This is a genomic window from Aeromicrobium duanguangcaii, assembly GCF_024508295.1.
Taxonomy (GTDB): domain Bacteria; phylum Actinomycetota; class Actinomycetes; order Propionibacteriales; family Nocardioidaceae; genus Aeromicrobium; species Aeromicrobium duanguangcaii.
The window spans coordinates 285185-339828 of the sequence record NZ_CP101990.1 but is presented as its reverse complement, the minus strand read 5'-3'; the positions used below and the strand labels follow the sequence as shown (position 1 = coordinate 339828).

At 70.6% G+C, this 54644-nt stretch carries 56 protein-coding genes and 4 tRNA genes (1 of these 60 cut by a window edge); 34 read left to right on the top strand and 26 right to left on the bottom strand.

From position 1 onward, the window contains the following. A protein-coding gene (locus NP095_RS01705; RefSeq protein ID WP_232417761.1) for an Ig-like domain repeat protein crosses the window boundary here: on the bottom strand, nt 1-2756 show its 5' portion. The gene continues 736 nt to the left of window position 1, outside the view; the window shows 2756 of its 3492 coding nt (coding positions 1-2756); the start codon lies at nt 2754-2756; its stop codon lies off the left edge, out of view. Between the two features lie 291 nt (nt 2757-3047). Between NP095_RS01705 and NP095_RS01700 the strand changes: the two genes are divergently transcribed. Beyond that, nucleotides 3048-3120 (top strand) — tRNA-Lys (locus NP095_RS01700). Nucleotides 3121-3124: 4 nt separating this feature from the next. On the opposite strand, the gene NP095_RS01695 is transcribed toward NP095_RS01700, so the two are convergent. Continuing rightward, the gene (locus NP095_RS01695; protein ID WP_306173273.1) at nt 3125-4156 is read right to left on the bottom strand and encodes an NADP-dependent oxidoreductase; all 1032 of its coding nucleotides are present in this window, start codon (nt 4154-4156) and stop codon (nt 3125-3127) included. Between the two features lie 85 nt (nt 4157-4241). Then, complete coding sequence (locus tag NP095_RS01690; protein WP_232417767.1) at nt 4242-4805, bottom strand: hypothetical protein; 564 nt, start codon at nt 4803-4805, stop codon at nt 4242-4244. Nucleotides 4806-4976: 171 nt separating this feature from the next. On the opposite strand from NP095_RS01690, the gene NP095_RS01685 reads away from it, so the two are divergent. The 6 genes from NP095_RS01685 to NP095_RS01660 all read left to right on the top strand — a co-directional run bounded on the left by NP095_RS01685 (nt 4977) and on the right by NP095_RS01660 (nt 11946). Next, nucleotides 4977-6398 (top strand): hypothetical protein, encoded by a 1422-nt coding sequence (locus tag NP095_RS01685; RefSeq protein WP_232417769.1) that lies wholly within the window; start codon nt 4977-4979, stop codon nt 6396-6398. Next, entirely contained in the window at nt 6395-7261 is an 867-nt protein-coding gene (locus NP095_RS01680; protein WP_232417771.1) for a hypothetical protein, read from the top strand. The genes NP095_RS01685 and NP095_RS01680 overlap by 4 nt, the downstream gene beginning before the upstream one ends. A gap of 64 nt (nt 7262-7325) precedes the next feature. Next, nucleotides 7326-8177 (top strand): DivIVA domain-containing protein, encoded by an 852-nt coding sequence (locus NP095_RS01675; protein ID WP_232417773.1) that lies wholly within the window; start codon nt 7326-7328, stop codon nt 8175-8177. Between the two features lie 99 nt (nt 8178-8276). Beyond that, nucleotides 8277-9233 carry a hypothetical protein gene (locus tag NP095_RS01670; protein WP_232417774.1) on the top strand — a complete coding sequence of 319 codons (957 nt, stop codon included), beginning with the start codon at nt 8277-8279 and terminating at the stop codon, nt 9231-9233. Continuing rightward, on the top strand, nt 9233-10693 hold the full coding sequence (locus NP095_RS01665; protein WP_232417776.1) for a DUF1800 domain-containing protein: 1461 nt from the start codon (nt 9233-9235) through the stop codon (nt 10691-10693). The genes NP095_RS01670 and NP095_RS01665 overlap by 1 nt, the downstream gene beginning before the upstream one ends. Next, a complete protein-coding gene (locus tag NP095_RS01660; protein WP_232417778.1) occupies nt 10690-11946 on the top strand; it encodes a DUF1501 domain-containing protein in 1257 nt (418 codons plus the stop codon). The genes NP095_RS01665 and NP095_RS01660 overlap by 4 nt, the downstream gene beginning before the upstream one ends. A 3-nt stretch (nt 11947-11949) precedes the next feature. Here the strand turns inward: NP095_RS01660 and NP095_RS01655 are convergent, their stop codons facing one another. Then, nucleotides 11950-12357: a pyridoxamine 5'-phosphate oxidase family protein gene (locus NP095_RS01655; protein WP_232417780.1), complete on the bottom strand. Its 408-nt coding sequence runs from the start codon at nt 12355-12357 to the stop codon at nt 11950-11952. A 40-nt stretch (nt 12358-12397) separates the two neighbouring features. On the opposite strand from NP095_RS01655, the gene NP095_RS01650 reads away from it, so the two are divergent. Genes NP095_RS01650 through pgm form a run of 3 tightly spaced genes read left to right on the top strand, consistent with a single transcriptional unit; the run spans nt 12398 to nt 15583 of the window. After that, entirely contained in the window at nt 12398-13084 is a 687-nt protein-coding gene (locus tag NP095_RS01650) for a lysoplasmalogenase (protein ID WP_232417782.1), read from the top strand. Then, a complete protein-coding gene (locus NP095_RS01645) occupies nt 13081-13905 on the top strand; it encodes an alpha/beta fold hydrolase (protein ID WP_232417784.1) in 825 nt (274 codons plus the stop codon). Before NP095_RS01650 ends, NP095_RS01645 begins: the two co-directional genes overlap by 4 nt. A 40-nt stretch (nt 13906-13945) precedes the next feature. After that, complete coding sequence (gene pgm, locus NP095_RS01640; protein WP_404801101.1) at nt 13946-15583, top strand: phosphoglucomutase (alpha-D-glucose-1,6-bisphosphate-dependent); 1638 nt, start codon at nt 13946-13948, stop codon at nt 15581-15583. Between the two features lies 1 nt (nt 15584). Here pgm and NP095_RS01635 read toward each other — a convergent pair whose 3' ends face one another. Both NP095_RS01635 and NP095_RS01630 read right to left on the bottom strand, forming a co-directional pair. Next, on the bottom strand, nt 15585-16352 hold the full coding sequence (locus NP095_RS01635; protein ID WP_232417786.1) for an exonuclease domain-containing protein: 768 nt from the start codon (nt 16350-16352) through the stop codon (nt 15585-15587). After that, nucleotides 16345-16890 (bottom strand): hypothetical protein, encoded by a 546-nt coding sequence (locus NP095_RS01630; protein WP_232417787.1) that lies wholly within the window; start codon nt 16888-16890, stop codon nt 16345-16347. Before NP095_RS01630 ends, NP095_RS01635 begins: the two co-directional genes overlap by 8 nt. A gap of 145 nt (nt 16891-17035) precedes the next feature. Between NP095_RS01630 and NP095_RS01625 the strand changes: the two genes are divergently transcribed. Genes NP095_RS01625 through mnhG form a run of 6 tightly spaced genes read left to right on the top strand, consistent with a single transcriptional unit; the run spans nt 17036 to nt 23113 of the window. After that, complete coding sequence (locus NP095_RS01625; protein ID WP_232417789.1) at nt 17036-19900, top strand: Na+/H+ antiporter subunit A; 2865 nt, start codon at nt 17036-17038, stop codon at nt 19898-19900. After that, the gene (locus NP095_RS01620) at nt 19897-20358 is read left to right on the top strand and encodes a Na(+)/H(+) antiporter subunit C (protein ID WP_232417791.1); all 462 of its coding nucleotides are present in this window, start codon (nt 19897-19899) and stop codon (nt 20356-20358) included. The genes NP095_RS01625 and NP095_RS01620 overlap by 4 nt, the downstream gene beginning before the upstream one ends. Next, nucleotides 20355-21968, top strand: a complete 1614-nt coding sequence (locus NP095_RS01615; protein ID WP_232417793.1) for a Na+/H+ antiporter subunit D — start codon at nt 20355-20357, stop codon at nt 21966-21968. Before NP095_RS01620 ends, NP095_RS01615 begins: the two co-directional genes overlap by 4 nt. Beyond that, on the top strand, nt 21961-22518 hold the full coding sequence (locus NP095_RS01610) for a Na+/H+ antiporter subunit E (RefSeq protein ID WP_232417795.1): 558 nt from the start codon (nt 21961-21963) through the stop codon (nt 22516-22518). The genes NP095_RS01615 and NP095_RS01610 overlap by 8 nt, the downstream gene beginning before the upstream one ends. Then, complete coding sequence (locus NP095_RS01605) at nt 22515-22787, top strand: monovalent cation/H+ antiporter complex subunit F (protein WP_232417800.1); 273 nt, start codon at nt 22515-22517, stop codon at nt 22785-22787. Before NP095_RS01610 ends, NP095_RS01605 begins: the two co-directional genes overlap by 4 nt. Next, a complete protein-coding gene (gene mnhG / locus NP095_RS01600; RefSeq protein WP_232417802.1) occupies nt 22784-23113 on the top strand; it encodes a monovalent cation/H(+) antiporter subunit G in 330 nt (109 codons plus the stop codon). The genes NP095_RS01605 and mnhG overlap by 4 nt, the downstream gene beginning before the upstream one ends. A gap of 3 nt (nt 23114-23116) precedes the next feature. On the opposite strand, the gene NP095_RS01595 is transcribed toward mnhG, so the two are convergent. Genes NP095_RS01595 through NP095_RS01575 form a run of 5 tightly spaced genes read right to left on the bottom strand, consistent with a single transcriptional unit; the run spans nt 23117 to nt 27571 of the window. Next, nucleotides 23117-23905 (bottom strand): exodeoxyribonuclease III, encoded by a 789-nt coding sequence (locus NP095_RS01595; RefSeq protein ID WP_232417808.1) that lies wholly within the window; start codon nt 23903-23905, stop codon nt 23117-23119. After that, nucleotides 23905-25191, bottom strand: a complete 1287-nt coding sequence (locus tag NP095_RS01590) for a class I SAM-dependent methyltransferase (protein WP_232417810.1) — start codon at nt 25189-25191, stop codon at nt 23905-23907. The genes NP095_RS01595 and NP095_RS01590 overlap by 1 nt, the downstream gene beginning before the upstream one ends. Next, nucleotides 25188-26516 (bottom strand): FAD-binding oxidoreductase, encoded by a 1329-nt coding sequence (locus NP095_RS01585; protein ID WP_232417812.1) that lies wholly within the window; start codon nt 26514-26516, stop codon nt 25188-25190. The genes NP095_RS01590 and NP095_RS01585 overlap by 4 nt, the downstream gene beginning before the upstream one ends. Before the next feature lie 52 nt (nt 26517-26568). After that, a complete protein-coding gene (locus tag NP095_RS01580) occupies nt 26569-27228 on the bottom strand; it encodes a pirin family protein (protein ID WP_232417814.1) in 660 nt (219 codons plus the stop codon). Continuing rightward, on the bottom strand, nt 27221-27571 hold the full coding sequence (locus NP095_RS01575; protein WP_232417815.1) for a metallopeptidase family protein: 351 nt from the start codon (nt 27569-27571) through the stop codon (nt 27221-27223). Before NP095_RS01575 ends, NP095_RS01580 begins: the two co-directional genes overlap by 8 nt. 82 nt (nt 27572-27653) lie before the next feature. Here NP095_RS01575 and NP095_RS01570 point away from each other — a divergent pair. The 6 genes from NP095_RS01570 to NP095_RS01545 all read left to right on the top strand — a co-directional run bounded on the left by NP095_RS01570 (nt 27654) and on the right by NP095_RS01545 (nt 30747). Continuing rightward, nucleotides 27654-27729: transfer RNA gene (locus NP095_RS01570), tRNA-Glu, on the top strand. A gap of 41 nt (nt 27730-27770) precedes the next feature. Beyond that, the gene (locus NP095_RS01565) at nt 27771-28361 is read left to right on the top strand and encodes a hypothetical protein (protein ID WP_232417818.1); all 591 of its coding nucleotides are present in this window, start codon (nt 27771-27773) and stop codon (nt 28359-28361) included. 61 nt (nt 28362-28422) lie between these two features. Beyond that, a complete protein-coding gene (locus NP095_RS01560; protein ID WP_232417826.1) occupies nt 28423-28893 on the top strand; it encodes a nitroreductase/quinone reductase family protein in 471 nt (156 codons plus the stop codon). Between the two features lie 82 nt (nt 28894-28975). Beyond that, nucleotides 28976-29710 (top strand): MBL fold metallo-hydrolase, encoded by a 735-nt coding sequence (locus NP095_RS01555; protein ID WP_232417828.1) that lies wholly within the window; start codon nt 28976-28978, stop codon nt 29708-29710. A gap of 23 nt (nt 29711-29733) precedes the next feature. Then, complete coding sequence (gluQRS, locus tag NP095_RS01550) at nt 29734-30600, top strand: tRNA glutamyl-Q(34) synthetase GluQRS (RefSeq protein WP_232417830.1); 867 nt, start codon at nt 29734-29736, stop codon at nt 30598-30600. A gap of 70 nt (nt 30601-30670) precedes the next feature. After that, a tRNA-Asp gene (locus NP095_RS01545) sits at nt 30671-30747 on the top strand. A gap of 55 nt (nt 30748-30802) precedes the next feature. Here the strand turns inward: NP095_RS01545 and NP095_RS01540 are convergent. Continuing rightward, a complete protein-coding gene (locus tag NP095_RS01540; RefSeq protein WP_232417832.1) occupies nt 30803-31516 on the bottom strand; it encodes a hemerythrin domain-containing protein in 714 nt (237 codons plus the stop codon). Nucleotides 31517-31681: 165 nt separating this feature from the next. On the opposite strand from NP095_RS01540, the gene NP095_RS01535 reads away from it, so the two are divergent. Next, nucleotides 31682-31758: transfer RNA gene (locus tag NP095_RS01535), tRNA-Phe, on the top strand. A 111-nt stretch (nt 31759-31869) separates the two neighbouring features. Next, the gene (locus NP095_RS01530) at nt 31870-33171 is read left to right on the top strand and encodes a glycoside hydrolase domain-containing protein (protein ID WP_232417834.1); all 1302 of its coding nucleotides are present in this window, start codon (nt 31870-31872) and stop codon (nt 33169-33171) included. 3 nt (nt 33172-33174) lie between these two features. Here NP095_RS01530 and NP095_RS01525 read toward each other — a convergent pair whose 3' ends face one another. The 4 genes from NP095_RS01525 to NP095_RS01510 form a co-directional block, all read right to left on the bottom strand. Continuing rightward, on the bottom strand, nt 33175-33621 hold the full coding sequence (locus tag NP095_RS01525) for a LysE family translocator (RefSeq protein WP_232417836.1): 447 nt from the start codon (nt 33619-33621) through the stop codon (nt 33175-33177). Further along, a complete protein-coding gene (locus NP095_RS01520) occupies nt 33588-33815 on the bottom strand; it encodes a LysE family translocator (protein WP_232417837.1) in 228 nt (75 codons plus the stop codon). Before NP095_RS01520 ends, NP095_RS01525 begins: the two co-directional genes overlap by 34 nt. Nucleotides 33816-33896: 81 nt before the next feature. Continuing rightward, on the bottom strand, nt 33897-35510 hold the full coding sequence (locus NP095_RS01515) for a DHA2 family efflux MFS transporter permease subunit (protein ID WP_232417840.1): 1614 nt from the start codon (nt 35508-35510) through the stop codon (nt 33897-33899). After that, on the bottom strand, nt 35500-35949 hold the full coding sequence (locus NP095_RS01510) for a MarR family winged helix-turn-helix transcriptional regulator (RefSeq protein WP_232417849.1): 450 nt from the start codon (nt 35947-35949) through the stop codon (nt 35500-35502). Before NP095_RS01510 ends, NP095_RS01515 begins: the two co-directional genes overlap by 11 nt. A gap of 111 nt (nt 35950-36060) precedes the next feature. Here NP095_RS01510 and typA point away from each other — a divergent pair, with 111 nt between their 5' ends. The 3 genes from typA (at nt 36061) to NP095_RS01495 (ending at nt 39332) form a co-directional block, all read left to right on the top strand. After that, the gene (gene typA / locus NP095_RS01505) at nt 36061-37938 is read left to right on the top strand and encodes a translational GTPase TypA (RefSeq protein WP_232417851.1); all 1878 of its coding nucleotides are present in this window, start codon (nt 36061-36063) and stop codon (nt 37936-37938) included. 120 nt (nt 37939-38058) lie between these two features. After that, nucleotides 38059-38394 carry a PadR family transcriptional regulator gene (locus NP095_RS01500; protein WP_232417853.1) on the top strand — a complete coding sequence of 112 codons (336 nt, stop codon included), beginning with the start codon at nt 38059-38061 and terminating at the stop codon, nt 38392-38394. Then, nucleotides 38391-39332: an HAAS signaling domain-containing protein gene (locus NP095_RS01495; protein WP_232417855.1), complete on the top strand. Its 942-nt coding sequence runs from the start codon at nt 38391-38393 to the stop codon at nt 39330-39332. Before NP095_RS01500 ends, NP095_RS01495 begins: the two co-directional genes overlap by 4 nt. On the opposite strand, the gene NP095_RS01490 is transcribed toward NP095_RS01495, so the two are convergent. Then, nucleotides 39326-39577, bottom strand: a complete 252-nt coding sequence (locus NP095_RS01490) for a DUF2516 family protein (RefSeq protein ID WP_232417858.1) — start codon at nt 39575-39577, stop codon at nt 39326-39328. The two genes, NP095_RS01495 and NP095_RS01490, sit on opposite strands and share 7 nt — an antisense overlap. A gap of 145 nt (nt 39578-39722) precedes the next feature. On the opposite strand from NP095_RS01490, the gene NP095_RS15280 reads away from it, so the two are divergent. Next, the gene (locus NP095_RS15280) at nt 39723-40550 is read left to right on the top strand and encodes a pentapeptide repeat-containing protein (RefSeq protein ID WP_369413446.1); all 828 of its coding nucleotides are present in this window, start codon (nt 39723-39725) and stop codon (nt 40548-40550) included. Here NP095_RS15280 and NP095_RS01480 read toward each other — a convergent pair. After that, nucleotides 40505-40849, bottom strand: coding sequence for a helix-turn-helix domain-containing protein (locus tag NP095_RS01480; RefSeq protein WP_283251743.1), 345 nt, complete (start codon nt 40847-40849; stop codon nt 40505-40507). The two genes, NP095_RS15280 and NP095_RS01480, sit on opposite strands and share 46 nt — an antisense overlap. Before the next feature lie 186 nt (nt 40850-41035). Here NP095_RS01480 and NP095_RS01475 point away from each other — a divergent pair, with 186 nt between their 5' ends. The 3 genes from NP095_RS01475 to NP095_RS01465 all read left to right on the top strand — a co-directional run bounded on the left by NP095_RS01475 (nt 41036) and on the right by NP095_RS01465 (nt 45393). Beyond that, nucleotides 41036-42508: an exonuclease/endonuclease/phosphatase family protein gene (locus NP095_RS01475; RefSeq protein ID WP_232417863.1), complete on the top strand. Its 1473-nt coding sequence runs from the start codon at nt 41036-41038 to the stop codon at nt 42506-42508. 9 nt (nt 42509-42517) lie between these two features. Next, nucleotides 42518-44026: an endonuclease/exonuclease/phosphatase family protein gene (locus NP095_RS01470; RefSeq protein WP_232417865.1), complete on the top strand. Its 1509-nt coding sequence runs from the start codon at nt 42518-42520 to the stop codon at nt 44024-44026. Between the two features lie 68 nt (nt 44027-44094). After that, nucleotides 44095-45393 (top strand): endonuclease/exonuclease/phosphatase family protein, encoded by a 1299-nt coding sequence (locus NP095_RS01465; RefSeq protein ID WP_232417867.1) that lies wholly within the window; start codon nt 44095-44097, stop codon nt 45391-45393. 97 nt (nt 45394-45490) lie between these two features. On the opposite strand, the gene NP095_RS01460 is transcribed toward NP095_RS01465, so the two are convergent. The 3 genes from NP095_RS01460 to NP095_RS01450 are packed head-to-tail and all read right to left on the bottom strand — an operon-like array spanning nt 45491 to nt 48673. Beyond that, on the bottom strand, nt 45491-47260 hold the full coding sequence (locus NP095_RS01460) for a DEAD/DEAH box helicase (protein WP_232417869.1): 1770 nt from the start codon (nt 47258-47260) through the stop codon (nt 45491-45493). Next, nucleotides 47260-48186, bottom strand: a complete 927-nt coding sequence (gene ygfZ / locus NP095_RS01455) for a CAF17-like 4Fe-4S cluster assembly/insertion protein YgfZ (protein WP_232417871.1) — start codon at nt 48184-48186, stop codon at nt 47260-47262. The genes NP095_RS01460 and ygfZ overlap by 1 nt, the downstream gene beginning before the upstream one ends. Continuing rightward, on the bottom strand, nt 48179-48673 hold the full coding sequence (locus NP095_RS01450) for an FABP family protein (protein WP_232417873.1): 495 nt from the start codon (nt 48671-48673) through the stop codon (nt 48179-48181). The genes ygfZ and NP095_RS01450 overlap by 8 nt, the downstream gene beginning before the upstream one ends. A gap of 48 nt (nt 48674-48721) precedes the next feature. Between NP095_RS01450 and dtd the strand changes: the two genes are divergently transcribed. Together dtd and NP095_RS01440 are read left to right on the top strand one after the other, a co-directional pair. Then, nucleotides 48722-49147 (top strand): D-aminoacyl-tRNA deacylase, encoded by a 426-nt coding sequence (dtd, locus tag NP095_RS01445; RefSeq protein WP_232417874.1) that lies wholly within the window; start codon nt 48722-48724, stop codon nt 49145-49147. A gap of 70 nt (nt 49148-49217) precedes the next feature. Then, nucleotides 49218-50324: an LCP family protein gene (locus tag NP095_RS01440; protein WP_232417876.1), complete on the top strand. Its 1107-nt coding sequence runs from the start codon at nt 49218-49220 to the stop codon at nt 50322-50324. A gap of 3 nt (nt 50325-50327) precedes the next feature. Here the strand turns inward: NP095_RS01440 and NP095_RS01435 are convergent, their stop codons facing one another. Continuing rightward, nucleotides 50328-50741: a CoA-binding protein gene (locus NP095_RS01435; RefSeq protein WP_232417879.1), complete on the bottom strand. Its 414-nt coding sequence runs from the start codon at nt 50739-50741 to the stop codon at nt 50328-50330. 73 nt (nt 50742-50814) lie between these two features. On the opposite strand from NP095_RS01435, the gene NP095_RS01430 reads away from it, so the two are divergent. Beyond that, nucleotides 50815-51282, top strand: coding sequence for an adenylyltransferase/cytidyltransferase family protein (locus NP095_RS01430; protein ID WP_318532785.1), 468 nt, complete (start codon nt 50815-50817; stop codon nt 51280-51282). Nucleotides 51283-51419: 137 nt separating this feature from the next. On the opposite strand, the gene NP095_RS01425 is transcribed toward NP095_RS01430, so the two are convergent. The 4 genes from NP095_RS01425 to NP095_RS01410 all read right to left on the bottom strand — a co-directional run bounded on the left by NP095_RS01425 (nt 51420) and on the right by NP095_RS01410 (nt 54582). Further along, nucleotides 51420-52745 (bottom strand): hypothetical protein, encoded by a 1326-nt coding sequence (locus NP095_RS01425; protein WP_232417882.1) that lies wholly within the window; start codon nt 52743-52745, stop codon nt 51420-51422. A 201-nt stretch (nt 52746-52946) separates the two neighbouring features. Further along, the gene (locus NP095_RS01420; RefSeq protein WP_154595992.1) at nt 52947-53243 is read right to left on the bottom strand and encodes a DUF1416 domain-containing protein; all 297 of its coding nucleotides are present in this window, start codon (nt 53241-53243) and stop codon (nt 52947-52949) included. A 1-nt stretch (nt 53244) separates the two neighbouring features. Then, nucleotides 53245-54093, bottom strand: coding sequence for a sulfurtransferase (locus NP095_RS01415; RefSeq protein ID WP_232417884.1), 849 nt, complete (start codon nt 54091-54093; stop codon nt 53245-53247). A gap of 51 nt (nt 54094-54144) precedes the next feature. Beyond that, nucleotides 54145-54582, bottom strand: coding sequence for a DUF4395 domain-containing protein (locus NP095_RS01410; protein ID WP_232417887.1), 438 nt, complete (start codon nt 54580-54582; stop codon nt 54145-54147). Between the last annotated feature and the right edge of the window lie 62 nt (nt 54583-54644).

The following is a 54644-nucleotide window of genomic DNA, read 5'->3' as shown; positions in this document are numbered from 1 at the left end:
TCACTCGTCCACGACAAGGTGGTCGACTTCCCCTGGCGCAGGCGCTTCGCCGTCGGGGTGAGCGTCAGGCTCGGCGCCCTGTTCGTCACCACGGGCGCGGAGGCGAACGAGGTGTTCGAGGCGTCGACGTAACCGGCGCGTACCGCGGTGACGGTGACGGTGATCGGCAGGCCCTGCTGCGCCTTCTGGACCGTGAAGGTGCGCGATGTGGCGCCCGTGATCGCGTCGCCGCCGGCGAACCACTGGTACGTCATCGAGTCCGGCTCCGGTGTGGGCGATCCGTGCCCCGCCGTGAGCTCCTCGCCCACCTTGAGCACGCCGGAGACCGTGGCGCTCGGCGCGGTCGCGAAGACGGCCTTGGCGACGTCGTCCGTGGCCACGGAGGTCCTGCTCACCGGGTCGTGGTCGTTCTTGGTCGCGCGGGCCGTCACCGTGATCGGCAGGCCCACATCGGCCGGCTGCACCGTGTAGGTGGGACCGCTGACGCCGGTGGTCTCCCCGTCGACGTGCCACGTCAGGGTGACCGCGGCGTCGGAGGGACTGACGGAACCCGGCGTCGCGGTCAGCACCTCGTCGACGCGCGCCTCGCCGGAGATGGTCGGCGCGTCCAGCGTGATGATGCCGCCAGTGACCACCTCGCTCTCGCCGCTCGAGATCGTGATCGACCGGTAGCCCGTCCGCGTGCGCGTTTCGCGGTAGGAGATGACCGAGGACACGTCGTCGTTCGTCAGGACATAGGTCGTCCCCGTCGCCCCCGGGATCGGGGTCTCGCCGCGCCACCACTGACCTGAGACCGAGGTGGAGGCCGGGGTCGTGCCCACCGTGGACATGGCGGTCAGCGTCTGGCCCACCTTGGCCGTGCCGGTGATCGCGAGACCTCCGGTCACGACGAACGAGCCCGTCACCGACCAGCTGCGCACGGCAGGGGTCGGGTCGCGCTGGCCTCCCTCGTCGACCGCCCGGACCGAGAACGTGTGGTTGCCGCCGTTCAGCCCGGAGTAGGCCGCCGGGCTGGCGCACGCCGCGAAGGCCGCGCCGTCCAGGCTGCACTCGTACGACGCCACGTCGGAGTCAGGGCTGTCGAACGTGAACGATGCGGTCATCGGGTTGTCCACCGAGCCCTCGACCGGGCCCTCGGTGATGCGCGTGTCCGGGACCGGGTCCGGCTCCACGACGGACTGGGTGACAGTCGTCGAGGCGCTCGGCACGAAGCTCTCGTCTCCGTTGTAGGTGGCGGTGAGCGAGTGCACACCCTTCGCCAGGGCAGCTGTCGTCAGGGTCGCGGTCCCGTTCACGAGCGAGGAGGTGCCCAGCGTGGTCGCGCCGTCCGTGAAGGTCACGGTTCCCGTCGCGTTCGTCGGCTGCACCGACGCCTTGAGCGTCACAGTCTGGCCCGGCGCCGACGGGTTCGGGGAGACGGTCAGAGCCGTGGTGCTGCCGGCGAAGTACGTGAGCACGATGTCGTTGCCGGTACCGCCGATGTAGCTGATGCGGAACTTGCCGCCCGCACCACCGGTCGGCGTCACGAGGGCACCCTCGGGCAGATCCTTGAAGGTTCCGGTGATCGCGGTCGCGCCCGCCACCGCGATGATCGTGAGCTCGGCCCCGGGGGACGGGGCGTAACCGCCGCCGATCGCGGCGGTCAGCGTGGCGCCGGCGAGTTGGACGTCCCGCGCGATGTGGAGGCGGGAGTGCCCGGTCGAACCGTTGCCCTCGGCCGGACCGTTGAGCTGGGCGTGGAACGTCGAGCTCGAGTCCAGCGTCAGGGAAGCGGCATCGGAGCTGAACGGTGACGACGAGTAGCCGGCAGTGACGGTGCCGCCGGAAGACGTCACGTCGCCGAGGTTTCCGCCCGCGCCCGAGACGGTCGCTCCGGCCCGGACGGCCACAGGACCGCCCACGGTGCCCTCGGTCGCGAGTGTGCCCGCAGCGACGACCGTCCCTCCGGTGTGCGACGCCGTGGCCAGGACGTCCAGGATGCCGGCGCCGGCCTTGGTCAGGCGCGCGGATCCCCCGCTCTGGCCCAGGGTCGAGGGGATGAGCAGGAAGGTGCCGGCCGCGCCGCCGATGGTGCTGTCGCCCGTCATGGTGACCCCCTGGACGACGTTGTTGCCCGTGCCGTTGTCCAGCGCACCCGCGCCGCCGACGCCGTCGCCGGCGATGCGGATCGGCTCGCTGGTGTTGATCGTGTCGCGAACCTCGAGAGTGGCGCCGGCCGAGACCTCGGTCCCGTTATCGGTGGACCAGGCGCCCAGGGCTGAACTGTTCGCGATCGCCAAGGTGCCGGCGTCCACCCGGGTGACCCCGGCGTAGGAGTTCGCCGCCGACAGCGTCAGGGTGCCCGTACCGCTCTTCGTGAAGCCCGAGGCACCGGTCAGCGTGCCCGAGAGGGCGAGCGTGGCCGCCCCCGCGACGGACGTGACCGGCTCGGATGCCGACAGGCGAAGCGGAGCGCTGATGGTCGAGGTTCCGCTGAAATCCGCGGCCACTCCCGTCGGGACGAGCGAGGCGCCACTGATGGCATAACCGCTGTCCTGAACCGTGATCGTGCCGAAGGCTGTCCCGGCGGCGAAGTCGTTGACGCTGGTGTGCCGCGCCGAGTCCGAGATGTCGGGGAAGACGAGGTTCGCTCCCGCGCTCGGCACGATGTCCCAGTTGCCTGCGGTCGACCACTTGCTGTCGGCGCCGAGACCCGTCCACGTGCTGGTGTCCGAAACGGCAGTGGCCGGCGCGATGGAGAGGCCACTGAAGGCCACCGCCGCTGCTGCTGTCAGGAGGGCAAGACGAGATCCGCGCAGACGCACTGAGGACTCCTTCGGGGGCCAGACCGGTGGCGTCCACACTGCTCCCCATCGGACGGTGGGCCCGCTCAGGCCCGCGTCTGGCGCTCCACACTATCGGAACCAGAGTGACTCGAGTGGCGATTTCACCGCATCGGTACTCGACCGCCCCACCGTGCCGCCGCCGCACGCCTGGGGCCTCTGCGATACTCGCTCGTGGACGTGGCGGACCGTCCGGAGTCCTCCGGACGCCGGTCCCGACGTCCCGGGCCTCTAGCTCAATTGGCAGAGCAGCGGACTTTTAATCCGCGGGTTGTGGGTTCGAGTCCCACGGGGCCCACCGGTCAGGACGCGGGATCCTCGCGCAGGCGCACGATCGCCTTGCCGGTGTTCGCGCCGGTGAGCAGGCCGGCGAACGCCTCGGGCATGGCGTCGAGGCCGTTCCAGGTGGTCTCGCGGTAGGCGAGGTCGCCGTCGCGGAGCCACTGGCCGACCTTCGCCTCGAACTGGGGTCGCAGGTCCTCGTGGTCGCCGACGATGAAGCCGCGCATCGTGAGTCGCTTGCCCACCGCCTTGAACATGTTGCGCGGGCCGCTGGCGTTCGGGTCGTTGTACCCCGAGATCGAGCCGCACAGCGCCATCCGGCCGCGCTCGTTGATGTGCTCGAGCGCCGCCTCCAGGTGGTCGCCGCCCACGTTGTCGAAGTACACGTCGAAGCCGTCGGGGAACGCGGCGCCGACCTGGCCCATCACGTCACCGTCGCGGTAGTTGATCGCGGCGTCGAACTTCAGCTCGTCGACCAGCAGGGCGACCTTCTCGGCCGAGCCGGCACTGCCGACCACGCGGTCGGCGCCGCCGAGGCGCGCGAACTGGCCCACGAGGCTGCCCACGGCGCCGGCGGCCGCCGACACGAAGACGGAGTCGCCGGGTTGGAAGGCTGCGACGTCGAACAGGCCGGCGTAGGCGGTCATGCCCGGCATGCCGAGCACGCCCAGGAAGTACGAGGACGGCAGGCCGTTCAACTCGATCCTCTTGGCGTACTTGTCCGCGAGGACGGCGTGCTCGCGCCAACCCAGGCCGTGGCTCACGACGGTGCCCACGGGCAGCGCCTCCGACCGCGACTCGACGACCACGCCCACGGCGCCGCCGTCGAGCGCGTGGTCGAGCTTGAACGGCGGGACGTACGACTTCACGTCGTTCATCCGCGGCCGCATGTACGGGTCGACCGTCAGGACGATGTTCTCGACGAGCACGTCACCCTCGCGCAGGTTGCGCAGCTCCCGCTCGACGAACCGGTAGGTCTCCGGTCCCGGCAGGCCGGTGGGTCGCTGGGCCAGATGGATCTCACGGGTCGTGGTGGTCATGCTCGTCCTCACAGTCGGGGGTCGCCGCCGCGCGGCGATGGTCCGGGCCTGCGTCGCCTCGGTTGGCCCGGCTCCGGCCATCGTAGGGACCGGGGCTTCAGTCGGCCCAGGACCAGCTCTTCAGCACATGGTCGATGGCCGCCTGGCGATCGGCGTCGGGGGCGGTCCGGCTGAACGAGAAGGTCAGCACGTACGTCTCGTCCTCGCCGGCGATGTAGAACTGCTCGATCTCGTAGACGGCGTCGTTCATCGACATGCCCGCCGAGAGGTGGGCGGTCTCGCGTCCCGCGACCTTCGTCCGGTCGTGGACCTTCACGTCCGAGGCGCCGATGGACGTCAGCTCGTTCTTGCCCGAGGCCTCGGCCTGCGACGCCTTCATGGCGCCCGCGGGCGAGAGCAGGACGTTGAGGTTGTCGCTGAAACCGTCGTCGTCGCCGAGGTCCACGACGAGGCTGTCGAGCTGCACGCCCGGCACCTCCTGCGGCGGATCGCCCCAGCCCTCGGGAGCACGGAAGGTGTACCCGGTGCCGCTGACCTCCTGGCCCTTCGTGACCGCGGGGGCCGCGCTCGAGTCGGACGAGGACGAGGACGAGGACGAGGACGAGGAATCCGTGTCGTCGCCACCTCCGCAACCCGCCGCGAGAGCCGCCACAACAATCACAGGAATCACTTTGCGCATCACTGGTCCCACGGTAGGGCGGGGTCGGCGCTTCCGCTCGTCGAGCGAAGCTCGTCCGACGCACGCGTGGTGATGGACACCACGTCTCACCGGCCGAAAAGACGAGTCTCACCCTTCGGTCGTGCCCCCTCGCCGTGGGACACTGACCGCACCATGTCGGCCGAACACAGCACCGGGACCGGTCCCGCCACCGAGCACGCGCGCGGCGTCGCCCATCTGCTGCGGCACGCCCAGCAGGTGGCATCCGAGCTGGAGGCCTCCGCGGCAGCCGAGGCCGAGCGGATGACCACCGAGGCGCGTCGGCTCCAGGCCGAGGCGCGGTTGCTGTACGACGACGCTCGCCAAGTGCGCGACGCGGCCGAGGCGCAGCTCTCCATGGTCACCGAGCAGCTCGCGCGCGCCTCCGAGGACGCCGCCACGATCGTCGCCGACGCCGGCGAGCAGGCCACGTTCCTGGTCCGCGACGCCGAGGAGCGGCGCGAGAGTGCTGAGCAGGAGGCGCAGTCCGTCCTGACGGACGCTCGCGAGCGCGCCGACGCCATCTTGACCGAGTCCGCCGTCGAGGCCGGCCGCCTGCTGGCTGATGCCCGCGAGAAGGCCGACGAGGTCACCCACGGGGCCGAGCGGCGCGCCGTCGAGCTCGTCGCGACCGCCGAGGGCGACGCCGAGCGACGGACCGCCGAGTCCGAGGAGTACGTCGAGCGGATCGTGCTCGAGGCCGAGCAGCACACCCTCGAGATCACGCAGGCCGCCAATCGCAACGCCGAGATGGTCGTGGAGTCCGCGATCGACGAGGCCGACCGAGCACGCGTCGAGTCCGAGCAACTGCTCGCCCGCGCCCGCGACGAGGCCGCCTCCCGGGTGGCCGACGCCAAGGCCGAGTCCGAGCGGACGATCGCGACCGCCCGTGCCGAGCTCGACGAGACCCGCGCCACGATCGACCTGCTGCTGAGCAACGGACAGCTCGAGACCGAGCGGATGCGGCAGCAGAGCCACCGCGAGGCCGCCGCGCTGCTGCACCGCACCCGGGTCTCGGTCGTCGAGATCATCGGGCGGGCCCGCACCCGCCTGTCCGCCCAGCTCGCCGCCGCCGAGGCCTCCGCCGCCGACCTGGCCGGAGCGGCCGACGACGTGCTGTCGGACGCCCAGGAGCGCGCCGAGCGCATCCTGGTCGAGGCCGGCCAGGAGGCCACCCGGGTTCGCGCCCAGGCTCAGGCGATGGCCGACGCCACCGAGGAGAGGGCCACGCGGCGACTCGCCGAGGCCGAGTCCGGCGCGCGACTGCTGCGCGAGCGGGTCAGCGACGAGGTCCTCACCGCCCAGCGCCAGGCGCTGCGCGAGAGCAAGGAGCGCCGCGACGAGGCCACGCGCCTGCTCGACGAGGCGCGTGAGCACGCGGCCCAGCTCAAGCAGGAGGCCCGCGACCTGCTCGACCGGGCCCGCGCCGAGGCCGACGACGTCCTGGTCGCCCGCGACCGGGCCGCCGACGAGCTGAATCGACTTTCCGACGTGATCACCGTGCTCTCGGCCGGCGACATCGACCGCCCCCGCAATGAGGAGAACCCATCCGCATGACCGAGTCCCACGCCGACTTCCGCATCGTCCTGCGGGGCTTCGATCCCGCCCAGGTCCAGACCCGCCTGAGCCAACTGGAGGAGGAGATCGAGCGGCTGCGTCGCGAGGACGCCGACGCGCCCGTCGTCGCCGCCGCCGAGGTCCCGGACGAGCCCGCGTCCTTCGAGCACCTGGGCGAGCGCATGATCCAGATCCTCTCCCTGGCCCGCGACGAGGCCGCCGAGCTGCGCGCCTCGGCCGAGGCCGAGCTCGAGGCCGCCCGCACGTCCACCCGGGACGAGCTCCGTCGCCTGCGCGAGGAGGCCGAGGTGCACGCCGAGGCGACGCGCGCCGATGCCGAGGCGGACGCCGCCCGAGCGCTGCAGGAGGCCCGCGCCACCGCGGCCGACCTGATCGACGCCACCGAGCGCGAGGTCGCCACCAAGCGCCAGGAGGCCGAGGTCCTGGTCGAGCAGCAGCGCGCCAAGGCCGCAGCGGCCAACGCCGACTTCGAGATCGCGATGGCCCAGCGCCGTGAGGCCGCCGAGCAGTCCTTCCACGAGGCCGAGATCGAGCACCGCGCCAAGCTCGAGGAGCTCGAGCGCCGCGTCACCGAGCAGCAGTCCGCCGCCGCGGCCGAGCGGGCGGACGCCGAGCGCGAGGCACGCCGGATCCTGGAGGACGCCCAGGCCCGGGCCACGACGCTGGTCAACGACGCGAAGTCCACGGCCGATCGCATCCGCGCCGAGTCCGAGCGCGAGGTGGCGGCCGCCATGCAGCGCCGCGACAGCATCAACGACCAGCTGGCCAATCTGCGCCAGATGTTGAGCAGCCTGACGGGATCCCCGGCACGCTCCGAGGAGACATCTTCCCGCTCTTCGTGACACGCTGGACAGAGGCTGGCGCGCCGTGCACCGACCTTGTCCACTCTGAAACAATGGTCACACCATGAGCTCCTCGACTTCCTCCTTCAAGACCGTTCTCCGTGGTTACGACCCGGCCGAGGTCGACGCCCACATCGCCACCTTGAAAGAGCACGCGAAGGGCCTGCGCAACCAGATCACCGAGGTCGAGGACAAGCTCGCCTCGGTGACCGAGCCGAACTTCTCCCACCTGGGCGACCGGGTCGGCCAGATCCTGACGCTCGCCGAGGAGGAGTCGGCCGAGCTGCGCAAGAAGACGGCCAAGGAGATCGACCGGCAGCGCACCGACGCCGCCGACGCGGTTCGCAAGATGCGCAAGGAGGCCGACGCCTACTCCGCCGCCACGCGCACGGAGGCCGACGAGTACGCCCAGGCGACCCGCGACGAGGCCGACGGGTACGCGCTGACCACGCGCACCGAGGCCGACGAGTACGCCCGGATCACCCGTGAGGCCGCCGACCAGGAGGCCGCCCGCGTGGTCAGCGAGGCCGCCGAGAAGGCCGCTGCGGTGACGGGGGCCGCCCAGGCCGAGCTCGACCGGATCACCGCCGAGCAGCAGCGCGTCCTGGCCGAGCACGAGCAGGAGATGGCCGGCTGGCGGGCCAAGGCCGAGGCCGAGCGCGCCGAGGCGGCGCGCCTCGACCGCGAGCAGGCCGACGAGGCACACCGCCAGGCCACCGCGATCGTCGCCGAGGCTCAGCAGGAGGCCGAGCGGATCCGCGTCGAGGCCGAGCGCGAGGTCGCCGAGATCGAGCGCCGCAGCGAGAGCATCAACGCCCAGCTCACGAACGTCCGTCGCGCCCTGGCGCACCTGACCGGCGAGGACGCGGAGGAGCCCCAGGACTCCCTGTTCGAGGTCACGAACGACCAGTCCTGACCCCTCAGGCATCCGGCGGCCCGCTCCCTTCGGGGGCGGGCCGTTCGCATCTGCGGAACATCCTGTCCTTTCGGCCCCGCGTGAGTCATGATTTCCACCATGCGTCACATTCGTCACATCGGTCTCACCTTGGCGGTGGGTCTCGTCGTGACGGGGCTGATCGGCGGAGCCGTCGTCGTGGCCCAGGAGCGCGCGTCCGCCCCGGCTCCTGCCGAGCGCACCTCCGTGGTCCAGCCCGCCGCGGCGAAGAAGCCCGCCCTGCGACTGTCGGCGACCCCGAGATCGGTCACCCGAGACGCCGCCGTGACCTTCCGGATCCGCACCTCCACGAAGCACCCGCGGCCCGTGCGCCTGCAGCGCTGGGACCCCGCCCGCAAGGTCTGGCGCACCGTGGCCAAGCGCACCGTTCGGGCCACCACGACGATCCGGCTGAAGCCGGCCGTCGGCACGTTCTCGTACCGGGCGCAGGCGCCGCGGGTCCGGCACAAGACCGGCGGCACGTCGCACACGCACCCCGCGGCGAAGTCCACCACGGTCAAGGTGACCGCCCGCGACGTGCCGCGCACCGTGCCCTCGCGCCCGGCGACGCTCACGGCCGATGAGAAGGCACTGCTCGCGGACGTGCGTGCGGCTCGAACGACGTACGCACGCGCCGATGTCCGCAGCGCTCGCGACCTCGGCGCCGAGGCCTGCCTGACGGCCTACGCTCGCGACCACTCGCGGTGGATGGCCACGACGAAGCGCGCCGTGGACCCCGGAGCCACAGCGCACCGCGCAGCCACACGCGCCCTGCCCGCGGCCTCGTGCCCGGGCCGGACCGTCCAGGCGGTGACGCACGCGATCGGCGTCGCCGGCACCACCGCCGCCGCGGTGGACCTCGCCGTCGACGCGTGGCTCGCCTCGCCCTACGGCGAGACCGGACGCCTGTTGTCCGCCTGCCACCGGGCGCCGGCGTTCGAGTACGGCGTCGCGACGCTCGCGTCCGGCGGCACGCGGTACCTGACGGTGCTCGTCTCGTCGGACACCTCGGCCACGACCAAGTCGGGGGCCTGCTGATGCCCGCCGTCCCCGGGACCCAGCCGCGCCTGTCCGAGACGGCGCAACACCTCGTCCGTCGCTTCACCTACGGGTACAACCGCCGGCTCGAGGCCGACGTCCTGCGGCACACCAGCGTCGATGCCTGGCTCGAGACCCAGGTGAAGGCGGGCCCCGACCCCGACGCCGACGCGGTCCTGAACTGGTTCCCCCGGCTCAAGGACTCCCCCGCCACGGCCTGGGAGAACAACAAGGCCGAGCGGTACGGCGGCTGGCAGTACGGCGACGACCTGGTGAAGTACTCCCTGGCCCGGCGCGTGGTCGCCACGAACCAGGTGCACGAGATGATGGTCGACTTCTGGTCGAACCTGCTGCACATCCCGGTCGGGGAGGGGTCCAGCTTCCCGTGGCGCATGCACTACGACACCCACGCCATCCGGCCGCACGCCCTCGGGACCTACCGCGCGCTGCTGCGGGCCGCGGTCACGCATCCGGCGATGTCGGGCTACCTGTCCAACCACCGCAACACGAAGACGCAGATCAACGAGAACCTGGGCCGCGAGCTGCTCGAGCTCTACACCGTCGGGCGGACCGCCGGGTACACCGAGGACGACGTCAAGGGCTCGGCTCGGCTGCTGACCGGGTTCACCGTGGGCGTCAACAAGGACTTCGCCGCCGGGTACGACCCGACCAAGCACCACGTCGGGCCCGTGACCGTCATGGGCCGGACCTTCACGAACGCGGCGGCCGACGGGCGCGCCGAGCTGAACGCCTACCTCGACTGGCTCGCGATGCGGCCCGAGACGGCGGCGCGCATCGCGCGGAGGCTGTGCGTGCGGTTCATCCGCGACGACCCGCCGCAGAGCTCGGTCGACGCCGTGACCAGGACCTACCTGTCCTCGGGAAGTGACATCACCGCGTGCCTGCGCACCCTCGTGCGCGACCCCGGCTTCCTGGCCTCGAAGTTCCAGAAGGCGCGGACCCCCGCCGAGGACGTGCTGGCCACGCAACGCGCATGCGACATCGTGCCGACGGGCGCCGGCCCGGACAGCCACGTGAACTCGTTCAGCTGGCTGTGCAGCTGGATCGGCCAGGCTCCCTTCCAGTGGCCGCGTCCCGACGGCTCCCCCGAGCAGTCCGACACGTACCTCTCCCCCGCGCGGCTGCTGCGCGGGTGGACCGCCCGGTCCTGGATGGCGAACGCCAACGGCGAGGTCAAGAAGGGCACGCGTCCCCTGCCGCGCGACCTCGTCCCGCCGGTGTGGCCCCTCGCGCTCGAGGATCTGGTGCACCACCAGGCCGTCATGATGACCGGCCGCCGCGCCACCACGGAGACCGTCAACGGCGTCGCCACGCTGATGGCCAAGGCTCCGTCCCATGTCTTCAAGGCCGAGTGGGAGCGCAACGAGGGCCACATGACCTGGATGCTGACCCTCGTCCGCACCGCGATCCTGAGCGCCCCGGAGGCGATGCTGCGATGACCGACGGACACGACGCGTCCTGCGCCGACTACGGGGTGAGCCGGCGCAACCTGCTGAAGTCGGCCGGTGTGCTCGCCATGGCAGGCGTGACCACCTCGATGTTCGGCGACGTGCTGGCCTCGACCGCGTACGGCGCCACGAACGGCAACATCCTCATCGTGCTGTCGCTGCGCGGCGGCGCGGACGGCATGTCGATGATGGTCCCCCACGCCGAGCCGGCCTACTACGCGGCCCGGCCGAACATCAACGTGAAGAAGGCCCAGCTGATGGGCGCCGACGACACCTTCGGACTGCACCCGTCGTTCAAGCCGCTCGAGGAGCTGTGGAACAGCGGCAGGATGGCTGCCATCCACGCCGTCGGGCTGCCCACGCCGAACCGCTCACACTTCGAGGCGATGGAGCTGGTCGAGGACGCCGACCCCGGATCGTCCGAGCGCATCGGCTGGCTGAACCGCGTCATCGGCTGCTTCACCTCCAACGACGTGTTCGACGGGATCCAGGTCGGCTCCACCGTCATGCCCACGTCGCTGATCGGCCCCGAGCCGTCCTTCGCGACCTCGGACTTCAGCTCGCTGTCGGCCCCGTGGGCCGACAACGTGGACCTCGGCCCGCGGCTGCGGTCCATGCTCGCGACCATGTACCGCGACGCCGGCACCGTGATCGGCCGCGCGGGGCAGGAGGCGCTCGCCCTCGACCGGCGCGCCGGCGCGATCGCCGACGAGGAGAAGAAGGGTCCGCAGCACGGCGCGGTCTACCCGCAGCACAACGAGCTCGGCAAGGCGCTGGCCAGCTCGGCGGCGCTGATCCGCGCCGGGGTGGGCGTGCGCGCCATCGCGGTCGACTTCGGCGGCTGGGACCACCACGTCGACATCTCGTGGCGGATCAGCAGCCAGATCGAGCAGATGTCGAAGTGCATCGCGGCGTTCCTGACCGATCTGGGCACCCACGCCTCACGCGTGACCATCGTGACGCTCAGCGAGTTCGGCCGCCGGCTGGGCCAGAACGGCGCCGCCGGGCTCGACCACGGCTACGGCAACGCCGTCTTCGCCTTCGGCGCGGGCGTCAAGGGCGGGTACTACGCGAACTGGCCGACGCTGTCGGCCGGCAAGCAGGTCGACGGCGACCTGGCCGTGACCATCGACTACCGCAGCGTGCTGGCCGAGATCCTGGAGACGCGCTTCCCCGAGGTGGGCGTCGGCACCGTCTTCCCGGGGCTGACGCGGTCGTCGCTGGGCTTCATGTCGCCCTACTGAGCCTCAGCGCGGGAAGGCGCGCACGCGGCGGCCGCGCAACTCGTTCGGCATGATCGCGATGTGCACGGCGTTGCCCTCGCTGCCGGCCCACGAGTTCGGCAGGCGGCCCCCGAAGCTCTCGAGCAGCTCCTTGGTGGCGCGGGCCGCGGATCCGCGCACCACCACGCTCCACCCGGTCTGGTACGTGTCGTCGTGGTGGTCGGCCTCGAGGACGAAGCGACGCTCGACGATGCTGGCCAGTCCCGCGTTCTCGCTCGTCCGGATGAGGATGACCCCGTCGGCGTAGGCGTAGTTCACCGGCAGGAGCTCCAGCTGGTCCTCCCCCTCGAAGGCGACCCGCGCGAAACGACCGACCTGCAGCAGCTCGAGGCACTCCTCGTAGTCCAACTCCTGGATCGTCCCGATACTCATGGATCCATTGTGCACACACGACCCGCGTTACGGTGTGGCCATGAATCCGCTCCGCAGCCCCTGGCTCGCCGCCTTCGGCGTGGCCGTCGTGGCCCATCTGGCATTGGTACTGGCTCAGGCACAACCGTGGGAGAGCATCTCCAAGTGCCTCATCGCGCCGTTGCTGATCGCCTGGGTGATCGAGCAGGGCGGCCCCCGGATCATCGCGGCGGCACTGTTCTTCTGCCTGCTCGGCGACCTCTTCCTCGAGCTCGACGGCTTCTTCATCGCGGGCATGGCGGCGTTCGCGATCGCCCATGTGTGCTTCGTGACCTTCTTCGTGCGCCATGGCGCCCTGGCCTCCTTGGGCCGCAGGCTCTGGATCCCCGCGGCCCTGGCCGTCGCGGCCGTCCTGCTGCTGACCTGGGTCTGGGCGGGCTTGGAGTCCGGCCTGCGGATTCCGGTCCTGGTCTACGCACTGCTGCTGTCGACCACGGCCGCCACCGCGCTCGCTGTCGACCTCCGCGCCGGTCTCGGCGCGCTGCTGTTCCTGTTCAGTGACGGACTGATCGCCGCCAGCATCGCCGAGCGAGTCCCCGAGGACGCGGTCGCCGGCGGATTCGTCGTGATGCTCACCTACACGGCGGCACTGTTCCTGCTGGCGACGTCGACGGTGCGACTCGGCTCCGGCTGGGTCGCGGCGACCCGCCCCGCAGATGACGGATCCGTCCCGGAGCAGGTCCGATGAGCGCCGTCGAGGTCGGCGACCTCACCTTCGACGTCGACATCCTGGGACCGCAGGACGGGACGCCCGTCGTTCTGCTGCACGGGTGGCCGCAGGACCGTCGCTCGTGGCGGGAGGTCGCGGAGCAGCTCGCCGCCGAGGGCCTGCGCGTGATCGTCCCCGACCAGCGCGGGTACAGCCCCGGAGCCCGCCCCGAGGGTGTCGAGAACTACGGCTCCGACCTGCTCGCGCAGGACGTCGTGGACGTCGCCGAGGCGCTCGGTCACGACCGCTTCCACCTGGTCGGCCACGACTGGGGCGCGGCCGTCTCGTGGGTGGTCGCCACCCGGCACGCCGACCGCGTGCTCAGCCTGACGGCCGTCTCCGTCCCGCACCTGGCCGCGTACAACGAGGCGCTCTCGACCGATCCGGACCAGCAGCAGCGTGGCGCGTACATCGGCCTGCTGCGCCGCCCCGGCAAGGCCGAGGAGGTCCTGCTGGAGGGCGACGGGGAGCGGCTGCGCGCCATGTACGGCGGCGCGGTGGCACCCGCCGACGAGTCGGCCTACGTCGACCGGTTCACCCAGCCGGGCGCGCTGACGGCCACCCTGAACTGGTACCGGGCCATGGGACCGGAGCTGTCCACGACTCCCGACGTCACCGTTCCGACGACGTTCGTGTGGGGCGCGTCCGACCAGGCGCTCGGCCGCTACGGCGCCGAGCGCTGCGGCGACCACGTCACGGCGGACTACCGCTTCGTCGAGGTCGACGGGGGTCACTGGCTGCCCGACACCCACCCCGACCTGGTCGCCACGGAGGTGCTCGCCCGTGTGCTCGGTCGGTAGGCGCCGCCGCCCGGCCGCCGGAGCGGGCATGATGGATCTCATGACCGAGCGCGCAGGACGGCCGGCCGAGCCCGGCGATCTCGTCGATCTGGCCCATATCGTCACGGCGTACTACACGCTGAAGCCCGACCCGCACGTCGTCGAGCAGCGCGTCGCCTTCGGCACCAGCGGGCACCGTGGGTCGAGCCTCGCCACGGCCTTCAACGAGGACCACATCGCCGCGACGACCCAGGCGATCTGCGAGTACCGGGCCCAGCAGGGCTTCGACGGGCCGCTGTTCATCGGACGCGACACGCACGCGCTGTCCGAGCCCGCCTGGGCGACCGCGCTGGAGGTGCTGGTCGCCAACGACGTCGACGTCCTGGTGGACGACCGTGACGGCTACACGCCCACGCCGGCCGTGTCCCACGCGATCCTGCGGGCCAACCGGGGCAAGCGCACCGGGCTGGCCGACGGGATCGTCGTGACCCCTTCGCACAATCCGCCCGCGGACGGCGGCTTCAAGTACAACCCGCCCCATGGCGGTCCCGCCGACAGCGACGCCACCTCGGTCATCGCCGCGCGCGCGAACGAGCTGATCGCCGGCGGCCTGACCGACGTCCGACGGGTGCCGTTCTCGCGGGCTCGCGCCGCCTGCCGGCCCTATGACTTCCTCGGCACCTACGTCGACGACCTGCCGCACGTGGTGGACCTCGAGGCGATCGCCGCCAGCGGCGTCCGGATCGGCGCCGACCCGCTGGGCGGCGCCAGCGTCGCCTACTGGGAGGCCATCGGCGAGCGCCACGGCCTGGACCTGACCGTGGTCAACCCCGTCGTCGACGGGACCTTCCGGTTCATGACGCTGGACTGGGACGGCAAGATCCGGATGGACTGCTCGTCGCCCGACGCGATGGCCTCGCTGATCGCCCAGCGCGAGCGCTTCGACGTGTCCACCGGCAACGACGCCGACTCCGACCGGCACGGCATCGTCACGCCCGACGCCGGCCTGATGAACCCCAACCACTACCTGGCGGTCGCCATCGAGCACCTGTTCGGCGGAGCCCGGCCCGGCTGGCCCGGCCGCGCGCAGATCGGCAAGACGCTGGTGTCCTCCTCGATGGTCGACCGGGTCGCCGCCGAGCTGGGCCGTCCCCTCGTCGAGGTGCCCGTCGGCTTCAAGTGGTTCGTCCCGGGCCTGGTCGACGGCTCGCTCGGGTTCGGCGGCGAGGAGTCGGCCGGGGCCTCGTTCCTGCGCCGCGACGGCAGCGTCTGGACCACGGACAAGGACGGCATCATCCTGGCCCTGCTGGCCTCGGAGATCATCGCGACGACCGGCAGCACGCCCAGCGTCCTGTACCGCCGTCTGGTCGAGCGCCACGGCGATCCTGCCTACGCCCGGATCGACGCCCCCGCCGACCGCGCCCAGAAGGCACGGCTGGCCAGCCTCAGCAGCGACGACGTCGAGGCGACGGAGCTGGCGGGCGAGCCGATCACGGCGGTCCTGACCGAGGCGCCCGGCAACGGCGCCGCGATCGGCGGCGTGAAGGTGACCACGGAGTCGGCGTGGTTCGCGGCTCGACCGTCGGGCACCGAGGACGTCTACAAGATCTACGCCGAGTCGTTCCGCGGCCCCGAGCACCTCGCCGAGGTGCAGGCCGCGGCGAAGTCGGTCGTGGACACCGCCCTGGCCGACGCCTGAGTCAGGCGAACGGCCAGTTCTGGTCCGGGATCGTCAGGCCCCGGCCGAGCTCGTGCGCCCGGCGGTTCCACTCCATCGTCCGCGCGGCGATCCAGTAGCGCTGCTGCGCCATCAGCATCGTCAGGCTCGAGGCGACGACCTTCGGGTACGTCTGGCCCATCGCGACCGCGAGCTCACGCGCCGCGCGGGCGTCGTGGGCGGCGTCGTGCGCCTTGTCCAGCCGGACGCCGTAGTGCGCGGCGACGTCGCCCAGCCGGCGCTGGCCGCTGCGCTCGCGGTCGACGCCCCAGTCGATGACGAACGGGTCGACGACGAGCAGGCGGTCCCAGTCGGGCTCGTCCAGATCGTGGCGGACCGCCTCGGCCCGCAGCAGCGTCAGGTCGAACGAGGCGTTGTAGACGACCAGGCCGACGCGGCGCTGGACCAGGTCGTGCAGCCAGGCGAGCACCGGGCGCAGGGCCTGGGCCGACATCGGCGACGACGCCAGGTCCTTCTCGGTGATGCCGTGGATGTCGGCCGAGGACTCGGGGATCGGCACGCCCGGGTTGACCATGCCCATCAGGTCGCCGCCCACGTCGGACAGCGCCGCGAAGCTCAGGATCCGGTCGCGGTGCGGGTCGACGCCGGTGGTCTCGAAGTCGAGCGAGGCCAGCGGCTGGCGGTACCAGACGTACGGGTCCTCGCGGGGCGGAAGGACGTTCTTGGCGCGCCGTCCCGAACCGGAGCGGGCCGGTTCAGACGTGGTGGGGCGGGCGGACGCGTCAGGCATGGGGTGGATCCTCTCGGTGCAACTCGTTCGACTCGGCCGTCCCCGCGGGCGGGGCGTCCCTCTCAGCCAGTTCACTTCGCAGTCGTGAGACCTGCTTCTTGCGTCGCCTGGACTCGAAGGTCAGGACGAGCAGCGCCAGGGCGGCGGCCACACCGGCCACGCCGCCGAACAGCGAGGACCACTGGAAACCTGGGGCGTCGTTGACCAGCTTGATCCAGCCGGCGTCGGACGCGCTGTTCTGCCCGAGGCTGATCGACAGGGTCAACCAGTTCGGGGCGGCCAGCACCAGCGCCAGGACGACGACGGTGATCTTCCACGGCCACTTCAGGAACGGTCGCCGCGCCTGCCACGCGACGAGCACCGGGAGGAAGCTGAAGACGAATCCGTAGAACAGGCCCCAGAACACGCCGGCGGTCATCCGACCGTCGACCTGATCGGCCACCCGTCGCGACCACCAGCGAGGCAACGCCGCGGCGAGCACGCTGTAGACGATCAGGGCGACCACGACGAGGGCGAGCACGACGACGATGCGCCGCACCCAGATTTCGGCCCCGGTCCGAGTCCCGGGGCCCTGCGATGGCTGACCAGCGTCCTGAGACTTCGAGGGGTCGGCCATGCGCCCCATTCTGGCACTCCTGCCGGACAGTTCACAGGGGGCTACCCGGTAGGGTTGGGCCGAACCCATGGTCTTCCTCGTCGCCCTGCACTTTCTCGTCGCAGGGGCGGCCCCTGCCCTCGTCCGCATGCTGGATAGACGGGCCTTCCTGGTCCTCGCGCTGGTCCCAGCAGCCTCATTCGTCTGGCTCCTCGGTCCCGTCGCCCGGGCCACCGACGGCGATCCGACGTACGAGCACCTGACCTGGATCCCGCAGATCGGGCTCAACCTCGACCTGGGCGTGAACGCGCTCAGCGGCATCGTGGCGCTGCTCGTGACCGGGGTCGGCGCCCTCGTGCTCGTGTACTGCACCTGGTACTTCCGCCCGAACGACCCCGAGATCTGGCGCTTCTCCGGCGTCCTCACGGCCTTCGCCGGCGCGATGCTCGGCCTGGTCCTGTCCGACAACGTCTACCTGCTCTACATCTTCTGGGAGCTCACGACGATCCTGTCGTTCCTGCTGATCGGCCACAATCCCGAGCGGCGCGCCAACCGGCGAGCGGCCATGAACGCCCTCATCGTCACGACGTTCGGCGGTCTGGCCATGCTCGTGGGCCTCGTGGGCCTGCACCTGCTGAGCGGGACCCCGCGCCTGAGCGAGCTGCTGGCCGATCCGCCGGCCGCCGGCCCCGCCGTGACGACCTTCGTCGCGCTGATCCTGGTGGGCGCCCTGTCCAAGTCGGCGCTCGTGCCCTTCCACTTCTGGCTGCCCGGCGCGATGGCCGCGCCGACGCCCGTGAGCGCCTACCTGCACGCAGCGGCCATGGTGAAGGCCGGCGTCTACCTCGTGGCCCTGCTGGCGCCCGTCTTCGCCGACACCCCCGGCTGGCGCCCCGTGCTGGTGTCCCTGGGCATCGCCACGATGATCCTGGGCGGCCTGCGGGCCCTGCGCCAGTACGACATCAAGCTGCTGCTGGCCTACGGCACGGTCAGCCAGCTCGGCTTCCTCGTCGCCGTCGCCGGCGCCGGCACCCGCTCGGCCGCCTTCGCCGCGCTGGCGCTGCTGTGCGCCCACGGCCTGTTCAAGTCGGCCCTGTTCCTGGTCGTCGGCATCATCGACCGGTCGGTGGGGACCCGCGACCTGCGGGACCTGTCCGGTCTGCGTGCCGCACGGCCGGCCCTGTTCGTCATCACGATCGTGGCCGCCGCCTCCATGGCCGGCCTGCCGGTCATGTTCGGGTTCACCGCCAAGGAGGCCGCGCTGGCCGCCTTCGTCGACCTCGGCAAGGACCTCGGTCATCCCGGCTGGGGCATGGCCGCGCTCGTGGGCATCGTCGTGGGCTCGATCCTGACCGTCGCCTACTCGGCGCGCTTCGTCTGGGGAGCGTTCGCCGACAAGGCCGGTGTCGAGCCCTGCCACCCCCGTGCCTTCTCGGCCGGATTCACCGTCGTGCCCGGCATCCTGGCCGCGGCGAGCCTGGTGGCCGGCTTCGCCGGTCCCGCCCTGACCCCGCGGATCGCCACCTACGCCGACCAGTTCCCCGAGGGCGCCCACCACGCGATGCTCACCCTCTGGCACGGCTTCACCCCCGCGCTGGGACTCTCGGCGATCGCGGTCGTCGCCGGCCTGGCGCTGTTCGTGTGGCGCCGGCCCGTCGCCGCGACACAGCACGCGATCGTCGACCGGCTGCCGATGCCCGACGCCGAGCGCTCCTACCAGGCCGTCATGCGCGGCGTGGACCGTCTCGCGGTCGAGATCACCGGTCGCACCCAGCGCGGTTCGCTGCCGGTCTACCTGGGCATCATCCTGGTCACCCTGGTCGTCGTCCCGGGCACCGCGCTCATCCGCGCGTGGGAGACGCCCGACGTGCGCATCGCCGACAACCCGCTGCAGATCGTCACGGGCCTGATCATGGCCGCGGCCGCGATCCTGACCGTGCGCTCGCGCCGCCGCCTGCGCGCCGTGCTGCTGCTGGGCGTGACGGGCTACGGCACGTCGATCCTGTTCGTCGCCCACGGGGCGCCCGACCTGGCGCTGACCCAGGTGCTGGTCGAGACCTTCCTGCTGGTCACGTTCGTGCTGGTGCTGCGCCGCCTCCCCCCGTTCTTCAGCGACCGCCCGTTCAACATCGCCCGCTGGTGGCGGGTCGGCGTCGGCACGGCCGTCGGTCTGACGGTCTCGGGCTTCGCCTTCGTGGCCACCAACGCCCGCACGGCCACGCCGATCTCGGCCGGCTGGGCCGAGCCCGCCTACGAGTACGGCGGCGGCAAGAACATCGTCAATGTGGCCCTGGTCGACATCCGCGCCTGGGACACGATCGGTGAGCTGAGCGTCCTGGTGGTCGCCGCGACCGGCATCGCCAGCCTGATCTTCCTGCTGACCGACCGGTCGATGCGCCAGATCCGGCCGCGCCGGGTCGTCGCGCCCGACTCCAACGCCTGGCTCGCGGCGAACCTGCACGACCAGCGGCGCTCGATCGTCTTCGAGATCGTGACCCGCCTGATCTTCCACACCGTCATCGTCTTCTCGATCTACCTGATGATCTCGGGCCACAACTCCCCCGGCGGCGGCTTCGCCGGCGGCCTCATCGCCGGACTGGCGCTGATGGTCCGCTACCTGGCCGGCGGGCGCGAGGAGCTCGACAACGCCGCTCCGGTCGACGCCGGCTTCGTGCTCGGCCTCGGCCTGGCGGTCGCGGCCCTCTCGGGCCTGCTGCCGACCCTGCTCGGCGGCGGTGTGCTGCAGAGCGCGATCGTCGACGTGCAGATCCCCGTGCTCGGCGAGCTGCACCTGGTGACCTCGGTGTTCTTCGACATCGGTGTCTACCTCGTGGTCGTCGGGCTCGCGCTCGACGTGCTGCGCAGCCTCGGCAGCGGCATCGACGCCCAGATCGAGGAAGAGGACGAGGAGGCCGACGAGGCCGCCCAGAGCACGAGCGAGGTGACGTCGTGACCGCGAACCTGATGCTGATCGCCGTGGTCGGGGTGATGGTCGGCTCCGGCGTGACCCTCGTGCTCGAGCGGAGCCTGACCCGCATCCTGGTGGGCTTCGTGCTCATCGGCAACGGCCTCAACGTGCTGTTCCTCGTCGTCTCCGGCCCCGCCGGCGCGGCGCCGATCCTGGGCCTGTCGGGCGACCCGATGGCCGACCCCTTGCCCCAGGCCATGGCGCTGACGGCGATCGTCATCACGCTGGGCACCACCGGCTTCGGACTGGCCCTGGCCTACCGCGCCTGGCAGCTGACCGGCACCGACGACGTCCAGGACGACCTCGAGGACGACCTGATCCGCCGCCGCGCCGAGCGCGACGAGGTCTCGGTCACCTTCGACGAGGTCGACGACACCGAGCTTCCCGATGAGGGCTACGCCGGCGACTCGTCGCTCGCGCCCGAGGACGAGGTGCCCGCATGACGAGCCTGCTGGGCCAGCTGGTCCTCGCCCCCGTGATCCTGCCGCTGCTCGGCGCGGGACTCTGTCTGGCGTTCGGTCGCTCCGCCGCGGCCCAGCGGCTGATCAGCATCATCACCCTCATGGCGGTCGTGGCCTCGGCCAGCGTGCTGCTGTTCCGCGCCGACCAGTACGGTCCCCAGGCGTTCAACGTCGGCGGGTGGCCCGCCGAGATCGGCATCAGCCTGGTCGCCGACCGGCTGAGCTCGCTGCTGCTGCTGATCTCGACGATCGTCACGCTGTGCGTGCTGCTGTACTCGATCGGTCAGGGCATCGTCGAGTTCGGCCGCGACGCTCCGCTGTCGGTCTTCTACCCCACGTTCCTGGTTCTGAGCGCGGGCGTCTCCAACGCCTTCCTCTCGGCCGACCTGTTCAACCTGTTCGTCGGCTTCGAGATCCTGCTGGCCTCCTCGTACGTGCTCATCACGCTGGGCGGCACCGAGGCACGGGTGCGCTCGGGAACGATCTACATCATCGTCAGCCTCGCGTCGTCGGCGCTGTTCCTGATCGCGGTCGCGTCGGTCTACGCCGCGACGGGCACGGTCAACTTCGCCCAGCTGGCCCTGCGCCTGCCCGAGCTGTCCGACCCGGTGGCCACGATGCTGCAGCTGCTGCTGTTGCTGACCTTCGCGGTGAAGGCCGCAGTCTTCCCGCTCTCGGCCTGGCTCCCCGACTCCTACCCCACCGCGCCTGCGCCCGTCACGGCCGTGTTCGCGGGCCTGCTGACCAAGGTCGGCATCTACGCGATGCTGCGCACGCAGACCCTGCTGTTCCCCACGCACGAGCTGCGCACCCTGCTGATGTGGGCGGCGATCCTGACGATGGTGGTCGGCATCATGGGCGCCGTCGCGCAGTCCGACATCAAGCGTGTGCTGTCCTTCACGCTCGTCAGCCACATCGGCTACATGCTGTTCGGCATCGCGATCGCCAGCGAGCTGGGCATCGCCGGCGCGATCTTCTACATCGTCCACCACATCACCGTCCAGACCACCCTGTTCCTGGTGGCGGGGCTGGTCGAGTACCGCTCCGGCACGACCAACCTCGACCGGCTCGGCGGGCTCGCGCGCAAGGCCCCGGTGCTGGCCGTCATGTTCTTCGTCCCGGCCATGAACCTGGCGGGCATCCCGCCGTTCTCGGGATTCCTGGGCAAGCTCGCGCTGATCGAGGCCGGCGTCGACGCGGGCGACTGGCTGGTCCTGGTCGGTGTCGGCGCCGCCGTCGCGACGAGCCTGCTGACGCTCTACGCGGTGGCCAAGATCTGGAACCGCGCCTTCTGGCAGCCGCTGGAGGACCCCGAGGACGACACCCCCGTCCCGTTCGACCCGCTCGTGCTCGGTGGCTCGCTGCACGGCCGCAGCAGCATCTCGACGGCCACGCAGCGCGAGACCACGTGGAAGGACGACACCGAGGGTGTGCGCCTCCCCGCGCGGATGGCCATGCCCACGATCGCCCTGGGCCTGGTGACCGTCGCGCTCACCGTCTTCGCCGCGCCGATGTTCGCGGTGGCCGAGCGCGCCGCCGACGAGCTGCACGAGCGCACCCCGTACATCGAGGCGGTGCTCGGCGATGGCTGATCGGGTGCGCGGGCTGCGCGTGTGGCACGTCCCGGTGATCGGGTGGCTGACGATCGTCTGGCTGCTGCTGTGGGGTGAGGTGACCCCCATCAACCTCGCCGGCGGAGTGCTCGTCAGCGCGATCACGGTCATGGTCTTCCCCTTCCCGCGCGTGTCGGTCGACGGCGAGCTCCGCCCGTGGGCCACGCTCGTCCTGCTCAGCCGCTTCATCGCCGACCTGGCCCTGGCGAGCTTCAACGTCGCGTGGCTCGCGATCCGCCCGGCGACGCCGCCGCCCAGCGCGGTGCTGCAGATCGACCTGGTCAGCGGCTCCGAGCTGCGCCAGACCCTGACGGGCGAGCTGATCTCGCTGGTCCCGGGCTCGCTGCTGATCGAGCTCGACTCCGAGGGCCGGCGCATGTGGCTGCACGTCCTGGACGCCGGCACCCCCGAGCGCGTCCGTGCCGCACGGGACAAGGCGCGGATGCAGGAACACCGGCTGCTCAAGGCCATCGGCACCGACGCCGAGGTCCGCGAGAGCGAACGACGACTCCGGGAGGATGCCTCATGACCGTCGTGGCCATCATCTGCGCGGTCCTGCTCGGTCTGACCGGGCTGCTGTGCCTGGTCCGCATCGTGCGCGGCCCCACCATGCTCGACCGGACCGTCGCGGCCGACGTCTTCACGGCCGCCTGCGTCGGCGCCATCGGCGTCGAGGCCGCGGTCGGGCGGCACGGCACCACGCTTCCGATCCTGGTCGCGCTGGCCCTGGTCGCCTTCCTCGGCTCGGTCAGCATCGCCCGCTACGCGGCCTCGCAGGCGGCGGGAGGCCCGACATGAGCTGGGGCGAGTTCGTGGACGTCGTGGCCGGGATCCTGCTGGTCCTGGGCGCGGGATTCGCGTTCGTCGCCGCGGTCGGCGTCGTGCGGTTCCCGGACGTGCTCACCCGCATGCACGCGGCCACGAAGCCGCAGACGTTCGGCCTGTTGCTGATCCTGGCCGGACTCGCACTGCGCATCGACAGCCTGAGCGACCTCACCCTGGTCGCCGTCGTCGCGCTGTTCCAGCTGATGACGGCGCCGGTCTCGGCGCACATGGTCGCGCGCGCCACCTTCCGCACCGGCCAGGTCGACCGCGAGGCCCTCGTCGTCGACGAGGGCGACTGAGCCTCAGTCGGCCAGGTCGACGACCACGGGCGCGTGGTCGCTGGCGCCCTTGCCCTTGCGCTCCTCGCGGTCGATCCACGCCCCGGTGACGCGCTCGGCGAGCGCCGGGGAGCCGAGCACGAAGTCGATGCGCATGCCCTTCTTCTTCGGGAAGCTCAGCTGCGTGTAGTCCCAGTACGTGTAGACGCCCGGACCCGGCGTGTGCGGCCGGACGACGTCGGCGAAGCCCGCGTCGACGACGGCCTGGAACGCGGCGCGCTCCGGCGCCGAGACGTGGGTCTTGCCCTCGAAGACGGCCATGTCCCAGACGTCGTCGTCCTGCGGCGCGATGTTCCAGTCGCCGGTCAGCGCGATCGGCGTCTCGGGGTCCTTCGCGAGCCACTGCTCGGCCGAGTCGCGCAGGCGCGCCAGCCACTCGAGCTTGTACTGGTAGTGCCCGTGCTCGAGATCGCGCCCGTTGGGCACGTAGAGGCTCCACATCCGGACGCCGCCGCAGGTCGCCCCGATCGCGCGCGGCTCGAGCACGTCCTCGAACATCGGCTGATCGACGCCGAACGAGCGCTCGACGTCCTCCAGGCCGACGCGCGACAGGATCGCGACACCGTTCCACTGGTTGATCCCGGCGTGCGCGTACTCATATCCCAGGTCCGCGAGCTTCGCGGCGGGGAACTGGTCCTCGCGGCACTTCGTCTCCTGGATCGCCAGGACGTCGACGTCGTTGCGCTCGAGCCAGGAGGCCACCCGGTCGACCCGGCTGCGGATGGAGTTGACGTTCCACGTCGCAATGCGCATCAGAAGTCGACTCGCAGGGGGTAGTCGGCATCGCCGTCGGCAGAGGTGTTCACGCCCAGGACGTGGTGCAACTGGATCTCATTTCGTTCGAAGGCCAGGCGGGACCCGGCCATGTACAGGCCCCAGACCTTGGCACGGCCGAGGGAGACCTCGTCCAGCGCCTCGTCCCAGTGGTCCACCAGATTCTGACACCAGCCTGCCAGTGTCATCCCATAGTGCTCCCGCAGGTCCTCCAGGTGGCGCACCTCGAAGCCGGCGTCCTGCATCGCGACGACGATCGTGCCCACGCCCGTGAGCTCGCCGTCGGGGAAGACGTACCGGTCGATGAACTGCCCGGCCGAGGCCCGGCCCTTGTTGTCAGGGCGCGTGATGCAGTGGTTGAGCATGCGCCCACCGACCTTGACCCTGCTCCGGGCGAAGGCGAAGTAGTCCCCGTAGTTGCGGACCCCGATGTGCTCGGTCAGGCCGATCGAGCTGATCGCGTCGAACCCGGTCTCGCTCACGTCGCGGTAGTCGCTGAATCGGACCTCGGCCAGGTCGGACAGGCCCTCGCGCTCGATCTCGGCCTGGGCCCACTGCGCCTGCTGCTGCGAGAGGGTGACCCCGATGCCGCGCACGCCGTAGTGCCGCGCCGCGTGTCGGACCATGCCGCCCCAGCCGCAGCCCATGTCGAGCAGGCGGTCGCCGGGCTTGAGGTCGAGCTTGCGGCACACGAGGTCGTACTTCTCGGCCTGCGCCTCCTCCAAGGTGGCGTCCGGCTTGGGGAACACGGCGCACGTGTAGGTCATCGACGGGCCCAGCACCAGCTCGTAGAAGCGGTTGGAGACGTCGTAGTGGTGCTGGATCACGTCGGCGTCGCGGCCCTTGGTGTGCCGCAGGCCCTCCAGAGCGCGTCGCCACCGGGGCGCGTGCTCCTCGGCCGGCGGCGCGGGCGGCTTGAGGTTGCCGAAGCCCAGGCTCCGGACGATCTGCACCATCTCGGTGGCCGGGGGCACCCGGAACCGCAGCCGGCTCATGACGACCTTCATCAGCTCGTAGGGGTCGCCGGGATGGACGCCCTCGATCTGCAGGTCGCCGGAGACGTATGCCCGGGCGAACCCGAGGTCGCCCGGGGCGGTCATGAGGTACGACAGGCCGCGCTCGTTGAGCAGGCGCAGGCGGACGGGCGAGTCCTCCGGGCCCAGCACGCTGCCGTCGAAGGCCTCGAGGCGGACGGGGACCTCGTCGCGCAGGAGCCGGTCCAGCGCTTCGCCGATCGTCAACCGAGTCTCGGGAACGATGCTCATGAGTTCCTCACCACCTTGTCGTAGAGGGTTTTCAACCGCGAGTCGGGGTCGTACGTGGACCGGACCCGGTCCAACCCCGCGGTGTCGTAGAGGGCGCCGAACGTCTCGCGGTCGTAGAACGCCTCGGAGTAGAGGGACTTGTGTCCGCCCAAGCGGTGGACCTCGGTCTCGACCTTGCGGTTCACCGCGCCGGGCTCGGAGCCGGCCGGGACCACGACCGTGCCCCAGAAGCCGACGTTGACGTAGACGTCGCCGGGCGTCAGCGGGTAGGTCGGCCAGGCACGGCGCGTCCGCAGCGGGCACAGCCACACCGGACGCATGCCCACCTCGCGGTCGAACCAGGTGAGGAAGTCCTCCAGCCGGTCCAGGGGCACCTCGATGTCCTGGATGACCCGCTCACGCGCCGGGATGTGCTTGATGCGGTCGAGGACGCGGCTGACGCCGACCTTGCCGTCGAGGGCGACGAGCCGGTGGTAGACGTCGCTGCGGCGCCACCGCCTGGGCCACACGCGGCGCACGGCCGGGTTCTGGGCGCCGAACGCGCCCGAGCACCAGAACCAGTCGGTGTCCCAGCGCCACAGGTAGTCGTGGATCGTCAGCACGTCCTCATGGCGCTGCTGGATCGAGCGGTAGTAGACGTCCTGGCCGGTGTAGTCGCTGGTCGGCAGGTCGGTGTCGGTGAAGTGCGCCAGGGTCAGGTAGATCTCGTCGGGGCTAAACGCGGTGCCGTCCACGGCGTCCACCGGCACACCGTCCCAGCTGCCGGCGTCGGCGATCTCGGCCAGCGCCTTCGTGACGTCGGCGGCCCCGGCGAAGCGCACGTGACGCAGCCGGACCTGACGGGGCGCGGGCTGCAGCTCGATCCGGAGCCGGACGGCGTACCCGAGGCTGCCGTAGGAGTTGGGGAACGCGGCGAACAGCTCGGCGTGCTCGTTGTCGGGCGTGGCGGTGACGATCTCACCCGAGCCCGTCAGCACGTCCATCTCGAGCACCGCCTCGTGCGGCAACCCCAGCCGCAGCGACGTGGACTCGATGCCCAGGCCGGTGACCGCGCCGCCCAACGTGATCGTGCGCAACTGCGGCACGACGCTGGGGATCAGGCCGTGGGCGAGAGTCTCGTCGACCAGCCGCTCGTAGGTGCACATCCCCTGGACGTCGGCGGTGCGGGCGACCGGGTCGATCGCGATGACGCCGTCCAGACCCGAGACGTCGAGCCCGGGACCCGCCGCCGGGCTGCGGGGACGGAAGAGGTTCGAGGTCTTCTTGGCCAGCCGGACCGGCTGCCCCGGACCGATGGCGTCCCAGGACGTGCGAAGGGCGGCCACGGCGCCTTCGTGCTGTGTCCACCCCTGCATACTTCGCAGGCTAAACCCGAAATCACCTGAACAGCCACACGAAGACTTCGCCGTCCCGTCCCGTGAGCCGGAGCCGATCGGGTCCGGTGACGTGCATCTCGTCCCCGGCGCCGAGCGTCGTGTCGTCGATCGAGACGGGTCCACGGGTCACGTGCAGGAGCGCTCCGTGCTCCACCTCGAGCTCGACGGACGCGTCGGGTCCAGGGCGCGCCACGAGCAGCCGGGCGTCGGCGTGGACCGGCACGGTCTCGTGCAGGCCGGGCCCGTCGGGGACCGCCGCCTGGGCGTACTCGGGCTCGTCCCAGTTCGTGCTGCGGAGCATCATCTGCACGAATCGCAGCGGTTCCACGTCGCTGCCGTTGCGCTCGGCGTGGGTGACGCCCGCGCCGGCGCTGAGGCGCTGTGCGACGCCCGGGCGGACCTCGCCGCAGTGACCGGTGGAGTCCTCGTGGCCGAGCACGCCGTCGAGGACCCACGTGACGATCTCGGCGTCGGCGTGGTGGTGCTCGTCGTACCCCGCCCCCGGCGCGATGCGCTCCTCGTTGATCGCGATCACCGGCCCGAAGCCCACGTTGTCGGGGTCGTAGTGCCGCCCGTACGAGAAGGAGTGGAACGTCTCGGTGCCGCTCGCGACGGTGTGAAATCTGTCTGCCGCGCGGCGCAGAACGCGTGACTCAGGCATAGCCCAGTTCGTGCAGGCGGGCGTCGTCGATCCCGAAGAAGTGGGCGATCTCGTGTACGACCGTGATGCGAACCTCCTCGACCACGTCCTCCTCGGTGTCGCAGATCGCGAGGGTGGGATTGCGGTAGACGAAGATGCGGTCGGGGACGACGCCGGCGTACGTGGAGTCGCGCTCGGTGAGCGGGATCCCGTCGTAGAGCCCCAGCAGGTGCGGGTCCTCCGGCGGGGCGTCGTCCTCAATGAACAGCACCACGTTGTCGAGTCGATCGGCCAGCTCGGCGGGGACGTCGGCCAGGGCGGCGGTCACCAGCTCCTCGAACCGGTCCGGGTCGACGTCGATCACGTCATGAGTCTAGGGGCGGCCCCACCGCGCGAGCGTGTGCCGAGCGTCGGTGCGCCGTGCCCTATGCTGGACGGGTTGTCCGGCCCCCTTCGTCTAGCGGCCTAGGACGCCGCCCTTTCAAGGCGGTAGCGCGGGTTCGAATCCCGTAGGGGGTACCACCGGCACCGCCCCGTCCCCGACCAGAACCCTGCTCTCACCCATGCCCCAGCCGATCGTCCCGTCCGTGTCCGACCTGGCGGAGCAGCAGCCCCGTCTGCACTGGGCAGCCCTGCTCTTCACCGTGGTCACCATGCTCAGCGCTGTGGTCGTGGGGATCACGGCGTCGGACCACTTCACCCGGGTCACGATGGCCGCTGCGGTGATGGGCTGTGTTCTGCTGTGGCAGGCGCTGCGGGACCCGCTGGTGATGACCGGTCTGACGACCGTGATCCTGGGGGCCGTCGCCGGCTGGGGCCTGAACTTCTACGACCGCATCTGGTGGTACGACGACTTCGCGCACTTCACCTTCTCGCTGGTCAGCACCCTGGCGATCGCCCGGTTGCTGCTGCACCGGTTCCGGGCCGAGCCGGCGTTCCTGCTGCCGATCGTCCTGTGGCTGACCTGGCTGGGCATCGGCTCCCTGTGGGAGATCGGCGAGTGGACCTCGGACCAACTGCAGTCCACGCACCACTCCCGCGGCTACGCCGACACGATGGCCGACATGATCCTCAACTCTTCCGGCTCGGGCATCGCGGCGTGGGTCTATTGGCGCTGGCTGCGCACCCCCGCCGACCTGCAGCGCCAGTCGTAGCGCTCGCCGCCGGGCCTCGCCGTCAGTAGGTTGGCGGTGAGCCCGGACGACGGAGGATGACATGAGCTTCGAGGCCCACGGCGGAACGCGCGGCGGCAGGTCCACCGGCGGTCCCCTCGTCCGACTGGCGAACAAGTTCATGGCACGGCGTGCCCGGCGCTCGGCGTCGGCGTCCCTGGGACCGATGAAGATCGCGGTCCTCACGACGGTCGGCGCCAAGAGCGGTCAGCCCCGCGAGAACCCCGTCGGCTGGTTCCCCGGCACGGACGGATCCTGGCTGATCGTCGCCTCCGCCAACGGCGCGAAGAACAACCCCGCGTGGTTCCACAACATCGCCGCCCACCCCGACGAGATCACCCTCGAGATCGGCCCGCGCAAGATCCCGGTTCGCGCCGAGCAGCTGCACGGCGCCGAGCGCGAGGCCGCGCTCCGGTCGATCGTCGAGTCCGCGCCGCAGTTCGGCGGCTACACCGAGAAGACCGACCGCGTCATCCCCGTCATCCGCCTGACGGAGCGCACCGACGCGCCCTGATCCCCCGGCGTTCCGAGGCGCGATCCGGGAATGACCCGCGATCTCGTGGGTACGACTCCCGCAAGCCGCCACGGAGGTCGTCATGGGAATCGAGCACCTGGAGCCCGGGATCGTCCGGATCGAGGACGCCGACACGAACTGCTACCTGATCGAGCTGGGCGACCTGCTCATGTTCGTCGACGCCGGGTTCCCCCGGACCTGGCGCTATGCGCAGGAGGCGCTCGCCGCCCTCGGCCGCACGCCGGACGAGGTGACCGACGTCGTCCTGACCCACGCCCACTTCGACCACCTGGGCTTCGCCGCCAAGGCGCGGCGCGAGTCCGGCGCCCGCGTCTGGGTGCACCCCGGCGATCACCGCATCGCCGCGCATCCGTACCGCTACCGTCCCGGCCGGCCCCGTCTGTTCTACCCGCTGCGGTACCCCGCGGCCGCGCCGATCCTGGCCCGGATGGTGAGGGCGGGGGCCCTGCGGGTCGAGGGCGTCGAACAGGTGGATTCCCTCGGCGTCGGGTCCAGTCCCGACGGCATCACGGTCGTCCCCACCGCCGGTCACACGGACGGGCACTGCGTCCTGCACATCCCCGCGCTGGACGTGGTCCTGACCGGCGACGCACTGGTGACGCTCGATCCGTACACGGGCCGCCGCGGCCCGCGGATCGTCGCCCGCGCGGGCACCAAGGACGCTGTGCAGGCTCGCCGCTCGCTGGAGCGGATCGCGGCGACCGACGCCAGCCTCGTCCTCCCGGGCCACGGTGAGCCGTGGACGCAGGGGGCGGCGAGCGCCGTCGCGTCGGCTCGCCGCAGCGAGGTGGCCTGAGTCCGCCGCACTAGGCTCGAGGCGTGTCCGCCGGCCGATTCGCACCTTCCCCGTCCGGTGACCTGCACCTGGGGAACCTGCGCACCGCGATCCTCGCCTGGCTGTTCGCGCGGGCGAGCAATCGGCGCTTCCTGGTTCGGGTCGAGGACCTCGACCGGCAGCGGTCACGACCCGAGTTCGAGCGCAGCCAGCTGGACGACCTCGCGGCCCTCGGGCTGACGTGGGACCCGCCCGTCGTCCGCCAGTCCGACCGTGACGACCTCTTCGCCGCCGCACTGGCTCGCCTGACGGACGCCGGGCTGACCTTCGAGTGCTTCTGCACGCGTCGTGAGATCGCCGACGCCGTGCGGGCCCCGCACGCTCCCCCGGGCTCCTACCCGGGCACCTGCCGGGACCTGACCGAGTCCGAGCGGGCGGCCCGGCGCGCCGAGCGCCCTCCGGCGATCAGGCTCCGCGCCGAGGCCGACGAGTGGACGGTCCGCGACGAGCTGCGCGGCGAGATCACGGGCCACGTCGACGACCTCGTGCTGCGGCGCGGGGACGGCGCCCACGCCTACAACCTCGCGGTGGTCGTGGACGACGGCGATCAGGGTGTCGACCAGGTCGTGCGGGGCGCCGACCTCCTGGACGCCGCTCCGGCCCAGGCGTACCTCGCTCACACGCTGGGCCTGCCCGCCGCGACCTACGCGCACGTCCCGCTGGCTCTCACCGCCGACGGCCGGCGGCTGGCCAAGCGCGACGGAGCGGTGACCCTGCGCGACCTCACCCCCGCCCAGGCGTGGGATCTCATCGGTGCGTCGCTGGGCGTCGGCGCGCGCTCCCCCGAGGCCCTGCTCAGCGAGCTCGACCCTTGGGAAATCAGCCTGGATCCGTGGATCGTCACGCCATGACCCACCCCGTTTTGGAGTCTCCCGAAGGCGTCAGGTAGTCTTGCGGTCGCGGTTGATCCGCACAGCATGAGGCCCCGTGGCGCAGTTGGTTAGCGCGCCGCCCTGTCACGGCGGAGGTCGCGGGTTCGAGTCCCGTCGGGGTCGCCAGTGCTGAAACCCCGCCCCTCAGGGGGCGGGGTTTCGTCGTCTCACGGGGCCGTCGTCACGCCTCGGGGAAGCCGAACGCCTCCTGCTCCTGGGCCCGGAAACGGCGCTTGGACACGGCGTTGATGATCCGCAGCGGCGGACCCGCCAGCGTCAGGACCCGATGCTCCGCCTCGGCCGGCAGACCCTTGAGCGCCCACGGCACGGACCACCGGGCCTCGGCCAGCGTCTGCTTCGTGCGAAAGCGCGTCCGCTCCAGCTCGTGCCACTCGTCCCCGCCCACGTACCGCTGCAGGATCTCGATGGCCGCGCTCTCCTCGTGACCGAGGTGGTGACCCAGGACGGTCCCGAGCTCACCGAGGGTGTCGCGCAGCAGGTCGTACGCGCGGTCGTCCTCGCCGGCCGAAAGGCGCTCGAACGCCGCCGAGGCCGCGGCCAGCAACGGGTCGAGGACGGCGTGCTCGGCCTCCATCTCGTGCAGCACCCGCTCGGCCTCGGTGTCGCCGGCCGCACGCACGCGCTCGAGCAGCAGCGGCCAGAGGATCTCGTCCTCCTTCGTGTGGTGCTGGTGCAGCTCGTGCGTGAACAGCTGCCAGCGGCTCCCGAGCCGGGACCAGCGAGCACGGTCGCCCGGCGGCGTCGCCGCCGCGGCCCGGGCGAAGTCCTGCACGTCGCGGCGGAACGCGTGGTGCAGGACGTACATCATGGTCATGTCGGCCGGTCCGGGCGGCGAGGCGGCCTGACCGGGCAACAGCAGGGGCGTGGGGGACATCGTTCCTTCTCTCTCTCGATACGCAGGTTCGCGGGCGGCCCGACGCGCACCTGAGTGCGCCGCGGGCGGCTCACGTGCCACGAGGCGTCCGCGACCGCCCTGATACCGGCCGATTGCGGCCCGCGCCGACCGGTGCGGTAGGGTGAACGTCGCTCGTCAGAGCACGGCCAGGTAGCTCAGTTGGTACGAGCGTCCGCCTGAAAAGCGGAAGGTCGCCGGTTCGACCCCGGCCCTGGCCACCACCTGAGATCCCCGGCTCCGTGCCGGGGATTCTCGCTTTCCCGGGCACTTTTCGCCCACGCTCATTTCGCCAAGTGGTTGGCACCCCGGCAACCCACACCTACGCTGGAGCGATGTCCGCCGTCGCTCCGATCGCCCGCCGTCTGGCCCTGGTGCTCGGCCTCCTGCTCGTCGCCTCGCTGATGGCGTCGCCGGCTCACGCGGCGGACCCGCGGTCGCCCCAGCGGTTCACCGGGTACGCCTTCGACACGTGCGTCTCGCCGTCCGACCAGGTCATGGACGCCTGGAACCTCACGTCGCCCTACGCGGTCGTCGGCATCTACACCTCGGGCAACTCGCGCTACTGCGACGACTCGAAGCAGCCGCACCTCAGCCCCGCCTGGGTCAAGCGCCAGGCGAACCGCGGCTGGCTGTTCCTGCCGATCCACGTCGGCTACCAGGCCCCGTGCTTCGACTCGAAGTCGACGAAGCGGCACATGTCGTACGACGTCGCCACGGCCCGCAAGCAGGCCCGCGCCGACGCAGACGAGGCCACGCGCCGCGCTTCGCAGTTCGGTTTCGCCAAGGGGAACGCGGTCTACCTCGACATCGAGTGGTACGACCGCGCCAACCGTCGGTGCGACGCGGCCGTCCTGACGTTCATCGACGCGTTCGTCGCGCGGTCCCACAAGCGCGGCTACAAGGTCGGCCTCTACTCCAGCGGCTCGGCCGCGATCGCGGCGGTCGACGAGGCACGCCATGCGAAGCGCAAGGGCTTCGACTTCCCCGACCAGATGTGGTTCGCCTGGACCAACAAGCGGGCGAACACCAACGGCGGCCCGTACCTGTCGAACTCGTTCTGGAAGCGCGACCGCGTGCACCAGTACCACAACAACGTGGCGGTCTCCTACGGCGGACATCGCGTCACGATCGACAAGAACGTCCTGGCGCTGGGCGGCGGATCGCGCGCCAAGAAGGAGCAGAAGGTCTGCAAGATGTCGCCGACCCTGAAGCGCTACCGCTCGCTCAAGGCGGGCTCGCGCGGCAAGGACGTCAAGCTCCTGCAGTGCCTCCTGCGGCGCGCCGGCCACAAGGCGACCATCACCGGCCGCTGGAACGCCCGCACGACCAAGGCCGTCAACTCGTACCGCACGAGCCTGGGGTGGCCGCGCAATGGCGCCGCGACGCGACCCCTCTGGACTGCCCTGCTGTCTCGCGGCAAGACCCCCATCGCCCTCAAGCGCGGCAAGGTCGGTGAGCCCGTCCACCGGCTGCAGCGGTCGCTGCGCGCCTCGGGCCAGAAGGTGAACGTCACGGGGATCTACGACGCGCGCACGTCCACGGCCGTCCGCGCCTACCGCAAGAAGATGCGCCTGCCCGGCTACCAGACCGCCGATGCCCGCGTGTGGGCCGCGCTGCAGGCGGGCCGTCGCTGAGTCTCAGCTGCGCTGACGGGTCAGCAGCAGGGCTCCGCCCAAGCCGATCAGCATCGCACCGCCGGTGCGTCGCACCGCGACGAGCCGGGCCGGTGAGCTGACGAACCACTCCCGCGCCGAGCCGGCCGCGAGCGCCCACCCCGAGTCGGACACCACGGCGATCGCCAGGAAGACGACCCCGAGGACGAGCATCTGGACCGCCACCGCGCCTGCCTCAAGATCGACGAACTGCGGCAGCACCGCGACGAAGAAGACCATCGTCTTGGGATTGGTGACACCGACTCCGAAGCCCTCCGCGAGGGCGCGCCACGGCGATACCCCCGGGGCCGCGGCGCCGTCGGCCAGCGCGCCCTCGTCACGCCCACTACGCAACCCCTTGATCCCGAGCCACATGAGGTACCCCGCACCGGCGATCTTCAGGGCGGTGAACGCGGCGGCCGAGTCGGCCACGAGCGCGCCGAGCCCAGCGCGACCGCGCCGACGATCGGCAGCCCGCCCAAGCCGTTGCCCAGCACGCTGAGGATCCCCGCGCGTCGCCCGTGCGCCAGCGACCGCCCGACGACGAACAGCACGCTGGGACCCGGGACGACGATGAGGACCAACGAGGTCAGCGCGAAGGCGAACAGGGTCTCGAGCGTCGGCACGGAGGAACAGTAGAACGTCATGCCGGGAACGACGAACGGCCCACCCGCCGTGCGGGTGGGCCGTTCGTCGTCAGGTGACGATCAGTGCATCATCGCCGGGGGCTGATCCTTGTCATCGAGCAGGCGCGCCGGCTCCTTCTTGCGGGGCAGGAACGCGACGGGGATGAGCGTCACGACGAGCACCGCGAAGGCGACCCAGTACGACTGCGCGAACGCGTGGGCCAGGTCGCTGAACCCGTCCTGCAGCTGGGCCGGCGTGACACCGAGCATCTGGACCAGCTGGCCGCCCTGGTCGGTGTGCGACTGCGAGGCCAGCTGCGCCGGGGTGAGGCCGCCGTCGACGTTCGGGATCTTGTCCGAGCCGGGGATGACGGAGCCACGCTGCATGCCGTTGGTCAGCACGACCGAGATCACGGCGATGCCCGAGGCGCTGGCGACCTGCTGGACGACGTTGAGCAACGTCGAGCCGCGAGCCACCTCGTGCGACGTCAGCGTCTTGAGCGCGGACGTGAAGATCGGCATCATCGTGCCGCCCATGCCCAGCCCCATGACGAACAGCCACCCGATGATGTGCCAGTACGGCGTGCCCGGATCGGTGCTCTGGGCGAGCCCGAGCATGCCGACCAGGATGCCCAGGAAGCCGAACGGGACGATGCGGCCGACCGGGATGCGGTCGACGAGCGCGCCGGCGATCGGCATGGTCAGCATCGCGCCGATGCCCTGCGGGGCCACCAGCAGGCCGGCCATGAGGACCGACTCGCCGCGGACCTGCTGGAAGTACGTGGGCACCAACAGCAGCGCACCGAAGAACGCGCTGGCGAACAGGAACATCACGATCAGCGAAACGCGCAGATTGCGGTTGCCCAGCAGGCGCAGGTCGAGCAGCGGGTGCTTCGGCTTGAACGACCACACGACGAACGCGGCGATCAGCGCCAGGCCGATGACGGCCGGGACGATCACCTTGGCGGCCAGGGCCGTGCCCTCGCCGGGGATCGACGAGATGCCGTAGAGCAGCAGTGCCAGACCTGGCGACATCAGCAGCAGGCCGACCCGGTCGAGCGACTCGCTCGGCTCGGGTGCGTCCTTGGGCAGCACGCGGGACGCGTAGACCAGGCCGACGATGCCGATCGGCACGTTGATGAGGAACACCCAGTGCCACGACGCGGAGTCGATCAGGACGCCACCGAGGATCGGCCCCATGATCGGGCCGAGCAGCATCGGGATGCCCAGGATGGCCATGAGGCGGCCCATCCGGTGCGGGCCGGCGGCGCGGGTCAGGATCGTCATGCCGAGCGGCATCAGCATGCCGCCGCCGAGCCCCTGCAGGACGCGGAAGCCGATGAGGGCCTCGATGTTCCACGCGGTCGCGCACAGCACCGAGCCGAGCGTGAACAGGCCGATGGCCGCCATGTAGAGGCGCTTGGTGCCGAACCGGTCGGCGGCCCAGCCGGTGAGCGGGATGACCGCCGCCAGCGCGAGCATGTAGGCGGTCGCCGTCCACGCCACGGTGGCGTACTTCAGCGGCTCGTCGGTGGAGGACAGCTCGGTCTGGAACGTCGGCAGGGCGACGTTGACGACCGTGACGTCCAGGATGGACATGATCGCGCCGAGCACGACCACGCCGGCGATCTTCAGGATGTCCGCGGTGATCCGGTCGTCGTCGACCGCGGCTCCTTCGGGCGGGCTAGTTGACATCGGAGACTTCTTCCTTCAGTGGCTTGAGGGCCTCGACGAGCGCGAGGCATTGTTCGGGCTCGAGGGCGTCGAGCAGCGTGCGCACGGCGTCCTCCTTGGACTTGAGGTGGCTCTGGGCCAGACTCCGTCCGAGTGCGGAGACGGCGACGAGCTTGACCCGTCGGTCCTCGGGGTTCTCGGTGCGCACGACGAGCTTCTTGCGCACCAGCTGCTCGATGTTGCGTCCGACAGCGGCGGCGGACAGACCCACCGCGCCGGCCAGGTCGCCGATGGCGGCGGGACCGTCGTGGTGAGCGAGCGTGAAGACCACTCTGGCCTGCGTGAACGACAGTTTCAGCTTCGCGACGGCCTCGAGGGACTCGCCCTCGGCCGTGGTGAAGACCCGGCCGAGGAACTCTCGGACGGCATCGAAGGCGCAGGCGTGGGGGGAGGTGGTCATGACGCGCAAAACACTAACGCGAATGCAACTATTGCGAGGGTGTGACCTTCGTGACGTTCATTACGCCCCGGAGGGGAAAGGACCTCATGGCCCTGCAGTAGAATCGATGGAGTGCCCACACGCTCTGATCTGCGCAATGTAGCCATCGTCGCCCACGTCGACCACGGCAAGACCACTCTCGTCGACGCGATGCTTCAACAGCAGGGCGCCTACTCCGACCACCAGGAAGTGACCGACCGGGTCATGGACTCCGGTGACCTGGAACGCGAGAAGGGCATCACCATTCTCGCGAAGAACACGGCGGTCAAGTACTCCGGACCGGGTTCTGAGGACGTCCCCGGCAAGGTCGTGACGATCAACATCATCGACACCCCCGGCCACGCCGACTTCGGTGGCGAGGTCGAGCGCGGCCTGTCGATGGTCGACGCCGTCGTGCTGCTGGTCGACGCCTCCGAGGGCCCGCTGCCCCAGACGCGCTTCGTGCTGCGCAAGGCCCTGGCCGCCAAGATGCCCGTCATCCTCGTGGTCAACAAGGTCGACCGCCCCGACGCCCGCATCGCCGAGGTCGTCGACGAGACGTACGACCTGTTCATGGACCTGCTGCCCGAGGACGCCGCCGACGACGCGCTGGACTTCCCCGTCGTCTACGCCTCCGGCAAGGCCGGCGTCGCCTCGCTGGAGCGTCCCGAGGACGGCACCCTGCCCCAGGGCGACAACCTGATCCCGCTGTTCCAGACGATCATGGAGCACGTCCCCGCCCCCGAGTACACCGAGGGCGCGCCGCTGCAGGCGCACGTCACCAACCTCGACTCCTCCCCCTTCCTGGGCCGTCTGGCCCTCGTCCGCGTCGAGGAGGGCGAGCTCAAGAAGGGCCAGCAGGTCGCGTGGATGAAGCGCGACGGCTCGGTCGAGCGCGTCAAGATCACCGAGCTGCTGATCACCGAGGCCCTCGATCGCAAGCCCGGCGAGTCCGCGGGCCCCGGTGACATCGTCGCCATCGCCGGCATCAGCGACATCAACATCGGCGAGACGCTGGCCGACCCCGAGAACCCGGTCGCGCTGCCGCTCATCCACGTCGACGAGCCCGCGATCTCGATGACCATCGGCACCAACACGTCGCCGCTGGCCGGCCGCGAGAAGGGCACGAAGGTCACCGCCCGCCTGGTCAAGGACCGCCTCGAGTCCGAGCTGATCGGCAACGTCTCGATCAAGGTGCTCCCGACCGAGCGTCCCGACGCGTGGGAGGTCCAGGGCCGCGGTGAGCTCGCGCTGGCGATCCTCGTCGAGCAGATGCGTCGCGAGGGCTACGAGCTGACCGTCGGCAAGCCGCAGGTCGTCACGCGAGAGATCAACGGCAAGGTCCACGAGCCGGTCGAGCGCCTGACGATCGACGCCCCCGAGGAGTACCTCGGCGGCATCACCCAGCTGCTGGCCGTCCGCAAGGGCCGCATGGAGCAGATGGTCAACCACGGCACCGGCTGGGTCCGCATGGAGTTCCTGGTCCCGGCCCGCGGCCTGATCGGCTTCCGGACCGAGTTCCTCACCGACACCCGCGGCACGGGCATCGCCCACCACATCTCCGAGGGCTACGAGCCCTGGTTCGGCGAGATCTCGACGCGTCCCTCGGGCTCGCTCGTGGCCGACCGCGCCGGCGCCGTGACGTCGTTCGCCATGACCAACCTGCAGGAGCGCGGCACGCTGTTCGTCGAGCCCGGTACCGAGGTCTACGAGGGCATGATCGTCGGCGAGAACTCCCGTGATGACGACATGGACGTCAACATCACCAAGGAGAAGAAGCAGTCGAACGTGCGCTCCTCGACCGCCGACAACTTCGAGAAGGTCATCCCGCCGAAGAAGCTGTCGCTCGAGCAGTGCCTGGAGTTCTGCCGCGAGGACGAGTGCGTCGAGGTCACCCCGAACCACGCGCGCATCCGCAAGGTCATCCTCGACGCCGGCGAGCGCAACCGCACCGCCCGCAAGCGCAAGTGAGCTGACCCGGCTCCACCCGAACCCCTCTCCGGCTCCGGCCGGGGAGGGGTTCGTCGTTGTCGGAGGTCGTCGACCTGTGCGTCTTGCCCATAGTGTGTGACACACACTATGGTGTGACACATGGACGACTTGACCCAGCAGCACACTCAGGAGCTGCGCCGCGGCACGGTGGTGCTCGCGTCGCTGCTGAGCCTGCGCGAGCCCGGCTACGGCTACGGCCTGCTCGAGTCGTTGGCCGAGGCGGGCATCACCGTCGACGGCAACACGCTCTATCCCCTGCTCCGTCGACTCGAGAAGCAGGGCCTGCTCACCAGCGAGTGGAACACCGACGAGGCCAGGCCTCGCAAGTTCTACCGCACCAGCGCCGAGGGCGAGCGCCTCATCGAGGCACTCCTGGCCGACTGGCACGAGCTCGACACCGCCCTGGGGCGACTGACCGACGGAGGAGACCGATGACCACCACCTTGACTGACCGCTACGTCCACGCGGCGACCCGCTGGCTGCCCGGCCGCACCCGCACCGAGGTGGAGGCCGAGCTGCGCGAGCGGATCGCCGACACCGTCGCCGCCCGGGGCGAGACCCCCGAGGCCGAGCGTGAGGTGCTCGAGGCGCTCGGCGACCCCCTGCGCGTCGCGGCCGACTACACCGGGCGCGAGCCGGCGCTCATCGGTCCGCGGTTCTTCTTCCCGTGGCTGCGCCTGACCGTCGTCCTGCTGTGCGTCGTGGGCCCTGTCGTGGGGGCGATCGTGGCGACCGTGGCGGCGTTCGAGGGTGAGGACATCGGCTCGATCATCACCGGCGGGCTCGGGGCGTTGGTGCAGACGAGCATGCAGATCGCCTTCTGGACCACCGTGGTGTTCGCCGTCCTGGACTGGAGCGGCTCACGCGTTCCCGACACGCAGTGGTCGGTCGACCGCCTGCCGGAGCCTCAGCAGAACACCGGGAGCCTCGGCGAGCTGATCGCGACCCTGGTCTTCCTGCCGCTGTCCGCCGTCCTCATCGTCTGGCAGCACGTCCGGCCGCCGTCGATCGACGGGGAGCGCCTGCCGCTGGCCGATCCGGATCTGTGGTCCTGGTACCTGCCGTTGCTCCTGGCGGTGCTGGCGCTCGAGGTCGGCCACGCCCTCTGGATCCACCGCGCGGGCTGGACCGGCGTGACCGCGACGGCGAACCTCGCCCTGTCCCTGCTCTTCGCGATCCCCACCATCGTGCTGCTGCTGGACGGCTCGCTGGTCAACCCCGAGCTGGTCGCCCACCTCGACTGGGACAGCGAGATCGTCCGCCAGGTCTCGAAGGGCAGCGCCTTCGTGATCGCCCTGGTGAGCCTGTGGGAGATCCTGGACGGCTACCGGAAGGCGTACACGGCGACGCGGGTGCCGGTGGCGGCTCAGTAACCCGAGCCGCGGGTCTGCGCGAGGTAGACGAGCGCCGCCACGGTGCCCAGCAGGGGCAGGATGCCCAGCGGGTTCTGGAAGACGACGTCGACCAGGATCGAGACCGGCAGGATCACCAGCCAGATGTTCTTGGGCAGGGTCCCGGCCATCTCGAAGTCATAGGGCTTGCGCCGCACGCAGTCGACCAGGGCGAAGACCTTGGTCGCCAGCAGCAGCCACCAGATCACCGGGGTCACGAGAGCCATGGGGGGAAGAATACGGTGGGCACCGCCCGAGAGTGGTGCCCACCGCTGATTCCGTGCGAAACGAGCGTCAGGACGAGGCCTTCTTCGCCGGCGACTTCTTGGCGGTCGTCGTCTTCGAGGCGGTCGACTTCGCCGTGCCGCCGGCCTGGGCCGGGGCCTTCTTGGCCGTCGTGGAGGCCTTCTTCGCGGGCGCCTTCTTGGCCGTGGCCTTCTTCGCGGCGGAGGCCTTCTTGGCCGGGGCCTTCGCGCCGTTCGTCGACTTCGCCGCGGTCTTCTTCGCCGTCGTGGTGCTCTTGGCCGTGCTCGTCTTGGCGGTGCCGGACTTCGGCGTGCTCGACTTCGCGGTGCTCGACTTCGGCGTGCTCGACTTCGCGGTGCTCGACTTCGCGGTGCTGGACTTGTTCGTCGACGGCGCGGTGGCCGCGCGGGTCCGGGCCGAGTTGGCGAACGACGCCGCGGCCGCTCCGGCGGTGCCGGTGGCGTCCTCGACGGCCTCGGCGGCCTTGCCGGTGAGCTCCTCGGCCTTGGCGGTCAGCTCGTCGATGATCTCCTCGGCCTTGTCCTTGAGGTCGCCGACCAGGTCGTCGGCCTTCTCGCGGAAGTCGTCGACCGTGGCCTTGAGGTCGTCGACGGTGACGTCGTCGACCCTGCCGCGCAGCTCGGTGACGACGGCCTCCGCCCGCGTGGCGAAGTCCTCGGCGGCCTTCCGGACGTCGTCGACGCGCAGGCCCTTGGCGAGGTCGACCAGGTCGTCGGCCTTCTTCGCCAGGTCGGAGTAGGTGGCGGTGACCGATCCGAGCGCGGTCTGCGCCAGGGTCTCGGCCTTCTTCTGCAGGCCACTGACGTCGAACCCCTTGACGGTGTTCGGCAGGGCGCGGATGTCGTCGAGTACGGACTTGATCTGGGCGTTGATGGTGTCGGTGATGCTCATGGTTTCTCCTCGAGGTCTGCGGTTCCGACGAATGAGCGGTAGATGTCCCGCAAAGCCGTCTTCTGGCGCGTGGTCAACCGCGGATCGCGGTCGATGGCGTCCTCCACCAAGTACGCCCCCGACTGCTCGGCATCGAGGATGCCGGCGCGGACGTAGAGCGACTCGGCCGAGATCCTCAGTGCCTTCGCGATCTGCTGCAGCACCTCGGCGGACGGTTTGCGCAGGCCACGCTCGATCTGGCTGAGGTACGGATTCGAGACGTCCGCGAGCTCGGCCAGCTGTCGCAATGACATCTGCGCCTGGGTTCGCTGGTCACGCAGGTACTCCCCGAGCGACCCCATGGCCGACCCGACAGCATCTGGCATGTTCAACTTCCCCATGCCCTTCAGCGTGCTTGCAATAGTTAGCAAACGCAAGCAACTGTGATGCATCGGACATGTCGGCCCTCAACAGCGCCGAACCGGGTTAACCTGTGGGCGCCGTAGGTGCCCTCGGGCGGCCCCCTCCCCTTCCCCCAGCCCGACTCCATGCCTTCCTCCCTGCTCCGCCGCGCCCTCGTGACGCTCGCCCTGACCAGCACCGTCCTGGTCGCCCCCGCCACCGCCGCCGAGGCCGCCCCCGCGAAGCCCGCGAAGGTCACCAAGGTCTCCGCGAAGACCACGACGACGACCCTGACGATCCGCTGGAAGCGGCCGAAGCGCGCGAAGTCGTTCTCGGTGTGCGTCAAGACCGCGCCGAAGTCGAAGCGGTGCGTGCGCAACGTCCGCACCCGCAAGACCTCCGTGACCTTCCGCAAGCTGAAGCCCAACTCCGGGCACGATTTCTACTACCGGGTGCGCTCGTACCGCGGCAAGAAGTACTCCGCCGCGACCAACTGGAAGCGCGCGAACCTGCGCGTCGGCAAGGGAACGGCGAACAGCGTCGTCGGCGGCAGCGGCGATCGGCTGGCCTACCGCTGGTCGCGCAGCACCAGCGCGACGACCTACCAGCTGCAGCTGGCGACCGACCGGCGCTTCACCACCGGCGTCCACACGGTGGGCCGCAAGAACCCGGCCGCCACCGTCACCGGACTCAACGGCGGCATGACCTACTACGCCCGGGCCCGCGGCGTGAACGGCACCGTGAAGGGAGCCTGGGGTCCGGTCTCGAAGACCCGGCTCGCGCCGAAGCCCGTGCGCGCCACGGTAGCCACCTACAACCTGTGCGGTGAGGACAAGTGCCGCTCCGCCGACAGCCCCGCGTGGTTCCTGCGGTACGTCCCGAAGTGGTCCGTGCGCAAGCCGCTCGCCGCCGCCGTCGTGCGGTCGGCCGACCCCGACATCATCGTGACCCAGGAGTCGGCGACGAAGACGGCGTTCCACACCGCACTGCCCGGATTCACCCGCGGCGCGTACAAGAGCGCCAAGACGATCTACTTCCGGTCCTCGCGCTTCTCCGCGCTCGACGGCGGCTGGATGACCCTGGACTCCGAGACCAAGCGATACGCGACGTGGAACCTGCTGCGCGACCGCCAGGCCGGCACCGCGTTCATCGTCGTCGACGCCCACCTCGAGCCGCAGAAGGGTAAGGCCCGTGACGATCGTCGCCGGAAGCAGACCGCCCGCCTCATCTCGAGGATCTCGGCGCTGAACCCCCACGGCCTGCCCGTGGTCTGGGGCGGCGACTGGAACTCCAACGCGTCGAACGCCAACCAGTCCAACTACCCGGGCGGGTACGACGCCCCCCGCCGCGAGTTCGAGCGCCACGGCGTGGTCGACGCGCTGACCCTCACGACCAACACGATCAACGCCGAGCTCAACAGCGCCAACGCGGGCGTCCCGACGCCCAAGGCGAACGGTCACCACGTCGACGGGATCTACGTCCCGCTCAAGGGAGTCCAGGTGGAGTCGTGGCTCATGCCGGCGAACTTCGTCGAGACGCCCGAGGGCCGCCAGTACGCCACTCCGTTCCCGTCGGACCACAATCCCGTCGTGACGAAACTGGTGCTCGCGACCCCGTAGGATGCGGGCATGCCCGGTCTTTTGCGCTCCTCGTGCCTGGTCGGCGTGGGGATCGCACTGATCGGCGGGGCCGCCCTGATGGCCAGCACCACGGACTCCCAGGGGCACGGCCCGGTGGCCCGGATGGTCGGGATCGAGCGCCCCTACCTCAAGGTGCTGTCCGTCGATGTCGCCCCGAGCGAGGTCTCCCTGGCCTGGTCGGGCAACGCGAGCCAGTACCGCGTCCTGCTGGGCGACGACCTCGCCAAGCCCGCGCGCACGATCGTCACGACCGAGCCGATGGCCAGGCTGCGCGTCCCGCAGGCGGCCGACCCCAGGGGTCGCGTCAACTACCGCGTCGAGTCGGTCCAGGACGGCGCCACCGAGCTCGCGGTCGAGGGCACCGTGACCCTGCTGCCCGAGGTGCCGCCCCGGCCCAAGGTCAAGCGGACCGCCCCCGAGGGCGCCGTCGTGAAGTGGAAGCCGGCCGACTACGCCACGACCTACGACGTGGCGGTCTCGACGTCGAAGAAAGAACTGCCGAAGAAGGTCAAGCGACTGACCCAGGGCGGCACGGCGTTCGCCACGGACTCGCTGAAGCCCGAGCGCACGTACTGGGTCCGCGTCCGCGCGGTGGGCGACGCCGGAGTCAGCCGGTTCAGCCCTCCGATCAAGGTCACCACTCCCCCGGCCGGCTCCGAGTTCTCGATCGGGTCGTGGAACATCTGCTCCGAGGCCTGCTCGGGCTTCGGCGGCCGCGTCGGCGGCCAGGCCGCCCAGGTGCACGCGTCCGGCGTCGACATCCTGGCCCTGCAGGAGGCCGGGGGCGAGCGCGTCGGCCCCACCACGCGTGCGGCGTTCAGCGGCGGTCCGAAGAACCTGGTCCCGGCGCAGGGCGGCGGCAACTCGCGCTACCTGTTCTACTCGCCGGAGAAGTTCACCCAGCTCGACGGCGGACGCTGGTCGCTGGGGCACGGCCGGTGGGCGACGTGGGCCCGGCTCGAGGACAAGCTGACCGAGCGGCCGTTCATCGTCGTGAGCGTGCACCTGCTGAGCGGCCACAAGAAGAACGGCGAGCGGGCGTCCGAGATGCGCAGCCTGATGGGTGCCCTCGCCGGCATCAACACGCAGGACGATCCGGTGGTGCTGGCCGGCGACTTCAACTCCGGCACGCATCGCAGCGGCGACACCGTCGGGCCGATCGTGCGGTCGTCGGGGTACAGCGACACCGTCGAGGTCGCCGACGAGACGCAGAACGCCCAGGTCAACACCGGCAGCCGCCGCGGCGACCAGGCGATCATGTCCCACGACCACGTCGACCACATCTACGCGTCGAGCGACTGGAAGGTCCCCGCCTGGCGCCAGTGGGCCAATCTCTCAGGCACCACCTACGTCGGCACGTGGCTCTCGGACCACAACATGATCGCGGCCACGGTCGTCCTCGAGCGCGACGAGAAGGACGCCGTCACGGCCCCCAGCGAGGTCGTCAAGGTGCCGGCGAAGGCCCGCAAGGACGTCGCGCCCGGCACCGTCTCCTGACTCGTCGTCGCCTCCCTCCTGCGGGAAGGATGTGACGCACGTGACAAACACGCATTAGGGTCGAGACCATGCGTCTTCGCCTGCTGGCCTGTGCCCTGATCGCCGTGCTCACCGCGGCCACCCTGGGCACCCCTGCGGTCGCGGCGCCCAAGAAGCCCGGCAAGGTCGGTCTGGTGTCGGTCACCGCCACCGCGACCTACACGTCCGCCGGCAAGAAGTACGCCCGGATCTCCGTGTCGTGGCCCCGCGCCTCGCGGGCCACCCGCTACCAGGTGTTCGTCGGCAACTCCAAGGCCCACGTCGCGAAGCAGAAGAAGCCCCGCACGACGGTCCGCTCGCCGAAGGCGACGATCAAGAAGCTCAAGCGCAACAAGGTCTACTGGGTCCAGGTCCGGGCGCTCAACGGCAAGCGCGCCGGCAGCCGCTCGGCGCGGATCGCCCGCATGACGCCAGCCGCCTCGGCCAGCCTCAACACATCGCGACACCCCGCCTACCGCCTGATGAGCTACAACGTCTGCTCGAACGCCTGCAGCCGCTGGAGCACCCGGATGCCGCTGGTCGTCCGCGAGGTGCAGCGCCTCAAGCCCGACGTGCTGGCGCTCCAGGAGGCCAGCCGATGGCGCGGGGCCGTGATCCCCGGGTACACCGAGACGCTCGGCGGCAAGGACAACCGGATCTTCTACCGCACCGCGGCCTTCGACCAGGTCGAGCAGACGCTGGGCCCCGAGCAGCAGTCCACCGAGTGCCCCCTGGCGCTCGACGAGGACAACAAGCTCGTCCTCGGCGACGACGGCAAGCCCGTGCGCGCCGACCCGTGCGTCCTGCCGGTGGACGGCATCGCCGACCCGCCGGGCAAGCAGGCCCCGTGGGCCGCGCTGCGACACCGGGCCAGCGGCCAGACGGTCGTGTTCGTGGCCGTCCACCTCCAGGTCGACGACAAGCGGTCGATGGCCGGCTACCGCGCCACCCAGGCCACCGACATCTTCTCCGCGCTGGGAGCGCAGCTCGCGTGGTGGGGCCGGAACGTTCGCAGCATGCCGGTCGTCGTGCTCGGCGACTTCAACACGAACCGCAGCCGGGCCGGAAACAACCGGCTCGAGAGCGTCATGCACGCCAACGGCTTCTACGACGCGTACGAGCAGGCCCGCTCCCTGAGCCGCCAGCACTTCAACACGGCGAACCCGCGGTGGCTGACCAAGCCCGTCGTGGGCGTGACGTGGGGCGACCACGTCGACAAGGTCTGGGTCCGCCCCGGCCGCAGCCGCGTCGTCTCCTGGGCGAACGCCGGACGGATGTCCGGCGGCCGCTTCGTCGCCCCACTGCCGTCAGACCACCATCCGCTGCTGGTGCGCGCGCAGGTGTCCTGAGGCCGCGCGGTTTACCACGGTCCCGTGGTAAACCAGCGCCTCCCCAGGGAAGTTTCCCTGGGGAGGCGACAAAGTCCCATGGGACCGTGGTAAACCGTCAGTCCTTCTTGTGCCGGGGCTTCTTCGCGCCGGCCGAGTCGTGCTCGGGCTTGCCCTTGGAGTACGACCCCGAGCCCTTCGAGTAGGTCTTGCCGGCCGGCTTGGAGTAGCTCTTCTTGCGCTCGCCGCCGGGACGACCCGAGTCGGGCGCGATGTCGATCTTCTTGCCCGAGATCCGCGTGTTGGCCAGCAGGTCGAACACCTCATCCGGCAGGTCGGCCGGGAGCTCGACGAGCGTGTGTTCGACACCGATGGTGATCTTGCCGAAGTCCGAGCGCTTCAGTCCGCCCTCGTTCGCGAGCGCGCCGACGACCATCGACGGCCGGATCTTGTGGCGCTTGCCCACGGCGAGCCGGTAGGTCGCCATGCCGTCGGAAGACGGGCGCTCGGTGCGCTCACGCTTCTCGCGCGGCTCCCGCGGCTCGCGCTTCTCCTGCGGCGGGTCGGGGCGCAGGAAGAACGCCTTGTCGTCCTGGCTCATGACGGCCAGCGCGGCGGCGATGTCGGTCATGTCGACGTCATGCTGCTGCGCGTACTGCTCGACGAGGCCCTTGTAGACCTCGAACTCCGGGTCGCCCATCGCCGTGGTGATCGAGGCGGCGAACCGGTCGGCGCGCTTGGCGTTGACCTCGTCGGGGGTCGGCACGGCCATCTGCTCGACCGGCCGACCCGAGACTCGCTCGAGGGACTTGAGCATGCCGCGCTCGCGCGGGGTGACGAACACGATCGCATCGCCCGAACGACCGGCGCGGCCGGTCCGGCCGATGCGGTGCACGTACGCCTCGGGGTCGTGCGGGATGTCGTAGTTGACCACGTGGGTGATCCGGTCGACGTCGAGTCCGCGGGCTGCCACGTCGGTGGCGACGACGATGTCGACGACACCGCTCTTGAGCTGGCCGACGGTGCGCTCACGCTGGGCCTGGGCGAGGTCGCCGTTGAGTGCCGCCACGGTGTAGCCGCGGCTGCGCAGCTTCTCGGCGAGCTCCTCGGTGGCCGACTTCGTGCGGACGAAGATCAGCATGGCGTCGCCCTGCTCGACCTCGAGCACGCGCGTCAGGGCGTCGAGCTTGTTGTGGTGCGAGACCGGCATCCAGCGCTGGCGCACGTTCGTCGTGCTGCGCGTGGCCTGCGGGGTCGAGATGTCCTGCGGGTCGTGCAAGTACTTCTTCGCGAGTCGGCGGATGCCCGGGGGCATCGTGGCCGAGAACAGCGCGACCTGCTTGTACTCCGGGGTGTCGGCCAAGATCCGCTCGACGTCCTCGGCGAAGCCCATGTTGAGCATCTCGTCGGCCTCGTCCAGGACGAGCATCTCGAGGGCCGAGAGGTCGAGCGAGCCGCGCTCGAGGTGGTCGATCACGCGACCGGGGGTGCCGACGACGACCTGGGCGCCGCGCTTGAGCCCGGACAGCTGGGCGCCGTAGCTCTGGCCGCCGTAGACCGGCAGGACCTTCAGTCCGGTGCCGGAGGAGTAGCTCTGGATGGCCTCGCTGACCTGCAGGGCCAGCTCGCGGGTGGGCGCCAGCACGAGGGCCTGGGTGTGCGAGGAGCGCGGGTCCAGGCGCTGGACCATGGGCAGCGCGAACGCGGCGGTCTTGCCGGTGCCGGTCTGGGCCAGCCCGACCACGTCACCGCCCTGGAGCAGGGCGGGGATCGCCTGGGCCTGGATGGGGCTGGGCGTCTCGTAGCCGAGGGCGCGCACGACCTGGACGAGGGATTCGTCCAGGCCGAGGTCGTCGAACGAGGGGATTTCGGAGGGGGCTTCGGTCATCACATGTTCAATCCGGCCCGCACGTGCAGGCCTGCGTCGGGGTCGACGATCGGCTCCTGCGCGGCGGCTACGCCGTCGGCCAGGAGCGTCGCATCGACCGGGGTGTTGCGCTTGAGAAGAGCCAGGCCGATCGGCCCGAGCTCGTGGTGCCGGGCGGCGCTGCCGACCTGTCCGACGACCTTGTCGCCGAGCAGGACGTCCGCGCCGTGCGGGGGCAGGTGGTCGACGGAGCCGTCGAGGTGCAGCAGGGTCAGCCGGCGCGGGGGACGGCCGAGGTTGTGCACCCGGGCGACCGTCTCCTGTCCGCGGTAGCAGCCCTTGTCGAGGTGTACGGCGGACCCGAGCAGGCCCACCTCGTTGGGAATCGTGCGCTCGTCGGTGTCCAGTCCGAACCGGGGGCGGCCCGCGGCGATGCGCAGCGCCTCCCAGGCGTAGACGCCGACGGGGGTGCCCGCGACGGCGTCGAGGTCCTCGACGAACTCGGTGGCGAGGCCACCGGCGTAGCGGCCGACGACGAACCGGCCGTCGACGGCGGCGACCTCGACGCGGGACATGAAGCGCATCCGGTCGAGGAAGTCGATGAGTGCGGCGCCGGCGCCGGGCTCGGTGTGGGCCCAGAACGTCTCGCCGTCGTCGAGGCCGCTGAAGTCGTGCTCGATACGGCCCTGCGGCGAGAGCAGCAGGACGTCGGTCCAGCGGCCGACGGCCAGGCCCTCGAGGTACTGCGTCGTCAGCGAGTGCAGCCAGGTGAGGCGGTCCGGGCCGGTGATGCGCAGGACGTCACGGTGCGAGAGGTCGACGAAGCCGTCGCCGGACAGCAGGGTGCGCTGCTCGGCGGCGAAGGACGACCCGTAGTGCGCCGCGACGCCGGCGTCGTGCCCTTCGGCCTCGACGGCGCCCGGTCGGCTCAGCAGCGGGCTAGACACGCTCGAGCTTCCCCCACAGGTGCGACTGCATGGGCTGGCCCTCGGCGGCCATGTCGTAGGCGTACATCAGCGCGCCCTCGACCAGCCCGTACATGCGCTGACCTGCGGTGTACTCCTTCGCGCTCACCGTGCGGGCGACGACGTCGGTCGCCAGCGTGATGCGGGCCCCATCGGTCTCGCCGTACCAGATCTCGGCGTAGCCGGTGGGGTGCGCGAGCACGAGCTCGACCTTGCCCTCGCCGGACGGACGCAGGAAACCGGTCTCGAGCGCGCCGGGGCGCACCCGCTCGCCCTCGTCGTCGGTGATCCAGGCGCGGCTGAAGTAGTGCAGGAACGGCCGTCCGTCGTGCGCGAAGACCACGTCCTGCTCGTAGCTGAAGGCGTCGATCGTCGGGTAGTCGCCGCGGCCGTTGCCGTGCCACGTCCCGAGGAGCCACGCCACCGGCATCAGATCAGGGTGGAGGTCACTGGGGATCTGGAAGGCCATGGGTTCCATGCTATCGGCCGGTCACGAAGTCGCCGATACGCTCCTGCCATGCGTGCGGTGGTGCAACGGGTCAGCCGGGCCGAGGTCCGGGTCGAGGACGAGGTCGTGGGCCGGTTGGACGGCCCCGGACTGGTCGTCCTGCTGGGTGTGACGCATGAGGACTCCCCCGACGACGCCGACCGTCTCGCGGCCAAGATCGTGCGGCTGCGGATCATGGCCGGCGAGCAGTCGGTCGACGAGATCGGCGGCGGCGTCCTGGCGATCAGCCAGTTCACGCTGTACGCCGACACCCGCAAGGGCCGACGACCCTCCTGGGGAGCAGCCGCCCCCGGGCCCGTCGCCGAGCCGCTCTACGAGCGGTTCTGCGCCGCCGTCGAGGCCGGCGGGGTTCCGGTGGAGCGTGGCGTGTTCGGGGCCGACATGGCCGTCGAGCTGGTCAACGACGGCCCCGTGACGATCGTGCTGGATTCCTGAAGGGATCTCTCAGCATGGCCCGTCATACTGGGGAGGTTGTCGACGACGAGGAGAGACGAGGAGAACAGTGGTGAGTGACGCACCCGAGGCGGTCCGGAAACCCGGATCGCGTGCGTCGAACCGTCGCTCGTTCCGCCAGCGCCACCCTGCCATCGTCTGGTCCGTCGTGCTGATCGTGCTGCTGCCGCTGGTCGGCGGCGCCGCCTATGCCTGGAACCTCAAGCGCAAGCTGGACGACGTCGAGACCGTCAAGCTCAACCCGAAGAGCGCCCCGGACCCCGACGAGGGCCGGGCCCTCAACGTCCTGCTGCTCGGCTCGGACAAGGGCGAGCCCAAGAAGGGCCAGCCCAAGAACACGACGATCGCCGAGGACGCCGCCTCCGGCGACTGGCCCGTCGGCAAGTACCGCAGCGACACCCTGATGATCGTCCACATCCCGGCTGACCGGAAGAAGGTCTACCTGGTCTCGCTGCCGCGCGACTCGTTCGTCCCGATCTACGACACCGAGGGCAAGACGACCCACTCCGAGAAGCTGAACGCCGCTTTCTCCATGGGCGGCCCGGTCGCCACGATCAACACGGTCGAGAAGCTCACGGGCCTGAAGATGGACCACCTCGCGATCATCGACTGGGCGGGCTTCAAGGATCTCTCGTCCGCCGTCGGCGGTGTCGAGGTCACGATCCCTCGCTCGTTCTACGACCCGCAGCAGAAGATCCAGTGGAACGCGGGCAAGCAGACGCTCGAGGGCAAGAAGGCGCTCGACTACGTGCGCACGCGCTACGGACTGGCCGGCGGTGACTTCGACCGCATCAAGCGCCAGCAGAACTTCATGCGCGCGCTGATGGGCAAGATGCTCAGCTCGGGCGTGACGACCAACCCGAACAAGCTGACCAAGACGGTGTCGGCGCTGACCGACAACCTCACGGTCGACGAGGGCTGGTCCGGCACGGCGATGGCCAAGCTGGCCCTGTCGCTGCGCGGCATCACCACCGACGACGTCACCTTCATGACCGCGCCGGTCCAGGGCACCCAGACCGATCCCACCTACGGCAGCGTCGTGATCCTGCAGCCGGACAAGCTGGCCGAGCTGTTCACGGCGCTGGGCGACGACCGCATGGGCCGCTACCTCAAGAAGTACCCCGACGACGTCCTGCCAGACGCCGAAGACGTCTCCTGAGCCTCAGCGGGCGCGGCGGTTCCACTCGATCGCCGGGCACGTGTCCATCACCATCGGCACGCCGGCGGCGATCGTCCGCTCGAACGCGGCCTCGTCGATGACCCCGAGCTGGAACCACACGGCCTTCGCGCCGATCTCGACCGCCTGGTCGGCGAACGGGCCGGCCTGGTCCGGGCGGCGGAACACGTCGACGACGTCGATCGGGAACGGCACGTCGGCGAGACTCGCGTAGCCCTGCTCCCCCAGCACGACGGGAGCGTCGGGATGGATGGGGACGATGCGCTTGCCGCGGCGCTGCAGCAGCTCGGCGATCGAGTACGCGGTGCGCGAGGTGTTGGTCGACAACCCCACGATGGCCCACGTCTCGAGGTCGTCCAGCATCAGGGACACGGCTTCGGGATCCTGCCAGTCGGTCATGGCCCGAACGTATCCCGACGCGCCCGGATTCGCCGCCGGACGCCGTGGCTCCGGGCGTCCGTATCCTGAGTCCGTGACGACCGTCCTGACCTACGGAACCTTCGACCTGTTCCACATCGGCCATCTGCGCCTGCTGGAGCGTCTGTCCTCCATGGGGGACCGGCTGATCGTCGGCGTCTCCACCGACGAGTTCAACTCTGGCAAGGGCAAGAGCACCGTGGTGCCCTACGCCGATCGCGCCGAGATCGTCGGCGCGATCAAGGGCGTCGACCTCGTCCTGCCGGAGGAGTCGTGGGAGCAGAAGCGTCGTGACATCGTCGAGCACCAGGTCGACCTGTTCGTGATGGGCGACGACTGGGCGGGCAAGTTCGACGACCTGTCCGACCTGTGCCGGGTCGAGTACCTGCCGCGCACCAAGGGCATCTCGACCACGGGCCTCAAGGAGATGCTGCGGGTCCTGGACCCGGGCCACATCGAGGAGATGCAGGAGGCACTCGGCGTCCTCTCGCGGCTGCTCGACCACTACCGCGATCTCAGCTGACGCCGCGCCCTCCCGAGGGACGGCCGGGTTCGTCGTCGACAGGACGTAGCCGCCCATCGTGGTGATTTGCTCCGCTTCCTACCTTTCAAGCGGGTTGAAAGGTAGGACTAGGAGCAAATCTCGGGATGGGGGGCGGGTCAGATGCCGTAGCGGAACTCGACGGCCATCCAGCCGAAGATCCCGAAGCCCAGCGCGCACCACAGGACCCCCGCCCCGGCCAGCAGGGCGCCCCGACGCACGCGGCCCGGACGGTCGGACGCTGCCCACTGCACGCCGCGCACGACGAACGGCAGCAGCAGGAACAGGACGGGCATCAGCAGCAGTCGCGGGCGGGCGTGCATGATCCCGTTCGAGCCCAGGACGCTCCCGGCGACCAGCACGGCCGTCAGCCAGACCGGCCACGGCAGCCATCCCCGCAGGAGCGGCCACAACGACGCCACGCACAGGACGACCGCGAAGACGATCACCCAGGTGGACAGGACGTAGGCGACGGCGTCGTGGTCGCCCGTCTCGCGGAGGACCGGGTGCTCACGGACCCAGGCCAGCGTCCCCGCGCCGAAGTCGAACTCGGAGTTCCATCCGCGCTTCTGCGCGGCGAAGTACCCGCCGATGTCGGCGACCTGGCGGTTCGCCCAGGCCAGGTAGGCGCCGATGCCGAGGCTCCCGACAGCCGGGGCGGCCACGGCCGCGAAGGGGAAGTCGATCCGCCGCCGGGACCACTTCCACAGCTCGACGACGGCCACGGCGCACAGCGTCAGCAGCAGGGCGATGACGGTGAGCCGGGTCAGCCCGGCGAACAGCGTCAGCACGCCGGCAGCGAGGAAGCGCCGCCGCAGCACCATCACCAGCGCCCACACCACGAGCGCGCTGAACAACGCCTCGGAATAGGGCATCCAGTAGATGAAGGCCATCGGCGCGCCGAAGGCCAGGACGCAGACCGCGACCGCCAGCGCCACCCGGGCCCGGACAGACAGGTCCTGCTGCGTCGGCCGACCCGGCGCCGTGCGCCGGCGCTGCCAGATGTCGACGGCCAGCTGGGCGATGCCCCAGGCGAACACCAGCGAGGCCACCGCGGACACCACGAGCGCCCCGGCGAAGGTCGCGTGCTCGCCGCCGAGGACGGCCCACGGCGCCGAGACGATCCTGACCAGGACCGGGTAGCCGGGGAAGAACGCCACGGACTGCCACTCCAACTCCTCGGGGTCCGGCGACACCGAGAACCCGAAGTAGCCGAGCTCGGCGATCTTGGTCATCCACCCCGCGTCCCACCGGATCATGACCTCGTGGAGGGTCTTGTCGCGGAACCCGGCCCAGGCGTCGAGCGCCACGACCTGGATCAGGCCCAGGGTCGCGGCCGTGACGACCGCCGCGAGCGGGACGGCGGCGAGTGACGACCCGCGGGCTCGCGGCGGGTCCGGCGGGGGTGGGGACTCGTGCGTGCCGTCAGCGAGCGCCAGCGCCATGGTCGTCCCCCTGCTCGTTCCGGAGCGCTACGCGGCACGCGTCCTCGGCGCCCGAGCGGCACGTCCGATGACGATACGACCGAACCTGCAGCGGCGGGAAGGGGATCGTCACCGTGGGTTGCGAGGCGCGATCACCGCGCGCCGCGGGGACGAGAAGAGGCCGGGACCCCAGTGGGTCCCGGCCTCTGGTCTCGTCTCAGGTCAGATCGCGACCGCGACGTCCGCGACCGAGCCCTTGGCGGCCACGACCTGCGAGTCGACGACCTCGGCGCGCGGCGCGAGCGTGCGCAGCGTCCAGGTGCCCGGGGCGGCGAAGAACCGGAACTGACCGGTGGCCGACGTCGGGACCTCGGCGGTGAACTCGCCGTTGCGATCGAGCAGGCGCACGTAGGCGTTGCCGACCGGCTGCTCGTCACGCAGGACGACGCCCTGGATGACGGCCTGGTTCGTCACGTCGACGCCCTCCAGGCTCGGTCCTCCCTTGATCGCTCCGCACATGTCAGGCCTCCCCCGGCTCATCGCCGACCGCGACCGGCACGCCGCGCAGCGAGCCGTACTCGCTCCACGAGCCGTCGTAGTTCTTGACGTTCGGGTAGCCCAGGATCTCGCTCAGGACGAACCACGTGTGCGAGCTGCGCTCGCCGATGCGGCAGTACGCGATCGTGTCCTTGCCCTCGTCGAGGCCGGCGTCGGCGTAGAGGGCCTTGAGGTCCTCGTCCTTCTTGAAGGTGCCGTCGTCGTTCGCGGCCTTGCTCCACGGCACGTTGCCGGCGGTGGGGATGTGGCCACCGATCTGCGCGGCCTCCTGCGGCAGGTGCGCCGGGGCGAGCAGGCGACCGGCGAACTCGTCGGGGCTGCGGACGTCGATGAGGTTCTGGGTGCCGATGGCCGCCACGACCTCGTCGCGGTAGGCGCGGATGTCCTCGTCGGGCTCCTGCGCCGTGTAGGTGGTGGCCTCGCGGGTGACCGGGTCCGCGGTGAGCTCGCGGCTGTCGAGCTCCCACTTCTTGCGGCCGCCGTCGAGCAGGCGCAGGTTCTGGTGGCCGTAGTACTTCAGGTACCAGTACGCGTAGGCGGCGAACCAGTTGTTGTTGCCGCCGTAGAAGACGACCGTGTCGTCGGTGGACACGCCCTTCTCGCTCAGCAGCTTCTCGAGGCGGTCCTTGCTGATGAAGTCGTGCCGGACGCCGTCCTGCAGGTCCTTCTTCCAGTCCAGCTTGATCGCGCCGGGGATGTGGCCCTTGTCGTAGGCCTCGGCGTCCTCGTCGACCTCGATGAGGACGACGCTCGGATCGTTCAGGTGGTCCTCGACCCAGTCAGCGGTGACGAGTGCGGTCTCGCGGCTCATGGTGTTCCTTTTCCTCTGCGAAGTGATGGTGGTGACGGTTGGCTCGGGCGATCAGGCCAGGGTTCTGGCGAGGCGACGGGTGGTCAGGTAGAGCTCGCAGCCCAGGCAGAAGCCCGTGGTGGCGTTGAGCAGGGCGGCGACGAACGCGAAGCCCACGGCGACGAGTCCGACGGTGGTGGCACCGGTCAGCAGGGCGACCAGTCCGACCAGGGCGAAGGTGAGTCCGACGGCCTGGGCGAAGCGCGGCGGCCGCGCGTCCTCCGTGCGATCCGGGGCGCCGACCCGCGGACGGACGACGGTGCGGAACAGCCAGGACCACGGCGACGCCGACAGCGAGACGAACACGCCGAGGGCGAAGACCACCGTCTGGACGGCCAGGACGATCTCGCGCGCCGGCGACGGCAGGACGAGGGCCAGGGCCAGGACGACGGCGGTCAGCGCGGCGCCGAAGCGCAGGGCACGCGGGTCGACCACGGAATCGTGGGACATGAGGGTTCTCCGAACAGGAGTGAGGGCTGACGATGCGAACGAGGGCGAGAAGGTCAGCGCAT

What these genes read in the sequence shown, in the direction of transcription:
- mnhG (WP_232417802.1), top strand. Translation starts at nt 22,784, where the DNA reads ATGAGCTGGGGCGAGTTCGTGGACGTCGTGGCCGGGATCCTGCTGGTC.
- NP095_RS01450 (WP_232417873.1), bottom strand. Translation starts at nt 48,673, where the DNA reads ATGGCCTTCCAGATCCCCAGTGACCTCCACCCTGATCTGATGCCGGTG.
- NP095_RS01415 (WP_232417884.1), bottom strand. Translation starts at nt 54,093, where the DNA reads ATGAGCCGCGAGACCGCACTCGTCACCGCTGACTGGGTCGAGGACCAC.
- NP095_RS01650 (WP_232417782.1), top strand. Translation starts at nt 12,398, where the DNA reads ATGAATCCGCTCCGCAGCCCCTGGCTCGCCGCCTTCGGCGTGGCCGTC.
- NP095_RS01515 (WP_232417840.1), bottom strand. Translation starts at nt 35,510, where the DNA reads ATGTCAACTAGCCCGCCCGAAGGAGCCGCGGTCGACGACGACCGGATC.
- NP095_RS01425 (WP_232417882.1), bottom strand. Translation starts at nt 52,745, where the DNA reads ATGGCGCTGGCGCTCGCTGACGGCACGCACGAGTCCCCACCCCCGCCG.
- pgm (WP_404801101.1), top strand. Translation starts at nt 13,946, where the DNA reads ATGACCGAGCGCGCAGGACGGCCGGCCGAGCCCGGCGATCTCGTCGAT.
- NP095_RS01560 (WP_232417826.1), top strand. Translation starts at nt 28,423, where the DNA reads ATGAGCTTCGAGGCCCACGGCGGAACGCGCGGCGGCAGGTCCACCGGC.
- NP095_RS01470 (WP_232417865.1), top strand. Translation starts at nt 42,518, where the DNA reads ATGCCCGGTCTTTTGCGCTCCTCGTGCCTGGTCGGCGTGGGGATCGCA.
- NP095_RS01625 (WP_232417789.1), top strand. Translation starts at nt 17,036, where the DNA reads ATGGTCTTCCTCGTCGCCCTGCACTTTCTCGTCGCAGGGGCGGCCCCT.
- NP095_RS01540 (WP_232417832.1), bottom strand. Translation starts at nt 31,516, where the DNA reads ATGTCCCCCACGCCCCTGCTGTTGCCCGGTCAGGCCGCCTCGCCGCCC.
- NP095_RS01530 (WP_232417834.1), top strand. Translation starts at nt 31,870, where the DNA reads ATGTCCGCCGTCGCTCCGATCGCCCGCCGTCTGGCCCTGGTGCTCGGC.
- NP095_RS01510 (WP_232417849.1), bottom strand. Translation starts at nt 35,949, where the DNA reads ATGACCACCTCCCCCCACGCCTGCGCCTTCGATGCCGTCCGAGAGTTC.
- NP095_RS01665 (WP_232417776.1), top strand. Translation starts at nt 9,233, where the DNA reads ATGCCCGCCGTCCCCGGGACCCAGCCGCGCCTGTCCGAGACGGCGCAA.
- NP095_RS01615 (WP_232417793.1), top strand. Translation starts at nt 20,355, where the DNA reads ATGACGAGCCTGCTGGGCCAGCTGGTCCTCGCCCCCGTGATCCTGCCG.
- NP095_RS01475 (WP_232417863.1), top strand. Translation starts at nt 41,036, where the DNA reads ATGCCTTCCTCCCTGCTCCGCCGCGCCCTCGTGACGCTCGCCCTGACC.
- NP095_RS01645 (WP_232417784.1), top strand. Translation starts at nt 13,081, where the DNA reads ATGAGCGCCGTCGAGGTCGGCGACCTCACCTTCGACGTCGACATCCTG.
- NP095_RS01610 (WP_232417795.1), top strand. Translation starts at nt 21,961, where the DNA reads ATGGCTGATCGGGTGCGCGGGCTGCGCGTGTGGCACGTCCCGGTGATC.
- NP095_RS01590 (WP_232417810.1), bottom strand. Translation starts at nt 25,191, where the DNA reads ATGAGCATCGTTCCCGAGACTCGGTTGACGATCGGCGAAGCGCTGGAC.
- NP095_RS01465 (WP_232417867.1), top strand. Translation starts at nt 44,095, where the DNA reads ATGCGTCTTCGCCTGCTGGCCTGTGCCCTGATCGCCGTGCTCACCGCG.
- NP095_RS01500 (WP_232417853.1), top strand. Translation starts at nt 38,059, where the DNA reads ATGGACGACTTGACCCAGCAGCACACTCAGGAGCTGCGCCGCGGCACG.
- NP095_RS01595 (WP_232417808.1), bottom strand. Translation starts at nt 23,905, where the DNA reads ATGCGCATTGCGACGTGGAACGTCAACTCCATCCGCAGCCGGGTCGAC.
- NP095_RS01490 (WP_232417858.1), bottom strand. Translation starts at nt 39,577, where the DNA reads ATGGCTCTCGTGACCCCGGTGATCTGGTGGCTGCTGCTGGCGACCAAG.
- NP095_RS01655 (WP_232417780.1), bottom strand. Translation starts at nt 12,357, where the DNA reads ATGAGTATCGGGACGATCCAGGAGTTGGACTACGAGGAGTGCCTCGAG.
- dtd (WP_232417874.1), top strand. Translation starts at nt 48,722, where the DNA reads ATGCGTGCGGTGGTGCAACGGGTCAGCCGGGCCGAGGTCCGGGTCGAG.
- NP095_RS01635 (WP_232417786.1), bottom strand. Translation starts at nt 16,352, where the DNA reads ATGCCTGACGCGTCCGCCCGCCCCACCACGTCTGAACCGGCCCGCTCC.
- NP095_RS01420 (WP_154595992.1), bottom strand. Translation starts at nt 53,243, where the DNA reads ATGTGCGGAGCGATCAAGGGAGGACCGAGCCTGGAGGGCGTCGACGTG.
- NP095_RS01410 (WP_232417887.1), bottom strand. Translation starts at nt 54,582, where the DNA reads ATGTCCCACGATTCCGTGGTCGACCCGCGTGCCCTGCGCTTCGGCGCC.
- NP095_RS01480 (WP_283251743.1), bottom strand. Translation starts at nt 40,849, where the DNA reads ATGGGGTCGCTCGGGGAGTACCTGCGTGACCAGCGAACCCAGGCGCAG.
- NP095_RS01460 (WP_232417869.1), bottom strand. Translation starts at nt 47,260, where the DNA reads ATGACCGAAGCCCCCTCCGAAATCCCCTCGTTCGACGACCTCGGCCTG.
- NP095_RS01660 (WP_232417778.1), top strand. Translation starts at nt 10,690, where the DNA reads ATGACCGACGGACACGACGCGTCCTGCGCCGACTACGGGGTGAGCCGG.
- NP095_RS01495 (WP_232417855.1), top strand. Translation starts at nt 38,391, where the DNA reads ATGACCACCACCTTGACTGACCGCTACGTCCACGCGGCGACCCGCTGG.
- NP095_RS01670 (WP_232417774.1), top strand. Translation starts at nt 8,277, where the DNA reads ATGCGTCACATTCGTCACATCGGTCTCACCTTGGCGGTGGGTCTCGTC.
- NP095_RS01680 (WP_232417771.1), top strand. Translation starts at nt 6,395, where the DNA reads ATGACCGAGTCCCACGCCGACTTCCGCATCGTCCTGCGGGGCTTCGAT.
- NP095_RS01685 (WP_232417769.1), top strand. Translation starts at nt 4,977, where the DNA reads ATGTCGGCCGAACACAGCACCGGGACCGGTCCCGCCACCGAGCACGCG.
- NP095_RS01555 (WP_232417828.1), top strand. Translation starts at nt 28,976, where the DNA reads ATGGGAATCGAGCACCTGGAGCCCGGGATCGTCCGGATCGAGGACGCC.
- NP095_RS01565 (WP_232417818.1), top strand. Translation starts at nt 27,771, where the DNA reads ATGCCCCAGCCGATCGTCCCGTCCGTGTCCGACCTGGCGGAGCAGCAG.
- NP095_RS01435 (WP_232417879.1), bottom strand. Translation starts at nt 50,741, where the DNA reads ATGACCGACTGGCAGGATCCCGAAGCCGTGTCCCTGATGCTGGACGAC.
- NP095_RS01675 (WP_232417773.1), top strand. Translation starts at nt 7,326, where the DNA reads ATGAGCTCCTCGACTTCCTCCTTCAAGACCGTTCTCCGTGGTTACGAC.
- NP095_RS01605 (WP_232417800.1), top strand. Translation starts at nt 22,515, where the DNA reads ATGACCGTCGTGGCCATCATCTGCGCGGTCCTGCTCGGTCTGACCGGG.
- NP095_RS01580 (WP_232417814.1), bottom strand. Translation starts at nt 27,228, where the DNA reads ATGCCTGAGTCACGCGTTCTGCGCCGCGCGGCAGACAGATTTCACACC.